We start from the raw sequence: 57,191 nt of genomic DNA on the forward strand, positions 1-57,191 counted from the left end.
CTCTCGTGGACGGGTGCACTCGAGGCCGGTAAGTCGGTTGTTCTGACCTATCAGGTGAAGATCAACGACGGTGTTGCCGGCGGCGTTCTGGTCAACAACAAGGTCACCGGTACTGCGAAGCCGCCGATCGGTCCGGAGATCACTCCTCCGCCGGTGACGACCGAACACCCGGTTGATGGCACTCCCGCAATCGAGGTACTGAAGTCCTCTGACCCGTCCACCACGAACCGTGTGGTTGGCGGCCAGGAGATCACGTACACGCTCACGTTCAAGAATGTGGGCACCGCGGATGGTGAGATCAGCTTCTACGACGATCTGACCGATGTTCTCGACGATGCAGTAATGACGAAGAATCCGGCTACTACTTCCACGCTGGTTGTTTCGGGTGTCGTCGACAACGTCTTCACGGTCACCGGAAAGCTGGCCAAGGGTGAGAGCGCGACGGTGACGTACACCGTCAAGGTCAATCCTGAGATCGGAACGTTGTCAGGTCCCGGATTCACTCCGGGCGTCCTGAACAACTACCTGGTGGTTGGTGGCGAGAACCCGCCGGTGGACTGTGTCCCGGGCGACGCTCTCTGCACCGAACACCCGGTGGACCCGCCGGAGACCACCACCACGGTGCCTCCGACGACCACCACCACGACGCCGCCGGTTACGACGGAGCCCTGTGTTCCTCCGACGACGACCACGCGGATGGTTCCGACCACAACGGTTGCGACGACGACGGCTAGCGCGACCACTGCCGGTGACGCTGATGTGACCGGTACGGAGGAATCCACCACCACGGAGGAGACCACCACAGAGGAGACCACGACAGAAGAAGTTGTCGCGGAGGAGATTGTGGATCCGTGTGGCGTGACGACAACGACGCCGCCGACGACAACGCCGCCGGTCACGACAGTTCCGCCGACCACGACGGTTCCGAACACGACGGTGCCGGTTACACCGACGATCATCATTCCCCCGATCGTCGTTGTGCCTCCGATCGTCGTACCGCCGACGGTTCCGGGTCAGCCGGTTCCGAGCACGGTTCCAGGACAGCCGAAGCCGCCGACAGCAAACCCGGGTCAGCCGGGTCAGCCGAAGCCGCCGACGTCTGCTCCTCAGGGTGGCACGATCAACTCGGGTGGTGGCGCTGGTGAGAGTGGCGTGAACACCGGGTTGCTCGCGGCAGGCGGTTTGGTTCTGCTGCTGGCGCTGGGAACGGGTGTTGTTCTCCTGACGCGTAAGCGTCGCGAGGATGGTGACAACTGATTCTCTTGAGAATCTGAGGTAAACGACGTGGGGCAGATCGCAGAGTATGCGATCTGCCCCACAGTCGTTTTCGTGTGTGTTACGAGCCGAGCCGAGATCCGTCCTTCTTCCAGGCTGCAACTACCGACGGGCGAGGCTGGGCGGAACCACCGTCGGGCCAATGGGATGCGGGGCTTTCGATGCTGGCGTCGTCGGTCTCGCCGGGGTGCTGGACGCAGACGATGACGCGCTTCTCGTCCACGATGGGGCCGCAGGTTTCGGCGCCGACGGGAACGGTGAGGAACTGCTTTGTTTCACCGCGGTTTTCGCCTTCGAGGACAACGCTGAACAGTCCGTCGTTGGACTTGAGTGCGTTGCCGTCGGTGGAGATCCACAGATTGCCGTGCGGGTCGAAGGCAAGGTTGTCCGGGCATGAGATGGGGCTGACCTTGCTCTTGTCGAACCCGCCGAAGTAAGTATCGGCTGTGGCCGGATCTCCGCAGACGAGAAGAAGATTCCAGCCGAAGGTGGTGCCGGCGTGGTCGTCGGTGATTTCGAGGACCTGGCCGTTCTTGTTGTTGTTCCTCGGGTTCGCCTCGTCGGCCGCGGCACCACCGTCGACTCCGCGCTTGGTGTTGTTGGTCAGTGCGACGTAAACCTTGCCGCTCTTCGGGTTTGCCTCGAAGTCCTCGGGGCGATCCATCTTCGTTGCCCCGACCTTGTCACCGGCCTGGCGGGTGAAGACGGCGACCTCTTCGGCGCTCATACCGTCTACCAGCGATTCGCCCTTGCCGTCTTCGCCGGTGCGCAGGATGGCTACCCACTCGCCGGTTCCGTCGAACGTGCCGTCCGACGGGAGCTTGCCGGTTCCGTCGATCTCGCCGGCGGAGTTTCCGCTGAGCTTTGCAACGTACAGTGTTCCGGCGTCGAGCAGAGTCATGTTGTGGCGCATGGCTGCCTGACTCTTGCCGTCCTGCATCTTTCGGCTCGAAACGAACTTGTACATGTAGTCGAAGCGCTCGTCGTCGCCGCTGTATGCAACGACGGTGCCGTCCGACGTGATGTAAATGGTGGCGGCTTCGTGCTTGAAACGTCCGAGCGCTGTGTGCTTGATCGGAGTCGACGACGGATCCCAGGGATCGATCTCGACGACGTATCCGAATCGGTTGACCTCGTTGGGTTCTGCGACCAGATCGAACCGCTTGTCGAAGCGTTCCCACTTGCGCTCGGAAGCGGCTCCGGCCAGACCGTAGCGCTTCAGCCGGGCTGCCACCGTGGGATCGGTGACACCCTCGGCGTTAGCGAAGTACTGGTTGAAGTTCTCTTCGCCGGAAAGCACTGTGCCCCAGGGTGTGACGCCGCCAGCGCAATTGTTGAGGGTGCCGAGCACTTTGGTTCCCGTGGGATCGGCACTCGTCTTGAGGAAGTCGCTACCTGCAGCGGGGCCGGTCACGACAAACTCCGTGGTTCCGGTGATGCGGCGGTTGTTCGATCCGATCTCCGGTACCAGCTTGCCGTTGTCGGATTCGCCCTTGACCTGGACGACTGACAGTCCGTGGCTGGCCAGGCCGATCTTGAACTGCTCCTCGGTCGGGTTCTCCGCATCGTAGCCGCGGAACATCGCCGGCTCGGTGGAGTATTCGTGATTGACCACGAGGAGGAAGGTGTTGGGCTGCCCGTCGACCGGGAGCAATCCGGCGAAGTCATTGTTGAATCCGAACTGCAGTTCCTGTGCTGCCGCAGTCTGCTTGTCGAAGTCGAATGCCGGGGCTCCGGCGAGAACGGCGTCACCCCAACGGATGACGACGGCCTGATCGTATCCGTCAGGGACCGTGACCTTGTCTTCCTTGTTGGGCGCGACGGCGTCGAAGTTCGTCCCCGCTGGTGTGGTTCCGCCGCTGCTGCCGCTCGCTGATCCGGTTCCCGGTTCGGCACTTGCGGATTCGTCCGAACACGCGACGAGGGCGCTGCCCGCTCCCACCGCGAGCACTGCCATGCCGCTGCCCCGGAGCATGCCGCGACGAGTCAGTGCCGTGCGTGCGATATCGCGGAAGTATTCGCCGCCCGAGGTGTTGGGGACCTCATGAGAGCACGCGTTTCCGCACTTGTACTGGCAGGTGATCGACGCGCGTGCAGACACGCCGTCGTGTTTGACGAACAAGGCCAAAGGCTTGATAGCCACCGTGAACTCCCGAGATTCGATGTACGGACTTCGGGAACCGTAGAAGCTCTAAGCGAGGGTAAAGGAACGTAAAAATGAACGGCAAAACAACGAGGCGACCCTTACCTGCAATTTACGACGCGTCCCCGCGGGGACGTCGCATGACATTTGTCATCGCCGATCCATGACGGTGTCACCGCAGGTGATGACGCGGTGCACTGTTTTCGTCGCGGACTTCCCGCGAGGCTTGGAGGCATGAGAGAACCACATGAGGGAAGCCTCCTGACGGACCTGATGGACATCGGACCCGCACCCACGATGGGCCGCGAACTTGTTGTGATCGTGGTGAACATCGCGATCATCGGAGGGGTATTCGCGATCATCGGCTCCAATCCGGTGTCCTGGATTCTTGTTGCCGCTCTCGCGGTCTACGCGGGCATTCGATTCACGATCGGACTGCGCAGCTGGAACCGAGAGGAGGCGCAGCGATGAAGGGCGATCCCGTGATCGACGTAGTCGGAATGTCGCGGCGCTACGGCTCCGGCAAGGAGGCGTTCGATGCTGTTCGCAATCTGGATCTGAGTGTTCAGGAAGGCGAGCTGTTCGGCCTCCTCGGAACAAACGGTGCCGGCAAGACATCCACTCTCGAAGTGATTCAGGGCCTTTCACGAGCCAGCGCCGGTACGGTGCGCGTTCTGGGAATGGATCCGGTGCGCAACCGCAAGCAGATTCGACCGTCGCTTGGCATCATGCTCCAGAAGGGTGGGCTTCCCCAAGACCTGACTGCTCGTGAGAGTTTGGCGATGTGGGCCGGAACGTGCTCGAATCCGCTTCCCGTCGACGAGGTGCTCGAGCGCGTGGACATGCGTGACCGTGGCGATACCCGCGTGAAGTTCCTCTCGGGCGGTGAAGCGCGCCGACTGGATCTGGCGTGCGCGATCATCGGCCGGCCACTCGTACTGTTCCTCGACGAACCGACTACTGGTTTGGATCCCGAAAGTCGTCGTAACACTTGGCAATTGATCGCTGACTTGAAAGCGTCGGGCGTCACCATCATGTTGACGACGCACTATCTCGACGAAGCTGAATCCTTGTGCGACCAATTGGCGATCATGCACCGTGGATCGGTCGTGCGCAGCGGAACCGTGGCGGACGTCGTCGCAGATCATCCCGCCCAGATCAAACTGCACCGCCCAGGCCTTCCGCTCCCAGCGCTGGCCGGCGCCGAGGTGCGCGTCGAAAACGATCTGGTGCTGATCACCACTCGCACCGTCCAGGAGACGCTGACGGAACTGCTGCTGTGGGCGCAGCACAATGATGTCTTGCTGACCGGCTTGGATGCCCGAGCGGCGTCCCTGGAGACAGTATTCCTCTCCATTGCAGACCAATTCGATCATCACGCAACTCTCGAAGGAGCATCGGCATGAACCGCATCGCAACCCTGTCTCGTTCGGAGTTCACGCTCCTGGGACGAAATCGACTGTTGCTCTTCAATGCAATCGTCCTCCCGCTGATCTTTCCCGTGGGAATGCTGTACCTGTCGCGAGACGGCGGGCTGTCGGACAAGTCGGTGTCGGCAGGCCTCGAGGTATTTGCGCTGTTCCTTCTCGTCTTCGTGGTCTTCTACAACTTGCTGTCGGTGTACGCGACGCGCCGTGACGAGTTGGTTCTCAAGCGACTACGGACCGGGGAATGCAGCGACGCCGAGATCCTGGCGGGCCCGGCAGTGCCGTCGTGGGTTCTCACCGCACTGTTGACGGTGGTCATCGGGATCGCCGTGATGGTTCTCGGCGGCAGTGCTCCGGTCAATCCGGTGCTGGTGCTGGTCGCGGTGATCGGCGGCGCCGCGCTCTTCACAGCGCTGGCGTTGATCACTTCGGCTGTCACTCGGAACGCAGAGGCGGCGCAGATCACCTGCATGCCGATTCTGATTCTGGCGACGGCAGGTATGTCTTCGATCAGGAATGTCGTGCCGGACAACGTTGCTCGCATTCTCGATTTCACTCCGCTGGCCGCAGTAGTCGACCTTCTCAATCTCGGATGGCTGGGGCGGACCACTGGCGAACTGGCTGATCTGGGCGATGCGCCCGGTGCGGCGGCCGGATTTGTCGACACCTTCGGTTCGGCTGGGCAACCGCTGTTGGTCATGCTGGCGTGGATCGTCGGTTCGGTTCTGATCGCGAACGTCCACTTCCGCTGGGAACCGCGTTCGTAGAACTCTGAGAAGGTAGTGGGCATGATCGCGCAGAACTTCGGACGCTGGAATCCGAGACGGACGTGGCGAACCGCGTCGAACGTCGACAAGGTTCGCCTCTACACGCGGCAATCGTTCATCATGGTCGCAGTGGTTTTCGGTGGCTTCGGTGCGGTCACCGAGATCGTTGCGGATCGGTACCTGTCGGGTGTCTTCCTCGGAATCAGTGCCGTTGCGTGCGGCATCGCCGTCTCTCGGATGTCAGATCTGGGCGGAGTCGTGGCCAAGCCCGTCCAGATTCCTCTTGCCGTGATGACGTTGTCCGCGTTCTGCTCGGCGGGAATCGCCTTGGGAAGCAATGGCGAGAACGGCCCGTACTTCTGGCTCGCGGCAATCCTTGTCGTGCCCCTTGCTGGGTTGACGTCGTTGCGCTGGCTGATCGTGGGCTCGGTGGCCGCCGGGGTTGTACTGGGACTGCTTGCGGGTCCGGAAAGCGGCGTGTCCGTCGGAATCGTCGCCGCCTTCATGGGGCTGACCGTTTACATGTCGGTGTGGCTGCTTCGCATGGTCACCGAATTGGACGAGGCTCGCGGAGCTGCCGCTGCCCTGTCCGTCGCCGAGGAGCGATTGCGATTTTCGCGCGATCTCCATGACGTCGTCGGGCGGGCACTGTCTGCAATTGCAGTGAAAAGTGAACTTGCAGCGACTCTTTCACGGCGCGGTGACGATCGTGCGGCCGCGCAGATGGACGAAGTACGCGAACTTGCGCAAGATTCTCTCGACGAAGCGCGCGAGTTGGTTCGGGGATACCGGTCCATCGCCTTGGCGTCGGAGCTGGCCGGTGCGCAGTCTCTGCTCGAGGCCGCCGGAATCTCCACCGCGATACGTGGATCGGCAGATCAACTGCCGGTGGAACTGGCCGAGGCCGCCGCGTGGGTCGTCCGTGAAGGCGTGACCAACATTCTCCGGCACTCCAGTGCCGAGAATTGCAGCATCGAGGTGTCCGCGGACGGCGTCGTGATTGCCAACGACGGCGCACGGATCGCAGAGCCGAACAACGGAACCGGCCTGAACGGATTGCGCGAGCGCGTCGGCGCCGTCGGAGGAACTGTCGAAACCGTGCAGGACGAAGATCGCTTCACCCTCACCGCCCACTTTCCGTCCCGAACGAAGGAGTCTCGGTGACCGAGCCGATCAAGGTACTGCTGGCCGACGACGAGAACCTGATCCGCTCGGCTCTGGCCATGATGTTGTCGCTCGAGGACGACATCGTCGTCGTGGCAGAAGCCGAATCCGGCGAGGATGCCGTGATCGCTGCTGCAAAGCATCAACCTCACGTAGCCGTGCTCGACCTTCAGATGGCGGGTATCGACGGCATCGAGACGGCGCAACAGATTGCGCAGACGGTCTCGGGGTGCGTCTCGATCATCGTGACGAGCCACGGGCGTCCTGGGTACTTGAAGAAGGCACTGTCAGCAGGTGTCCGCGGATTTCTACCGAAGACGACGCCTGCGGCGACGCTCGCCGAGGTGGTCCGCAGCGTCCATGCCGGTGGGAGGTACGTCGACCCGTCGTTGGCTGCCGAGGCGATCGGCGCCGGCGACTCACCGCTTACTCCGCGCGAGGCGGACGTACTCGAATACGCGGCCGACGGGGCATCCATCGAGCAGATCGCTTCCCGGGCACACCTGTCTGCGGGTACCACCCGAAACTATTTGTCGTCAGCTGTCACCAAACTCGGTGCGGCCAATCGGCACGAAGCTGCAGTGATCGCCCGCCGGCAGGGGTGGATTTAGGGCCTCCGGCCCCCGTGCGCCTTTCTGGTTGCGGGCACTACCAAAAAGGCGCACAGGGCCGAAGGCCCCGCAATGTCGAGAATCCCCGACTTGCTTCGTCCCTGTAGTGAAGTGCGACCAGAATGGGTGGCACCGACACAGAGGAGATTCACGATGGCCAAGTACTTGCTGCTCAAGCACTACCGCGGCGCTCCGGCTGCAGTCAACGACGTGCCGATGGACCAGTGGACACCGGAAGAGATCACGGCCCACGTGAAGTACATGCAGGACTTCGCGGATCGGCTCGAGAAGGCGGGCGAGTTCGTCGACGGTCAGGCTCTCGCTCCTGAGGGCACCTTTGTCCGGTACGACGGTGAGGGTCGCCCGCCGGTCACCGACGGCCCGTTCGCGGAAACCAAGGACCTCATTGCCGGCTGGATGGTGATCGACGTCGACAACTACGACCGAGCCGTCGAATTGGCCGGGGAGCTCTCGGCCGCGCCCGGCGCAGGCGGGAAGCCGATTCACGAATGGCTCGAACTGCGCCCGTTCCTGACCGAGCCGCCGACCATCACGGACTGACGACTCTCATGGACGACGCGCTGCTTCGAAGTCTGACTCCGAGCGTGCTCGGCATCCTCGTCCGCCGCGGAGCAGATTTCGCGTCGGCCGAGGATGCCGTGCAGGATGCTCTGCTCGAGGCGGTCAGGACCTGGTCGGACAACCCGCCGCGGGACCCCAAGGGCTGGCTGGTCACAGTGGCCTGGCGGCGGTTCCTCGACGGGATCCGGTCGGATGCGGCTCGTCGCAAGCGGGAGTTTCTGGTTGACGAGCAGCCAGGCGAGCGGCCGGTCAGCGGGTCGGTGCCGGGCGTGGACGACACACTCCAGCTCTACTTTCTGTGCGCTTGGTGGAAAAAAACTTTTGGGGCAACACGCCTTTCGCGGACGACATCAAACGGTCGATTGCCGAGTGCGCGGCCGGCACCCACCGCAGCGTGCAGAAGGCTCTGCCTGTCGGAATTTCCGATCGCCCGATCATCGAGGACGCGATCACCGGTCCAATTCCCCGCGTCGTCATCGACAAGGAACCTCTGGCCGAGATTCCCGTCCACCCGGTCCCCGCACCGGTCACGCCGCAATTCACGGCAACACCGAGCCTGGACGACATCTTCGAGTCCGAGTTCTTCGGGGAAGGAACAAACTGATGGTGGACTTCGCATCGACGGATGACCAATGGTCAACCGAGGACGAAACGAACTACGCGGACATGGACAATTACGATCCGACCGCGACCGGCGACGAGTATGAACCGACCGCCGAATGGGGCCATCCTGATCCGGTCGACGACGAGAATCCGACTGTCGAAGTCAACGACGAACAGGGACACGACGAGGACGATTCGACGGTCACCGGCGAAGAATCAGCAGGTGAGGAAGGCGGTGGCCAAGACGATCCCACTACCTTCTCGGATCCAGCTCCCTATAGCGGGGACACCACCGTAGGAGAAGAGAAAGAGCCTGTCGAACCGCTGTATGCGAATGTTGTCGAGTTCGTCGAAGAGTTCTTTACGCAAGTCATTCGCCGAAAGATGGGCATGGGCGCCGGAGACGGTGGCAACGTTTGGGACCCACGCTGGATGCTGTATCCCGAAGTCGCCGGCCGCCTCAAAGCGCTCTGGCACGCGTACGAAGAAGCCCGCGCGTCCGACAATGCGTCGGCAATGTCGAACTGGTGGATTCACCACCTCGAACCCCATGTCCGCGTGATCTTCGACGGTGACACCGGACCTATGTCGCACGCCAAAGAAGACGGTTCGTGGATGGGGCACCCGGCGCTTCCGTACGAACCCGTACCTCGGGAGCTACTGGCCGCCCTCCTCGGCGAACACCCCGAAGATTGACCACCCACCTTTCGTGAAAGGCACCGCCATGCTCGCCCTGACCGACGCACGTTCAGCACAGCCCCGACATCGCCAGTCCTGCAAGTGCGGAACGACTGTGCGATCGGATGGACGAACTCACTGCGCGCACCCGTCAAGACCTGAACGCCGAAAGCAAGGAGTAACCGCATGAACACTGGAATTGACCTGGTGTGCGCATGCCCGCCCCCCATCACGATGTCCGGTGGCACGCTCGTCTTGTTGGTGACCTTCTCGGTCATGGGGGGGTGTGTTGATCGCGGGGGCAGTGACAGTGCGGCGCTGGTCGATCAGCCGCAAGCCGGCCTCGACGGCGCTCGCTATACGAGATGCAGCGGCTGACACGTCTACTTCTGATAGCGGTGCGCCGTGACCACGGCCGAGGGTTCGTGGCTGGTGGATCCCGCGCAGTACGCCCCCGACGAGAGCGGGGAGCCGACGTTCCCGTACCCGAACAAACTCGTCAGCATCAACGAAAGCAGCGAAGAGGGCGCTGCCGAGCGGGACCGGATACACGCCACCTGCGACCCGATCGTCTACACCCAGTACCGAGAAGAGGCCGTCGAGAACGTCCTCGACTGGTTTCTGCGCACCGGCCCCGCACACGCGCTGGAACTGCATCACCAGCCCGCAGCCGCGCAGGCACTGCGGGATCTACCCGAAATCTGGCATTGGGTGGTTCTCGACAAGCCGACGTTGCTGCGCAAATACGTCGGACCGCTGAAAGCAGCGCTCGAGGTCATGAACGCGACCATGCACGCCCGCCAGGACGCGCACGACCTCGACGCGCACACTGCCGCTCGCGCTGCGGCGAAGCTGTTACCACTACAACCGCGAACAGGTCCGGGGCGGCCGACGCCGTTCGTCCAAGACATCGGCTGGGGCGTGCGCAACATGCTGACGCCGCTCGGATCAAAAGCTGGGGTGTGGGCAATGCAGGTGATCTGGCGCGGAATCGAAGCCGCTCGCCTCGCGGACGATCTGACGCCGGAAGCGTACTCCGATGCGATCGAGGCGGATCTGCGGCGCGCGTTCTTCGACCACGTCGAAGCCGCGATCTGGGTCCCGAAAATCACGAGCGAAGACAACGAACATTCAACAAGTGGAGGCGATCCGGAATGAGTCGCCGCTACGCAGATGAACCTCAGCCGAGGATATGTCCGAGGAGGAGTTCAACGAGGCGGTGACAACGTTCGGCGCCGAATACCGATCGCTGCTGATTCCTCGTCCCGGCAATCTCCTTGACGTGCTGACGATGGCCTACGGCGGCGATGTCGAGAAGATCACCGCATGGCTCGATGATCCGAACACAGAGGTCGACGAGTACCTCATCCACTGGACGCTGACCCCGGTGATCGCTCGGTTGGATGTGTATCGACGATCAGCATCGTTGGTTGGGAAGACGTTTGCGGAGCTGTGCGCTGAAACCCGCGCCCTGGCCGAGTCTGGGGTTATACCGCCGCGTGTCCGGAGTTTCCTCGTTCCGGCAGGAGCTTCTCTGGCTACTCGTCCAACGGGAGATCCCGGGCAATAACCCGGGCAGCGTCGACGATTAAGTCGATGAGACTTCGTGCGCTGGCACTCAGGGATCGGTCTGCGGGCATGGTGATTCCAATTGATCGAGGAACGGTCTCCAACGATGTCGTAAGCATGGTCAGTTGCTCGTCACCCGCGCCGATCAGCATAGGCAGTGGGGCAATCGCATCCGTTCCAATCAGAATCGAACGCAAGGTAAGGATGGTCGAGCACTCGATTATGTTGTGTGGCAGACCAAGCCCCTCACGGGAGAACAATTCGTCGAGCTCATCTCGCAATTGAGTGGGGCGCCCCGGCAGGATCCACGGATAATCCATCAAATCTTCAATGCTTTGCTCATGACGTTGGACAGCTGGATGATCTTGTCGCACCACGATTCGCACAGGCTCGTCGTATAGACGAATGTGGTGAGCGCCATTGCGGAAGCCGCTTGGGTCAAGACGCCCGACTACCAAGTCAATTTCGTCGCGCGCAAGACTCGTCGCGAGTTCCTCGGGAAGCCCTTCGATCACCGACACTGACAGGTTCGGCTGCGTTTTCTTGAGTGCCACCAACGCTTGCGGCAGCAAGGAATACGCTCCGGCAAGATTCGTTCCCACTCGTACTGGCCGAGCCCCGACTCTCTGGAGTTCGTCAATGTGATCAGCCGCGTTGCGCAAGTTGTTCAGGACCGTGCGAGCACTCTCGAGAAATATTTCGCCGAACTGCGTCGGCAGTACACCCCGCGGCTTCCTGTCGAACAGAGAGACTTCCAGTACTGCTTCTGCCTCACGCACCGCACGAGTGATAGCGGGTTGTGTGACGCGCAGAACTTCGGCGGCGCCGACCATGCTGCCTTCGTCTGCAAGTGTTGTCAGCAGCACGAGATGCCGAATTTTCAGTCTGCCGTCGAAAAGTCGCTGCGAATCCATCGCCCGTCACCCGTCCGTAACATCGAAGAAATAAAGTGTGACTGGTATTACAGTTTGAGCATATCGAAGCGAACAATAGCATTGGTTTTGTTCATCGAACTCTCGCATGATCTATCCATGAGCACTCTCCACCCGCACCCAGGCACACTTGCAGCTCTGGCAGATGCGTTGGCGCACAACGATGTCGAGACAGTCGATCTCACCGCCCTTCTTTCGGAATCGACTCCCGTCCTCCCTTTGCCTTCCGGTATGGCACCGATTCCGCATTTCGCGCTCGAAGAGTTGGCTAAGTACGACGATCGAGGCCCTACGTCGTATCAAAACGGGATCCACACAGGCGAACATGTGGGCACACACTTCGATGCTCCGTGCCACTGGATAACAGGAATCGAGCACGGGGATGTCGCGTCAGTGCCGACCAGTCGGCTTGTCGCTCCAGCCGTTGTTATCGACAAAGCCGCCGAAGTGGCTGACGATCCCGATTTCCTTCTAGACGTGGACGACATCCTGCGCTGGCAGAAGAAGTTCGGCCCGTTGCCTCGCGGATGGTTGCTCTACCGAACTGGGTGGGCATCGCGATCTCATGATCAAGCGCTCTTCTTGAATGCAGACGAACACGGCCCTCACACCCCGGGGTTGACATCGGAGTGCGCCAGATGGCTCGCGGAGGAATCCCCGATCATCGGCTTGGGTGTCGAGACTGTAGGAACTGACGCGGGCCAAGCCTTTCGATTCGATCCGCAGTTTCCCGTGCACTCACATCTACTCGGAGCCGGAAAGTACGGAATAACTCAGCTACAAAATCTCGATCAACTCCCGCCAGTGGGAGCAGTGATCATTGTTGCCCCTCTTCGGATCGTCGGTGGATCAGGGAGCCCAGCTCGGATCATCGCTCTCATTGAACGCGAATCATCAAAGGAGACAAAGAACTAATGCTGGTACACAACGCAATCGGGTGCACGCTCGTCGATCTGGGCGTCACGACAGTTTTCGGTGTCGTCGGTAGCGGAAACTTTCACTTCACGAACGCGATGGTCGAACGTGGTGCCCGCTTCATCGCCGCTCGCCACGAAGGCGGAGCGGCCACGATGGCTGACGCGTTCGCACGACTGTCCGGAGAAGTAGCAGTCCTGTCATTGCATCAAGGCTGCGGATTCACGAACGCGTTGACCGGAATTGCGGAAGCCGCCAAAAGCAACACCCCGATGCTCGTCCTCACCGCCGAGGCAACAGAACCGAGTTCGAACTTCTTCATCGATCAGCAAGGAATCGGTGACGGGCTTGGAGCCGTGACGATGCGCGTGCGATCCCCCAAGACAGCCGTAGACGACGTCGCACGCGCATTCGCGATGTGCCGCAATCACCAGAGAACGGTCGTCCTCAACGTCCCGCTCGATGTACAGGACATGGAACTCGACTCGAGCCTGACCCCGCGGACATTCGAACGAATTTCTGCACCCCAACCCTCTCCTGCCGACGTCGCGCGATTCGTGGAACTCCTCCTCGCAGCTGAACGTCCGGTTTTTGTTGCCGGCCGAGGAAGCCGCGCTGAAGGATCGAAGGATGCGATCCTTCAACTCGCCGAGCAGAGCGGCGCACTCGTAGCCACCTCAGCGGTTTCACGCGGAATGTTCAATGACGATCCGTGGAGCATCGATGTCTCGGGAGGATTCAGCTCTCCCTTGACTGCCGAACTCATTGCTCAAGCAGATCTCATCGTCGGCTTCGGATGCGCCCTCAACATGTGGACGATGCGCCATGGAAAGCTGATCGCCGATGACGCAGCAGTAGTCCAAATCGATACCGACCCTGCCGCGATCGGAATGCACCGCGACGTGACTCTGGGCCTGTGGGGCGGGGTTGCCGAGACTGCTCGAGCGACGTCTGCATGGCTGGAAGCACATGGAAGAAGTCACCGCGAAGGGTACCGAACTGCTGATGTGAAGAGCCGAATCGGTATGGGGCTCCGCTGGAATGAGATCGAGTTTACTGACGAGTCCGGTGAAGGGCTGATCGACCCGAGGACCCTCTCGGCCGAACTGAACAAGATTCTGCCGACTGAACGAATCGTCTCGGTCGACTCCGGAAACTTCCTCGGCTACCCCAGTATGTATCTCGATGTTCCGGACGAATACGGATTCTGTTTCACGCAGGCATTCCAGTCCGTGGGACTCGGTCTCGCAACCGGCCTGGGCGCTGCGATCGCACAACCTCATCGCCTCCCCATCGCTGCATGTGGGGACGGTGGGTTCCTCATGGGTATCAGTGAACTGGAAACTGCTGTACGGCTGAAGATTCCCCTGCTCGTGATCGTGTACAACGACTCCATGTACGGCGCCGAAGTCCATCATTTCGGTACCGACGGCCCCCCATTGGACTCGGTAACCTTCCCCGATACCGATATCGCTGCCATTGCCCGCGGATACGGCTGCGAGGCAGCGACCGTCCGCGACGTTTCGGACCTGAGCGAGCTGGAGTCCTGGTTGAGCTCAAACCCGCAGCGTCCCTTCGTTATTGATGCGAAGATCGTCTCCCGCGAAGGCTCGTGGTGGCTACAAGAGGCGTTCGGCCACTGATGAGGGAGGCCGAACGCAGATGTACTCGTCAGACAACTCAGGAGGAAAGAGTGCAACTACTTTCTCAGTCGACGTGCCGCGCAGCCCTGGCGGTGCGATATGACTAGCACCGCAGAAAGACTCCCGACCCAGCGGGAACCAGGACGGGCGAAGGCACGCGTACCCGCCAACCAAACCATGAATCTGCAGCCCCTGTACTGGGGAACATTCGGCGTCATCGGCTTCCTGGCGACGTGGGAGATCATTTCACGGTTTCATCTGTTGCCACGCGATGCGCTTCCCCCCGCCAGCACCACACTGATTCGCGCTACCCGGCTTCTGACTGATCAAACGTTCCTGGCTCAAATCGGAAACACCCTCTGGGCAGCATTCGTCGGCTATGCGATCGCTCTCGTGATTGCCGTTCCTGCCGGCTTGTTGTTAGGGCTGTCGAATCGTCTCTATGCGTTGACGTCGACGATCGTGGAATTGATACGTCCATTGCCGCCGATCGGATTGGTTCCGCTGCTTGTTCTGGTGGCCGGTCAAGGGCTGGAAATGAAGGCCACGGTCGTTGCCTTGGGATGCGTTTTCCCATTGCTGGTAAACACCATTCACGGTGTCCATTCGACCAACGGAGTCGCACGGGCCACGGCGCGATCATTCGGTTGGTCTCCTGTCGTGGTCGCATGGCGAGTGGTCTGGCCCTCGGCGATTCCATCGGTACTGACTGGAGTACGGGTGACAGTGTCAATCGCTCTGATTCTCTGCATCGGCGCTGAATTCATCGGCGGAAGCACCAAGGGCCTTGGCTCGTGGCTTCTTCAACAGAGCATGCTTCCGCAGGGTATCGAGTCGGTCTGTGCGGGTGTCATCGTCGCCGGCCTCCTCGGGTTGTTGGTCAACGCCGTCGTCAGCGTCCTGGAAACAAATTTCGCATCGTGGGCGCGAAGGGATGAGTCATGAGTATGACATTGAGTTCAACCCAAATCTCTCGTTGGTCGAACGCCGCTCTCGGCTGGGTTGCTGCAGCGCTTCTGATTCTCGTGTGGCAGATCTGGACCGCAAGTGCGCAATCAGCGTATTTCCCGACGCCACTGGATATTTTCGGCGACGTCTATGATCGTTGGTTCTCGGCAGGGTTGAGCCACGGATTCCTCACCAATGCCTTTTACACTGACATCCTTCCCAGCATCGGCAGATTGTTGCTCGGACTGCTGATCGCCTGGATTGCAGGAATCACACTGGGAGTCCTCCTCGGCCGAATACCGGTGGTGGCGATGATCATCGAACCGATCTTGCATTTCATGCGAGGACTTCCGGGGCCAGTTCTTCTTCCATTGGCTCTCGTCTTGGTCGGGACAGGTTCGGCGATGCGCGTCGGCTTGATCGCATTCGGCGCAGTATGGCCAGTTCTCTTCAACACGTACAGTGCCGTTCGGCAAGTTCCGCAAGGATTCGAAGATGCCGGACGGGTTTCACGAATTTCCCGTTCCAGTATGCTTTTTCGAGTAATTCTGCCGACTGCAAGCAGCGGAATCTTTGCCGGAATCAAAGTATCCACTTCCCTGGGCATCATCTTGCTGATCGCATCGGAACTTTACGCGGCGTCGAACGGCATCGGATTCGGATTATCCCAGGCGCAGCGTTCCTTCGAATTTCTGACTATGTGGTCATTCATCGTCGCGCTCTCTCTTCTCGGTTATCTGTCCAACCTGTTGCTGGTTCGAATCGAGCACACCCTCCTGGGTTGGCACCGACTCCGCATGGCAATAGACAACTGATCGGAATACCATGACCCACGCACTGCTCGAGGTCGACAACCTCAGCCACACCTACTACACAGACCGCGGTGAACAACGCGTACTCGATGGGCTGTCATTTTCAGTCAACGACGGCGAGTTCGTCTCGATCGTCGGGCCTTCTGGTTGCGGCAAGACAACGCTCCTTCGCACACTTTCAGGATTGCTCAAGCCCACCGGCGGCTCCATCTCTCTCGGTGGCACTGAAATTGACGGTGTGCCTGCAGGATTGGCGATGGTCTTTCAGGACTACCGGGCATCGCTGTTCCCGTGGCGCCGGGTCGGGGCCAACGTCGAATTTCCGTTGTTGGGTGTCGTCGGTAAAGCCGAGCGACGACTGCGCACAGAAGAATCCCTTGCAGCCGTCGGTCTCGAGGGGATGTCCGAGCGCTATCCGTGGCAGCTCTCCGGCGGAATGCAGCAGCGCGTGGCGATCGCCAGGGCTCTGGCCATGCGCCCGAAGCTAATGCTGATGGACGAGCCGTTCGCCTCCGTCGATGCCCAGACACGTTCCGACCTCGAAGATCTACTGTTGCGCGTCCGCGATCAATATGACATGACGATCCTGTTTGTCACCCACGATGTCGACGAAAGTGTTTATCTGAGCACCCGAGTCGTCTCGTTGAGCAAGGCTCCCACCGTCAAGACGGCAGACATTCGGATTCCTTTGGACTTCCCTCGTGATCAGATTTCGACCCGCGAGGAAGAGTCGTTCGTAACCACGCGCGGCGAGGTTGCCCGCCTTATTCGCCAGGCCTGTCCCGGCGGACTCACCGTCGAGGCCTAGTTGCGAGTTCTCCTGCGCACCAATCGATTCACATCCCTGCCCCAACCGGTTTCTCATGTTCCATTTTCGTACGAGGAGATCACATGAATACGCGATTCACACGATTCTGCGCCATCGGCGCAGGTCTCGCATTGGCTTTCACCGTGGCCGCGTGCGGAGGCAGTGACAGCGATGCAGCCGCGCCCTCTGCCGACGGTGTCACGCGAATGACTCTGTCCATTCCTCCAGTCGGCGATTCATTGCCTGTGTACGTTGCCCTCGAGAATGGGTTCTTCGCAGACAACGGTCTCGAGATCGAGCTTGCTCCGGCCGCCAACGGTGCAACGACGATCAATGCATTGATCTCCGGCAGTACCGATCTCGCCTTGGTCTCATATCCGTCGCTGATCAAGGCAGTGGATTCGAAACTCCCAGTTGCTATCGCCGCCATGGGTATCGACGGAACTGATGAGTACAAGGCAGGTATTTACGTCCCGGAAGGGTCCGCCGTCAAAACGCCTGCCGACCTGATCGGTAAGAAAGTTGCCACTCCGTCGCTCGGGTCGGTGGGTGACATCTACTTCCGCGGAGTGCTGAAAGACGAGAACTTGGATTACACGAAGGTCAACTTCGTCGAACTTCCACAGGCCAACATGGCAACGGCGCTGAAAGCCGGCGATGTCGATGCCGCATTCATCACCGAGCCCACACTCAGTGCAGCGGTCAAGACACTCGACCTCCGCGCCATCGGCTACCAGAATGGCCCGCAGGGAGTTTTTGCCACATCCACGAAAACGATCGACAGTAATCCTGACGCCATTCGCGGTTTCCGTACGGCGCTGGCCCAGGCAGTAGAGGTTATCGAAGTTGATCCTCACGGTGTCGCCTCACAGATCATGCCGAAATACACCGACATGGACGCGGAAACAGCCCGCAACATGAATTTGCCTCAGTTCGTCACGGAATGGAACGCGGACGGTGTTCAGTCGGTCATCGATCTGATGGTCGAAGTCGGAATCATCAAGCAGTCGTTCAGCGCCGACAACCTCTTCCAGCCGCTGTGAACCTGGTTCCCTCCGAACTGAGAATCTGAGTGAAGGAAGTACATTGAGCAGTTCAGCATCCATAGTTGGGACCGGAGAGTCTCCGTATACTCGGTATCCGGTGCCCGGAACAAGTACCTCATCCATCATCGCCGATGCCGTCGCTCGAGCGCTGGCAAACGCAAACTTGAGTATCCATGACGTCGATGGGTTCGGAGTTTCCAGTTTCACACTCGGACCCGATCATGCGATCGATCTCGCATGGCGTCTCGGGATGCGACTGACCTGGCTCATGCAAGACACCAACGGGGGTGCCAGCGCCGGAGGAATGCTGCAGCATGCCGTTCGCGCCATCGAAGCAGGTGACGCATCGGTGATCGTGCTCGCAGCCGGGGATGTGATGGACAGGGACGCGTTTACCCACCTTGTAGCTCACTACAACAGTGCCACCGAAGATCATCTGGCGCCGCTCCCGATGTCCGGGCCCAATGCGTTGTTCGCGATGCAGACAACACGCCAGATGCAAGCGCTGGGCCTCGAACGATCGGACTACGGCCAGGTTGTAACCTCTCAACGGCGTTGGGCGAGTAAGAATCCGGGAGCTGTCTACCGAAATATCCTCACTCTCGACGACTATCTTGCTGCGCCGATGGTGGCGTCCCCACTCGGACGTTACGACTGCGTTCCACCGGTGACAGGGGCAGACGCCGTCATCGTCACTGCCGACGAGCGCGGAACAAGCGGCCCACGGGCTCGCATTCTCGCTGTCACAGCTTCGTACAACAGTGACGACCAGCGCGGCGACGGATTGGTGACCGGACTTGCCGACGTATCGCCTCGCGCCTGGGAACTTGCCTCTGTAGAACCGGAAGACGTGGACGTCGTCAGCGTGTACGACGACTATCCGTCGATGGTCGTTGCGCAACTCGCAGACATGGGTTTCGTGAATCCTGGTCGAGATATGTCCTCATTTATCGCAGAGAAGATAGCTACGCACGCCTTGCCCGTCAACACATCCGGCGGTCAACTGTCAGCCGGCCAGGCGGGGTCTGCCGGCGGAATGCACGGACTCGTCGAGGTTGCGCGTCAACTCCACGGCCAAGCGGTCGGCCGACAGGTCGACGCGAGGATCGGAGTTGTCAGCGGATACGGCATGGTGCTCTATCGCCATGGCTCGTGTGCCAACGTCGCAGTCCTGGAGGCCGTATGAGTATCACAGTTCAACGCTGCTTTCACTGCAGCGAGTACCTATTCCCCTATCGGCTGTTGTGCCCGAACTGTGGATCATCGGAGTTTGCCGACACCGAGCTCAATTCCGGGACAGTCGAAGTGGTTACCCACACCGCCGACGGCATCACCATTGCCACCGTCGCATGCGAGAAGGATCTCCGAATCATCGCCCGCCTTCATCCCACAGATGTCGCAGTCGGGGACGTGGTCGCTCTCACCGACGACAGCACTGACAACACCGGCCCGATCGCTTTCGTTCCCGCTCCCGATCGCGGCTCACCAGGAAAGGATGACCAGTGAACAGCGCTCGACGTTTTCCCGATGATGTCTCTCCGACCGAAATGACCCTGCCTGGGATGCTTCGGTTGCGTGCGCAAATGACACCGGACGCACCGTTACTCTCGTTCGGCGAAACACATCGCACCGCCGAAGAGATGCAGAACGCTGTGTCGAGCGTCGGACATATGCTCTCCGTCAACGGCATACAACGGGGTGATCGGGTTGCCGTGATGTCGAACAATCGGACGGAGCTGCTGGACTTCATCCTTGGTTGCGGATGGATAGGCGCGATAGCGGTGCCGATCAATACTGCGGCCCGTGGCGCGCAACTTCATCAGATTCTCGGTAACTCTCAATCGAGCCTACTGATCATCGAATCCACTCTCCTTGAACATGTTCAGGCAATTCCGCCTTTGGATGACCTCACGGATGTCTGGCTCATCGATGCGGACAGCGAGCGAACAGACCTTCCGTGGCGGACGATACCTATGCCCGATCCCGTACTGACAGAACGCGCGACGCCGGTAGAAATAGCTCCCGGCGAGCCTGCGGTCATTCTGTATACGTCGGGCACCACCGGGGTATCCAAGGGCGTGGTGTGTCCCCACGGACAGTTCTACTGGTGGGGCCGAAATGTGACCGAACAGCTGGAAATCACCGCTGACGACGTCCTTTATACGTGCCTCCCACTTTTTCACACCAACGCACTCAACGCGTTCAGTCAGGCACTAGTTGCCGGAGCGTCTTACGTCGTGGGGCCGCGATTCTCGGCATCACGGTTCTGGGACGACGTCGCGCGCAGCGGAGCTACCTTCACCTATCTGTTGGGTGCGATGGTCAGCATCCTCGACAGCAAACCCGCAGGTCCGTCCGATCGCGCCCACAGCGTACGTGCAGCACTCTCGCCCGCGACTCCCGCACGATTGGTCGATCCGTTCCGTGAACGTTTCGGTGTCACGCTCATCGACGGTTACGGGTCCACGGAAACCAACTCGATCATGGCTGCAACCCGACAGGAACAACGTCCCGGGTATATGGGCCGGATCCAGCCCGGGTTTATTGCCAGAGTCGTCGACGAACACGGAATTGACGTCGAGCCAGGCGAACCCGGCGAGTTGTTGCTGCGCAGTGAACAACCCTTCGCATTCGCCTCGGGTTATTTCAGAATGCCGGAAGCCACTGTGCAAGCGTGGAACGACCTGTGGTTCCACACAGGAGATCGAGTGGCAATCGACTACGACGGCTGGGTGCGTTTCGTAGACCGGATCAAGGATGTGATTCGTCGCCGCGGAGAGAACATTTCCTCCGTCGAGGTGGAGCAGACCCTACGATTGCATCCAGATATCGGCGATGCAGCAGTATTCGCCGTCGAATCGGAGCTGGGCGAAGACGAAGTAATGGCAGCTGTAGTCGTCAAACCCGGTACCGCGCTGGATTTCGATGAAGTCGCTGCGTTCTGCAAACCGCGGTTAGCCTACTTTGCAATTCCCAGATTCATTTCTGTCCACCACTCCCTCCCGATGACTGCCAACGGCAAGGTCAGCAAGACCTCTCTGCGTGAGCTCGGTGCCACGGCGGCCGACTGGGACCGCGAAGCCGCCTCTCGTACCGCACACGCAACCTGATCTCTCGTTGAACTCATATCCAGGTTCGGGAACACAGAATTTCAAACTCGACATCTGCAGGGGATAACCACGTGCGCGAGTACAAGAACTACATCAACGGTAAGTTCGTGGATGGCAAGGGCGCATTCGCTGCCATTGATCCAGCCACCGGGCGTCCTGTCGCCTGGGTTCACGAGGCGGATGCGATGGTCGTTGACCTGGCTGTCGACTCTGCGCGCAAGTCCCTCAACGCGAGTTGGCACACGATGCCTATCGACGATCGATGCGCCGTGATGCGAAGCGTCGCCGACGAGATCGAATGCCGTTCGGACGACCTCGTCGACGCCGAAGTCGCAGACACCGGCCAGCCCGAGACGCGAATCAGGGATTTCGACATCGTCACGGCCGCAAACCATTTCCGGGACTGCGCGGATGCACTTTTATCCGAGCGTGCTACATCGTCGATCTCTGGCGGCGTGGATCGAACTGATGCTCCGAACTATTCTGTCCGCAGACCGCTCGGCGTAATCGGCATGGACATCCCCTGGAGCTTGCCTTTGCTGTCGCTGGTTTGGAGGCTTGCACCGGCACTCGCGGCAGGAAATACGGTGGTTGCAAAGCCCTCCGAGGAAACGCCGGGAACAGCCACGGTCATGGCCGAGATAGTCGAATCTGCCGGCGTTCCGCCGGGTGTCTTCAATGTCGTCCATGGCTTCGGGCTGGGTTCGGCGGCCGAACTTCTCAGTGCCCATCCGAAACTTGACGGAACACTGTTCTCCGCTGGTACCAGAAAAAAGACGAATAATCGCTCAGACCGATTTTCTTCTGGGGCGGGAGGCGACAACCCTGCCATCGTGTTTTCCGACGTCGATCTCGAAAGCACAGCCGAGAGAATCGCTCGATCCGTCTTCTTCAACACCGGTCAACTCGATCTCTGCATCGGAACAGTTTTCGTCGAACGGCCAATTTACGATGAGATGTGCGAATTGCTCGTTGCTCGGGCACACCAACTCACGCCGGGGTCACCTACATCGACCAACTCCGACTTCGGTCCAGCTATTTCCCGTGCGCACCAAGACAGGGTTCTGCAAAATTATGTGCGGGCAGAACGCAGCGGCGCCATCCGACTGACAAGCGGGAAAGGCACCGCAGTCCCGCGAGAATTTTCCGACGGGTTTTGGCTCGAACCGACCCTGTGGGCATTACCGAAAGAATCAGTCCAGACTATGCGGGAACCGATCCTTGGGCCCTCTGCGACGATCCTTCCTTTCGACAGCGATGACGAAGTGATCGAACGCGCCAACCGTACAGGCGGCGGCCTTGCAGCAACCGTGTGGACCGCAGATTTGACACGCGGGCATCGCATCGCAGAGCAGATGGATACAGAGATCGCGTGGCTCAATTCTTGGTTCGATCATCCTCGATCCAGTAGTCAACAAATCAGGATGCAGGGTCCCCGCCAAGTGACCTGGCGGCAGGCACTCGATATCTACACTGAGACGACGAACATTGTTGCTGCAAAACATAATTGACACAGCGAGCAATCCAAGGAAACCAAAAAGACGTTCGATATAGCCGCCCTCGCCGTCGACATGAAAGTGAACAATCGATGCAATCAAACGAAAATCCACCTGCTGCGCGGATCCTTTATCAAAGCTTCACCGATCCCGCACTGCACCAGCCATACCTGCGCCGTCTCGCGAGTTATCTGGATGATATTTCCTCACCTGGAATAACTTTCGAGGTACGCGGAATCAGTCCGGCCGATACCCAACTCGGCCGGCTGAGCGAGTTACGTTGCGGTGTGCAGTCTGTCGCAGGAATCATCGAGGCTGAGCGTGAAGGATTCGATGCCGTCCTGGTCGGCCATTTCCAAGATGCATGCCTATTCGAAGCCCGAACAGCCGTTGATATCCCGGTCGTCGGGCACGGCGAGGCAAGCATGCACCAGGCTTGCATGCTTGGCGGGCGAGTCGGAATAGTCTCCATCGACCCGGTCTATCTGCCGTGGCACGATGAACAGATCCGTCGATATGGTCTCGAAAGTCGTGTCGTCGATGTTCGTTACATGCGGATAACGCCGGACCAGGCCGTAGCCGCTTATGACGACCCGGCCGCCTATCGTGAAATTCGAGCAATGTTCGTAGACGCCGCTGAATCCATGATCCGCGACAGTCGCGTTGACGTTGTCATGTCGGCTGGTGGACTGTTCGCACTACTCAGCGTTGACGATGTCGATCTGCACGTAGAGGGCGCACTGATCGCCAATCCAACCTTTCTCGCTGTAAAACAAGTTGAAGCTGCACTCAGCATCGCCAAAGTCACCGGCACGCCTGTTTCGCGAGGCGGAACCTACGCGCGCGCATCGCAACAAGCTGTAAACGAACTCCTCGCACTAGTCGGAAAAGAGAGCTGATATGACCGAACTCAAGTACACCGCAGAGGCCACCGCCGATGGAAACGGCCGCAACGGCCATGTCAGTTCGGATGACGGACTGATCGACCTGAATCTAGGAATCCCGGTAGGCATCGGTGGGGCTGGCGGCGGTAGCAACCCTGAACAACTGTTCGCAGCCGGATATGCCGGCTGCTTCCTTTCGGCACTGTCATCAGTAGCACGCGTGCACAAGGTTCGACTGGTCGATCCCACCGTCACCAGTCGCGTGACCATCGCAGATTCGGGTGAGGGCTTCGGGTTGTCGGTGGAGTTGCTCGTCAACCTCCCCGGCGTTGACGAGGACCAAGCACGAGAAATCGCCGAAGGGGCTCACCAGAAGTGCCCCTATTCCAAAGCTGTTCGCGGAAATATCAACGTGGCGATCACAGTGCAGTAATTTGCGTTCAGATTCACACTGATTCAGCGTGTACGGAATCCAGATCGATCTCATCCGAAATCTCCGGAAATCGATCTGGATCCGGCGCACTGGATTTTGCGAAAGAACTGTCGGCGAGCGATTGCCGTTCAATCCACGTGGAAGGCATCATGCGCGCAGCGCGGCTACACCGGTTCGGAGAAAGTCCTGTAATCGAAGAGATTGCACTACCGTCTCGCGGCACAGGAGAATCACTCGTGCGGATCGAGGCGGCTGCCGTCAGCCACCTCGACGTGACAATCGCCAGTGGGACATTCGCTGTAATACCCACACTGCCGCACATCGGGGGCACAGATGGCGTGGGCGAGGTGCTCGAGTCGGACGAATTCGCAATGGGAACAAAAGTTCTCATACGGGGAGGCGGAATCGGATTGAAACGAGACGGTTGCTGGGCGGAGTATGCCGTCGTGGGCGACTCAGCTCTGACAGCGGTCGACGACCGGCTAGAACCCTCTGTAGCTGCAACTTTCTTGGTACCATGCACGACGGGATATGTTGCTGTCAAAGACATCACAGCGATCGCGCCCGGAGAACGGGTTCTCGTTTCGGGTGCAGCAGGGGCGGTCGGATCGATCGCATCCCAATTCGCGATGAGAGCCGGTGCAGCCAACGTCACTGGGATTGTCTCGACGGGCTCGAAGGCCCAGCGATTGCCAGCTGGAGTCCAGCCGATCGTGGGATCGGCCGAGGCAGTTACATCGCAATTGAACTCACTACGTAAATTCGATGTGCTGATCGACACTGTCGGGGGACCCAATCTCCCCAGTCTCCTCGAACGAGTTACGCCGGGCGGACGAGCTGCACTGGTGGGGTACACCCACGGCTCAAACGTCACCCTGCATCTACCGAATTTCTTGATGTCAGACGTAAAGATCCTTCCGGTCAACATGATCCGGCGTGCCAAGGAACAAGCAGCACTCGCTCCATTGATGAGCGAAATGATCATAGCGGGAGAACTTGTCAGTCCCGTTCAAGAGTTTCCGCTGACCGAAATCTCGGAAGCACTCGAAGCGTTGGGTAGCGGACAGCTCACCGGTCGTGCCGTACTAGTTCCAAATGCGCTCCCCACTCATCGATGAAACGGTCACATACTGATCACCCTTCATCGTCAAAGCGCTATCGAAACGCAGGTCTGACTGTTGCGGAGAAGGAAACGGATTGAAATGGACATGCCCAAGCTTCTCGATGGCCGGCTGAAGATCCGTCATCTATTGTTAGTCGATGCCCTCACCCGGCGGGGAACCGTTATCGGAGCAGCCGCCGAACTACACATCAGTCAGCCTGTCGCCACACGCAGCTTGCACGATATCGAGAGAATTCTCGGGGTCACGCTATTCGAACGAGGCCCACGCGGAGTCACCCCCACTGTCTTCGGGACGGCCTTCGCAACGCACTCACGGGGGATAATCGCCCAATTGGCCGAGACTGGTCGGCACCTAGTCGAATTGGCAGATGCCGATCGTGGAACTGTTGTAGTGGGCAGTCATCTGGCCGGTTCGAGCATGCTACTACCCGGTGCGATCGCGCACCTGAAAGCACACCACCCACTTCTGATGGTCGTCGTGCGTGAGGGAACCCCCGAACAACTCCTCACGGATCTCGAAGCAGGAGCGATTGACATTATCGTCGGCCGATTGACCGCGCCGACCGACCATACGTTCATGCGCGAAACGCTCTATACCGAATCCGTCCAACTTATTGCCCGCGCCAATCATCCGCTTGCCGCGGGCGAAAATGTACATCTCAGCGATACTGTCGACTACCCGTGGATACTGCCGAGTATCGAGACCGCCCTACGTACAGAACTCGAGGAATTCTTCGCAGACAACAAGCTGGCCCTACCCGAGAATCGGGTAGAGACCACCTCGTACCTCACCATTCGCCAATTGGTAATCGAGACCGACATGATCGCTGTGCTGCCGGACCTTCTCGCACGCGATGATGCACGATTGACGTCCCTCCCGATTTCACTCGGAAGGATCGGCCACAACGTTGGAACGACTCGAACCTCATCGCGAATCGCGACTCCGACGGCCCAAGCCTTCATCGCTTCTCTGACCGCGGTCGCGCATGAGATGACACTGCGACGCTGCAATGATCGTGGGAGCGCAAATCCGGTCGATCATCACAGCGTGCCAGCAACGTACCGCTAGTTCACCAATCCGAGGAAGCGTTCGGCGTTTCCCCGTGAGATCAGTTGGCGCGCAGTTTCGTCCAAGAACTCGCTCTTGCGAACCACCTCACCCACCGGCCGCTCGCCGAGGGGATACGGGTAGTCACTTCCCACCATCACCCGGTCAACGCCCACTGTGTCGACCAGTAGTCGCAATGCGCGTTCGTCGAAGACGACGGAATCCACGTAGAACCTACCGAGATAGTGTGACGGCGGGAATTCCGATGTACCGATAATGTCGTTGCGACCGTGCCAGGCGTTTTCCATCCGGCCGAGCCAGAACGCGAAGGATCCGCCGCCGTGGGCAAATCCGATCTTGAGTCGGTCGTCGATCTTGTCGAACACGCCGCCGAGGATCAGCGCGAGTATCGACAGATGTGTTTCTGCGGGCATTGCGGTGAGCCACTGCGCCATCCACCGATCCAGGCGCGGTGAGGACGCCATGTCCCACGGGTGCACGAAGACCGGAACATCCAGTGACGCGCAGTGCTGCAGGAATGTCACGACTCCTTCGCTGTCGAGATCGAGGTCGCCGACGTGATTGCCGATCTCGACGCCTTGGTGCCCGTTGGCGATGCATCGTTCGAGTTCGCGGCACGCTGCATCGGTGTCCTGCAACGGAACCTGACAGAACGGGATAAGTCGATCTTTTGCCGGTTCGACGATCTCGAGCGCCAGGTCGTTGAAGATCCGAGAGATACGACTGGCCTGCTCGCCTGTTCGGCCGTAGTTGAAGAATGCCGGTGTCGGCGAGACGACCTGGGTATGGATACCGTCGGCATCCATGTCACGCAGGCGCACCTCGGCGTCCCAGGCGTCGGACTGGATCCGTCGGAACTCCTTGGTGCCCATCATGATCATGGCTTCGGTTTCCGACTCCACTTTCAGCCACGGCGCGTCCGGGCCGGCATCAGCCGTGAGATCGGGCCACCCGTTGGGCACGTAGTGGGTGTGGATGTCGATCATGTTGCTCATCGCTCAGCCCTTGCCGGGATGGAGCGTGCCGCACTTGTCACACGTGCGGGCGTCTTCACTCTCGTAGAACGTGACAAAGACGGGCGGAAGGTCGGCCACGATGTCGCGCACCTGAAGTTCGACTTCGTAGATCTTGTGATTGCACTCCAGGCAGTACCACTGGAAGTGCTCCAATGTTCCTTCCTGTCTCACTCTTTCGATCACCAGGCCGATCGATCCCGAGGTGGGGCGCTGCGGTGAATGCGGCAGGTTTCCCGGCAGCAACCAGCTCTCGCCCTCGCGGATGTCGACCCGCACCGGTCCGTCTTCGGTCATGACGTTGACGTGGATGTCGCCCTCGACCTGGTAGAACCACTCCTCGTACGGGTCGAGGTGGTAGTCGGTCCGCTGGTTGGGCCCACCGACAACCTGCACGATGAAGTCGTCTCCGAGTGCCATCGTCTGGTTGTTGACCGGTGGCTGCAGCAGGTGGCGGTTGTCGTCGATCCATTTCTTGAAGTCGATGACGGGAGGAATAGTGGTCATGATGGGTTCTCCGTGTTCTCGATTGACAGCCGCCGGGCGGCGGGGTTCTCGATTGACAGCCGTCGGGAGGCAGGCACGTATGCCACACCGGATATCTCGATGAGCAAGTGCGGGTGGGGCAATTGGTGAACTGCCACTGTGGTTCTCGTCGGACCGTTTTCATCGAATAGTTCGGCGTAGACCTCGTTGTATCCGCCGAAGTCGTTCATCGACACCAGGTATGACGTGACCTGAACCAGATCACGCAGTTCACCACCCACCTCGGCGAGGATCGCCGCGATGTTCTCGATGACTGCGCGTGTCTGCGCGCGAATGTCGAGCGCCGTGGTGCCCATCTCGTCGACCTCGACGCCGACAAACGTATTGTCGGGCCGGCGGGAACTGGTGCCGGAGACGTAGACGAAGTCACCTACCACCTTGACGTGCGGGAACTTTCCGCGAGGCTTTGCCAGCTTCTCGATGACCTGCGCCCCACTCATCGCCGTACACCATTCACCGAGACGGTACCCAGTCCGTCGATGCTGCACTGTGCGACTCCCTCGTCGAGTCGCACGGCAGCAGTCGCTGCGCCGGCCAGAATCACGTAGCCGGCCCGGAGCGGAATGTGCCGACGGCGGGCGATATCCACCAGGGCATGCAACGCGTGCACGGGATCTCCGAGGATTGCTGCCGTGGAACCGGTTACCGTTTCGCTTCCTACCTCCATGCGCACCACCAAGTTCGCGGCACTGCGCATCGACTGCCACGGGCCGATGACATATCCGGCGGCACTGGTGTTGTCGGCGACAACGTCGGTGTAGGTGAAGCGGAAGTCGCGGTAGCGCGAATCGATGATCTCCATCGCCGGAGCAACAGCGTCGACGCAGGATTCGATGTCCACGCTCGGGTCGTCGAGATCGACGTCCTTCGACAGTCGGTACGCGACTTCGGGTTCGATCTTGGGGTGGATGAACGTCGATAGTTCCAGGTCACCGCCGTCCTCCGCCGCCATCGCGTCGGTCAACTGCCCGACGATCACTTCGGAGACACCCATCTGCGCCATCTTGGCAGCGCTGGTGAAGCCGAGCTTGATGCCCACCACCGATTCGCCACGGGCAGTGCGTCGTTCGAGGAGTTCGTTCTGAATCCGGTAGGCGTCGTCGATGTCGATAGTGTGATCGTCGGCGAGGCTCGGAGTGTCGGTGCGGCTCTGCGCAGCGTCGTCGAGGCGACGCGCGAGCGCGGATGCGGTGTCTTCTGGGGCTGTCATGACGCCTCGCTCATTTCTCTGGAACTTCCTGCGGTTTCGATGTTCACAGTTGCACACACACATTTGTCGGTTCGGTGTAGAAGTGCAGCGAGGACTCGCCACCCTCACGTCCGATGCCGGACAGGCCCATGCCGCCGAAGGGGGATCGCAGTTCACGGGTGAACCACGTGTTGACCCAGGAGATTCCGACGTTCATCTTCTGGGCGACGCGGTGTCCGCGGCGCAGGTCGTTGGTCCACACGGAGGCCGCCAAGCCGTACTCGGTGTCGTTTGCCAAGGCGATCGCTTCTGCCTCGGTATCGAACGGGATGAGTGCTGCGACGGGTCCGAAGATCTCCTCGCGCACGACGCGATTCTTGTTGGTCAAGCCAGTCCACAGCGTCGGTTCGATCCACGATCCACCGGACAGTTCCTGTCCGAGATCCGGAATTCCGCCACCGGTAAGCACTTTCGCGCCCTCCTGCTCGGCGATCTCGAAGTAGTCGAGAACCTTCTTCCGGTGTGCCTGCGAGATGAGCGGGCCTGTCGTCGTCGCAGTGAGCGTCGGGTCACCCAGACGCAATCCTGCTGCCCGCTCGACAAGTCCACCGGCGATGTCGTCGAAAATGCTGCGGTGCACGTACACCCGTTCGGTGCACAGGCAGACCTGGCCTGTGTTGGTGAACACCGATTTGGTCAGACCTGTCAGCGCTTCGTCGATGTCGACGTCGTCGAACACGATCGCGGCGTTCTTTCCGCCGAGCTCGAACGAGACCGGACGCACCCGTGGTGCAACGGTTTTCATGACGTGCGAGCCGGTTGCCGAAGATCCGGTGAAGGTGACACCGTCAATACCGGGGTGGGTGGTGAGGAACTCGCCCGCAGAATTCGCACCGAATCCGTGTACGACGTTGTAGACGCCGGCAGGCAGGCCGACTTCTTCGAGTACCTCGGCCAGCAACGACGCCGTCGCCGGGGTCTCTTCGGAAGGCTTGACCACCACGGAGTTTCCGCACGCCAGCGCGGGCGCCACCTTCCAGGTCAGGAGAAGCAGTGGCAGGTTCCACGGCACGATGACGGCGACCACACCGAGCGGCTTGCGGATCGCGTAGTTCAGCGCCTGCTTTCCGCCGGCCAGATCCGTGACAAACGATTCCTGCCCCGCTGCGGCGACGATGTCGGCAAACGTACGGAAGTTCGTGAGGGCGCGCGCGACGTCGAGTTCGCGTGCCTGCGTGATCGGCTTGCCGGTGTCCGCCATTTCCGCGGCGACAAATTCCTCGAATCGCTCCTCGATCCGGTCGGCGGCGCGTCGCAGCAGAGCCGTCCGCTCTCGGACCGGCGTATCGGCCCAACCGTTGTCCAGAGCGCGTCTGGCCGAGGTCACGGCCCGATCGACCAGGGCCTTGTCGGCCTCATGGACCTTGGCAAGAACACGGCCGGTTGCGGGGTCCACCTGGTCGAAGCTCGACGACGCGTCGGGTTCGACGTAGGAGCCATCCACGTAGTTGCGGATCCATCCGTCGCATTGTGAGGTCATGGACTAACTATTGGCCCGCAACATGTTTCAAACAAATGCAAAAACTGCGATCTCGTATGCACCAATGACATAGCCTGTGTATGGGACTGGGCGTCCACGATAATTCGTTGCCTTCATCACAGATTTCAGCCTGGAAGAGAAATATCTACGACGAACCCAAACTCCTGAAGCGGATGTACGTCTCTTCACCGAATAGCATTCACTCCTCGAGGTATCTGACGGAATTACGTTGTCTACCGCCGATACTCGATAGGATCAGGACAACAGTTCCCGGCAATCGCGGATCGATACTGGCGTAGCAGGATCTTCCCTTCTTAGCCGCATACGAAATGACTGACGCCGTCCCGGATCCGGGACGACGTCGATGTTGTCTATACGGCTTTTTGCTCGCTACAGCGCGTATTCGGATTCGCGTTCCGATTCACGGCGTCGTGCTGGGTCTTGCTCGAACGCGACTTCGTTTTCCTCGTCCGGAGTCTGCTCGATGTTCAGTAGCTCTTTGATCGATCGAGGGTGGCTGCCCATTGCCGCTTTCATGGCCGGGGCGATGGATGCCGCCAGTTGCGCGAGTTCCTCGGCGGCCTGCGTGAGGTTAATCGGTGAGAGGTTGGCGGCGACTTCGTCGTCGCCGGCGACCGGACCAACGGCTTGGGCAAGCCCGCCACCGACGGAGTCGAGCACGCCCTTGACGTTTTCGGTTTTGGACGGTCCACGTTGTGTCGGTGTCTGCGGATCTGTTTCCGGGGTCGGCGCTTCGGGGAGAGGTCCGAGTTGGGAGTCGGACAGCTGTGCGAGCTGATCGTAGGCCGGTAGTCCTCGGGCTGCGACGTACCCCGCGGCGACGGCTGCGGCGGCGTTGAAGACCTGGCGATCGGTGGATGCATCGCGTTGGATCCGTTCTTGATCCCAAGCGTCGATCTCTTCGCGGGAGGATCCGTTCGCTTTGTGTTCGAGAGCTGCGCTGCGGCGCTCGTGGTCGCGTATTGCGTTCAGTCGGGCGTCGTTGTCCTGGACGAGTTGGTTGAGTCGCTGTGCGTTGGTTGATTGCTCGCCTTCGAGATGGCGGGCAGCGGCGGCGGCGGCGAGAACCTGGATTCGGGTCTGGTCGATCGGTGCGCTCTTGAAGTGTCCGAGCACTTCTTTGATGGGTTTGGCGGCTGTGACCTTCTGTCCGCTGTTGCGGCGTTCCGCGGTTTGGGTCAGCCACGCGGCTAGATCGTGGACGCGTGATCCGGCTTCGGCGCGGTGGGCTCGGACCTGCGCTTGGACTGATTCTTCGCTGGTGCCGCAGCAGCCGCGAGTGGATCGATGCGGACTCCGTCATCGACCGCGACAGTGTTCAAGCGATCTTTGGCGACCGTGGGAGCCTGTTCTCCGACAGGTTCAGCACCACTCTCGGCAGGCTCACGTGGTGCGTCGGTATAGGAACCAGAGGCGCGTGCATGTGACCTGTCTGCCCCGCTTTCTGAAGAATCGTCGGCTACATCGAAGTCACGATTGACACGATTGTCGACCGCGGGTGGCAGATCCCTCACGACTGCCTGTGAGCGTGCCGAGCCCAAGTCGAGGTCGCTTGAGTTTTTGCCTACCTCGGCGAGATACCTGGAGGAATGGACATAGACCACGGCATCGTGGGCGTCCTCGAAGCTGACCTCCATGCCTCGTTCTTTTGCGACGTGCTGAACTCGGTTGGCTAGCGAAGCGGACTCGTCGCGCACCGTTCCCTGGACGAGCCGAGAACGCATCGAATCGACGCTCGGTTGCAAGATCCATGGGGCGTCAACGAGTTCAATTACCCGTCGTTGACGCGGTCGTCCGCCGTTGCACTCACGCTGCGCGCTGTCGGTGGGCTGACCACTCGCCAGATTGCGCAGGCCTACCTGGTGCCCGAAGCGACGATGGCTCAGCGCATCAGCCGAGCCAAGCGCACGGTCTCCGGCGTCCGGTTCGAGCAACCCGGCGATGTCGCCACCGTTCTACGTGTCCTTTATCTGGTCTTCAACGAGGGGTACTCCGGCGACGTCGACCTGGCTGCCGAGGCCATCAGGCTCACCCGGCAGCTCGCCGCTGCGATCGATCATCCCGAGGTGGCGGGGTTGCTCGCTCTGATGCTGCTTCATCACGCTCGCCGCGCCGCGCGCACTGCCGCAGACGACAACCTGATTCCGCTTGCCGAGCAGGACCGCGGACGGTGGGACACCGAGACGATCGCGGAAGGGGTCGTGATCCTTCAGGGAGCCCTCGCTCGCGACCGACTGGGCGAGTTCCAGGCCCAGGCCGCGATTGCCGCACTTCATGCCGACGCTCTCACAGCAGACGAGACCGATTGGGTGCAGATCGTGGAGTGGTACGACGAACTCGCAGCCCTGACCGACAGCCCGATCGTCCGGCTCAACCGAGCGGTGGCGGTCGGCGAGGCAGACGGACCACGCGCCGGCTTGGCAGCTCTTGCAGCGCTGGACGATTCACTTCCACGCCATGCCGCAGTCGAGGCCTATCTCCGTGAACGCGACGGAGACGTGGAGACGGCGGCGAGGTTGTATGCCGATGCAGCGCACAAGGCATCCAACCTCGCCGAACGTGACCATCTGATGCTTCAGGCGTCGAGGATCAACGCCCGTCGATCTCTGAAGCGTCCTGGGTCAGAGAACCTGTGACAGGAACGCCTGCAGTCGATCGGTCTCGGGATCGTCGAAAAGCTGTTCAGGAGTACCGGTTTCGACAACGGCGCCGCGGTCCATGAAGAGCACCTTGTCGGAAACGGAACGCGCGAAGCCCATTTCGTGCGTCACGACGACCATGGTCATACCGGACTTCGCGAGATCGGCCATCAACGCCAGAACACCCTTGACCAGTTCGGGGTCGAGAGCTGACGTCGCCTCGTCGAAGAACATGACCTCGGGCTTCATCGCCAAGGCGCGGGCAATGGCGACGCGCTGCTGCTGACCACCGGAAAGGTTGCCGGGCCGCGAGTCCGCCTTCTCCTTGAGCCCCACCAGATCCAGCTGCTCGAGCGCGAGCGCCCGAGCTTGTTCCTTGGACAACCCCTTGAGCTTGTTCGGCCCGAGCGCGATGTTCTCGGCGACGGTCTTGTGCGGGAACAGGTTGAAGTGCTGGAACACCATGCCGATTCGCTGGCGAAGCTCGTCGGGATTGTCCTTCAGGACGGACTTCCCGTCGAGCAGCACGTCACCCTGCTCAGGCTCGTGCAGACGGTTCAGCACGCGCAGGAGCGTCGACTTGCCCGAACCGGAGGGCCCAATGACGGTGACGGTGTTTCCGGCGTCGACGTGCAGGTTGACGCCGCGAAGAACCTTGTTGGCACCGAAGGACAGATGCAGGTCCTTGCCGGTGAGTGATACGGACTTCAGTTCAGAGCTGGTGGTCATGTCCTCAGCCCCTTTCCACGACGATGGCTTGCTCGAGCGGATCCAACGTGCCTGAAGTGTCGGCGCGTCCGGTCCGGAGCCGGTTGTCGATGTAGTTGACGAGGTGCGTCAGCGGGATGGTCAGAGCAAGGTAGAACAAGCCTGCCGCAACGAGCGGGGACAGGCTGCCGGTCTGGGCGTTGAGATCACGTCCGACGGCAAAGAGCTCCCGCTGGGTGACGAGGAGACCGAGGAAGTAGATCAGCGACGAGTCCTTGATCAGCGAGATGAACTGGTTCATCAACGCCGGCAGAACGCGTCGTACACCCTGCGGGATGACGACCAGCGACATGGACTTGCGGTAGCTGAAGCCGAGGGCGCGGGAAGCCTCGAGCTGCCCGGACTCGACGCTCTGGATACCGGATCTGAAGATCTCACCGATGTATGCCGACGCGAGCAGTGACAGCGCCGCGACGCCCAGCCAGTACGGATTGCTGCCGGTGATTCCCTTGACGATCGGTCCGACGCCGAGCCCGATGATCAAGATGATGACGACGGCGGGCAGGCCACGGAAGATATCGGTGTAGACGCGGGCCGGCCAGCGCAGCCAACGGGTGCGCGAGATACCGGCGACAGCGAGCAGCATGCCGAGGACCGTGCCGATGATGCCAGACGCGAGCGCAAGGATCAGGGTGTTGGGAAGACCGGTCTTGAGGAGATCGGGGAATGCCTTCTTGTACAGATCCCAGTCGAAGAACGTGTCCTTGAGCTGTTCGAGCGTCGACTTCGGTTGGTACGACGCGGTATCGCCACCGTCACCGTTTGCTGCGTTTTCCGCGGCAATGGCTGCGAAGTCGGGCAGTTCCGGAGTGGCCGCAGCCTTGGATCCGGGCTTCCAGCCTTCAGGGAGTTGGCGCGGTACCCAGTCGGCGTACAGCTGAGACCAGGTTCCGTCGTCGATGACTGCGTCGAGGCCCGAGTTGAGGGCGTCGATCAGCGGCTGGTTTTCCTTGTTCACCGCCCAGCCGACGAAGTTGTTGACCGAGAAGGTGTTCTGGATGATCGAGGTCGGGTCACCGGGAGCGATTGCGCCTTCGGCCTGCTGAGACGGAGCTACCCAGGCGTCGATCTGTCCGGATTTGAGGTTCGCGTACGCCGTGGCGTAGTCGGGAAACTTCACGGGATCGAGCTTGAGCGTGTTCACGACGTAGTCGTCCTGCACGGTTCCCTGCACGACGCCGATGCGCTTTGATGCGTCCAGGTCTCCGAAGCCGGTGATCGGGCTGCCGTTAGGCACGACGAGGGAGAAGTATCCGAAGTCGTAACCGTTGGTGAAGCCGACGGTGTTGCGACGGTCGTCTGTGGTGGTGATGGACGACGAGCCGACGTCGAAGCGTCGACCGGCAACCTGGGCGAGGAGCCCGGCGAACTCGGTGCCGACGAACTCGACCTTCAGGCCCAGCTTGTCCGCGACGGCCTTCAGCAGCTCGTTGTCGTATCCGGTGTACTGATTCTCGGAGTTGACGCAGATGCTCGGGGGCGCGTCACCGAGCGTGCCGACCGTGATGACCCCGGGTTTGATCAAGTTCAGCTTCGAGGTGTCGATCCGATCGACCGGGGTGACGGTGGCCGTGGTGTAGCGGTCTTCGGCGCCCGCACCCGCTGCCGCATCCAGATTGGTGGGCGCCGCGGTTGCGGCTCCCACTCCTGGAGGTGCACACAGGTCTGTGGGGGCTGCCGACGAATCCGAGCCACTCGAGCACGATGACAGAGTCAACGCCAGGAGGGCAGTGAGGAGCAGTGCCACCACCAGGCGGATCTTCGCTGCGACGGAAGAAAACATGCGAGCAGCGTAAACCTAAGGGTAGCCATTTCTCCGTGTAGAACTGTTGACAGTTTCCGGACAAGCGGCCGTTGCGCTGCGGGCATGCCTTCAAATCAGCGTGATTTTAAGTATCGCCAGGTCGGAGAATCCCGTCTCGAAGAGAACGGAGTTACCGAACGGGTGCGAGTTCGACGCCCGCCGGAGGTACCAGGCGGCGCAGTGTCCCGTCGAAGCCGGTGACGTAGAGCGCCCAGCCGTCGCCGTCCCGGCCGATACGCACTGAACTCGGCCCGGTCCACCCACCCGACAGACCCGAAGCGACGACGCAGGACTTCCCGGTCTCCGGATCTACACGATAGATCGCGCCCTCGAGGTGAGCAGCGACGTAGAGCATCCCATCCCGCGACACGGTCAGATCGTCGAGACCGGGTACCGGGCTCGGGACGGTTGCGACAACGGCCCACGCATCAGGGGTATCCACAGGGACTCGAATGATCTGACCTGTGAACAGATCATCGGTGTACACGGCTCGATGATCCGGACTGAGCGCGAGCCCCTCCGAACGTGGCACTGCGGCCCAATTGGGTACGACGGTTCGGGAGTCATGTTGATAGCGCGACACGCCCTTCGACGGGCCGCCCTCCGTTCCGACCCACGTGGTCAGCAGATCGCCGTCGGGAAGTCGGAGCAAGCCGTTGCCCGCGAAGTCGGCGGGTGCGGACAGCTGATCCGTCGTGGTGTCCAGTTGCCACAGCTTGCCGTCCTGTCTGGTGAGGAAGGACAGCCTCGAACCGTCGAGCTGCAAACCGCCAGGAGCAGCCATGCCGTCGAGGACGGTTCGTACCTGTCCTTCGGCGTCGACGTGATAGATCTTCGACTCGCCGGAGAGGTAGAACCCGCCGTTGTCATCGGTCTCGAGGTTTTCGAGCTGTTCCAACCCTTGGGCTACGGTCTCGACCTGCCAATCGCCGCACATCGGCGCGGTTGTCCAGGTGGCCTCCGCCGGCGTCGCCGCGGCAGCGGTCCCGGCTGCGATTGCCGCGACGATCAACAACGCCCGAGTTCGGTTGCGTGATAGCCCCATTGCGCACAACTTACGGCAAATCGGCCCAATATCAAACGGTCTGGTCGGTATATCCGATGCCCAGGGGGTCGCTCCAGGTGGTCCACACGTCTGGCCCGAGTTCGATCTCGGCTGTGGTGAGTAGACACGCGTCGAGTTCTCGGTGCAGTCGAGACGGGTCGATGGCTTGGCCGATGAAGACGAGTTCTTGTCGGCAGTCACCGACAGGTTCTTCCCACTTGTCGAGGATTCCGTCGCGACGGTAGTCGTCGGCCGGCCACTCGTCACGGGGTAGAAACTTCCACCAACGGCCGACGTATCCGTGGCGAATGAGATGACCGGCCTGAGAAATACTCCCGATCTCGGTGAACCGACCGGCATTCCAGTAGTAGCCCTTGGCCCGAAGCAACTTTCCGTTGGTCCACTTGCTGCTCAGGAAATCATGCAGGCGTTGTGGGTGGAAGGGCGCGCGCTCGCGGTACACCACCGAACCGATTCCGTACTCCTCGGTTTCGGGGGTGCGTTCACCTTGGAGTTCTTGTAGCCATCCAGGGGCCTGAGCAGCTTTCTCGAGCGAGAACAAGCCGGTATCGAGAATCGTGTCGAGTGGGATACGGCCGAGAGTCATCGGAACTATCGCAGCAGTTGCGTTCAAAGATCGTAGGACCGCGGTCAATTCGACCAGGTGCTGTTGCGAGACGAGATCGGCCTTGCTCACCAGGATGACATCGGCAAATTCGATCTGATCGACAAGCAGATCCGCGATGTCTCGTTCATCTTCCGGGGCATCGGCTTCGACGCGACCCCCAGCCGTGTAGTCGCGCAGAAAACTGTTGCCGTCGACGACTGTGACCATGGTGTCGAGTCGGGCGACGTCGGCCAGGGCATGGCCGTCGGTATCGATGAAGGTGAACGTCTCCGCGACGGGCAGCGGTTCGGAGATGCCCGAAGACTCGATGAGAAGGTAGTCGAATCGGCCATCGGCGGCCAAGGCGCTTATCTCGGAAAGAAGATCCTCTCGCAGAGTGCAGCAGATGCAGCCGTTGGTCATCTCGACCAGTTTCTCCTCGGAGCGACTGAGCGAGATCTCACGCTCGACTTCTGCACTGTCGATGTTGATTTCGCTCATGTCGTTGACGATCACCGCAACCCGGCGGCCCTCCCGATTGCGCAGGATCTCGTTGAGTAGCGTCGTCTTCCCGGCGCCCAGGAAACCTGACAGCACCGTGACCGGAAGTCGTGTGTCGACCATGATTTCCAGTGTCCTTCCGAATGAGTGAATCGTTGTGATCAGGCCGCAGGCTCGAGGTAACCCTCGAAGAGGTCGACAACGACGCTTCCGCCGTCGGTGTCGCTGCCGAACAATTCCTCCGCAGCGAACGTCACGTGGTAGGTGGGTTCTTCGCCGGCGTCGTTGCGGCCGTGACCGATTGCGTCGGGGAACGGCCACCTCTCGGTGGTCCGGTGAGCGATGGTCCCCACCCGTCCTCGGCAGTAAGCAGGCATTCGAATATGCCCGGGAACGTATTCGTCTCGCACACGTACTCGCTGACCGACCTCGAAGGTGGTTGTGTCGATGCGAGCCGGTCGGCCTTCGGATTCGCTTGGCCGTGAGAGTGGGAACGGTCCTCCTGCAAGGCTTTCGAGCTCTTCCTGCGTCAGGATTCCCTTTTCGACCATCAGCGCCGCCACGCCGATGACGTACCGCTCGTAGTACGGGGTCATCATGTAGTGGCGGGGCTCCATCCGCTCGACGACGTATCGAACTTCGTCGACGCTGAAGGCCCCGAGTTCGGCGACACCGGCGAACATCAGGCTGTACGGCAGGTGTTCCCACTCGGCGTGGAAGGTGGGGCCGATGTCGGCGTTGACGGTATGCGGGACTTTGCCGAAGCCTTGAACTCCGGCAAGATCGTGTACTCCATCCATGGTGTGCTTCTTTCTTGTCGGGGTGGTCAGACGGTGGGGACCTGCGGGACTGCGACGCCGATCAGGCAGTCCTTGGTGACGATTTCCTGCAGTTGTTCCTGGCTCCAGCCTTCGGTGCCTGCGGGACGTTGCGGTAGGACCATGTACCGAGTTTCGGCGGTGGTGTCGTAGACGCGGATCTCGACGTCCGACGCGATCTCGGTTCCCATCTCGGAGAGAACCTTCCGTGGCTCGCGGACCACGCGTGCACGGTATTCGAAACTCTTGTACCAGGTCGGCGGCAGACCGAGGATGGGCCACGCGGTGCATGAACACAGCGAGCACACGATCACGTTCTTGAGGGTCGGGGTGTCTTCGACTGCCACGATGTATTCGCCCTGGGGGCCCAGATATCCGTACTGGGCAACCGCGGCGGTACCGTCGGTGAGAAGCAGTTGCCGGAAATCGGGGTCGGTCCAAGCCCGCGCGACCAATTCCGCTCCGCGCCTTGGACTGAAGTCCTCCTCGAAGGTCTTCTTCCATCCCTCGACGTAACCGTCGGGTACCAATCCCTTACCGTCGAGTGCGCGGAACAGGGCCCACGCGCGATCGGAGACCGGCGCCTGGGCCGGTGCGGCGTTCTCCGTTGTGTGGTCGATCGTTACTGACATCTGGTTCACCTTTTCTATGCGGGCTGATCATGTGTGAATCGGTGGAATTTTTTGTGCAAGTGCGGATACAGGACTAGGTGAGGCTGAGTTGTGGTGCAGAGTCGGAGATGTGGTCGGCAGGCGTCGGAAACGCGCCGCGAAGCTTTTCGAATGCGCGCCCGACTCGGAGGACCGTCGCATCGTCGAAGGTCCTGCCGGTGATCATCATTCCGACCGGAAGCCCGTTTACCAGGCCGGCCGGAACGGACAGGGACGGATGTCCGGTCACGTCGAATGGTGCCGTGTTGGCGATCATCCCGAGAGCCTTCGTGATGAAGGTTGCACGATCCACGTCCTTCGCCGGCAATTCGGATGCGACGTAGGGCAGTGTGGGCATCACCAGGACGTCGAATTGTCTCAAGGCAGTGTCGTAGGCGGCGCGGGCGAGCGGTACGAGGTTCCGGGCTTTGCCGTAGCTCGCGCCGCCGAGGGTGGTGATGCCGTGGTGGCCGGTCAGGGCCACTAGTTTGACGGTTTCGGACAGAGCGTCGGCGTGCTGAATGCGTCGAGAAGCAAAGTGTGCCATCAGTTCCGGATCGTACAAACCTTCGGCGTTCATGCCGTATCCGTTGCCGTCCAACATCTGGTAGGCACCACCGTCCGTGGCGATCACGTTCCAGATGTGGAAAGCATGCAGGTGCCACGGGATGTTTACTTCCTCTACCGTGCAACCGATTTCGGTCAGACTGTGTGCCGCTGCGCGAACTGCGTCGTCGACCTCGGGCTGTGAGACCGCGTGCCCGAAACCTTCTCGAACGATCCCGATTCGCAGACCATCCACATCGGAGTCGAGGGTGGACAGATAGTCACCTGCTTCGACGCTGTCGGCTTGGCGTGGGTCGTTACCGTCGCGACCGGCGATGACCGAGAGCATCAGTGCGGCATCGTGGACCGTGCGTGTGATCGGGCCGAGATGGTCGATTGTCCGCTCGATGGGAAATGCACCGGTATACGGGACGAGCCCGAACGTCGGCTTGTGTCCGACGACGCCGCAGAATGCCGCCGGGATCCGGATCGATCCGCCTTGATCCCCGCCGATGGCAAAATCGACGTCCCCGTTTGCAACGAGAGCTGCACTGCCACCGGATGATCCACCTGCTTCACGCTGTGGGTCCCATGGATTGCGGACCGGTCCGCTTGCCGGTGTGAAGCTCGAACCGGAGAAACACAGGTCCTCACACACAGCTTTGCCTGCGACGGTTGCACCGGCCGCCAGTAGTCGAGTGACCACAGTCGCGTCGCGAGACGGAGTGAATCCCTCTACCGTCCGAGACCCGTTCATCATCGGAACTCCGGCCACGGTCACGTTGTCCTTTATCGCCACGCGTCGGCCGGTCAGGACGCCGTCCGACGTCGGCGGGATGCTTGTGGTCACATACCAAGCGCTCAAGGGGTTTTCGTTCGCAGTTGGCACCACATGCTCGCGTGACGTGGTCGGCGGGGTTGCCTCGTCGGCGTACAACTGGTCGACGACGTCGTAGGAGCCCAGTGCTCCGTCGATCAGTGCCGGCCACTCGAGCCGGGCTGATTGGTCGAGAGTGATGCCGTAATGCCTTGCAGCGGTGTCTATTGCATTGTCGTCAGGTCGGATTGTCGCCATGAGAAGTGTGCTCCTGATGTGATCGGCTTCACTTGTCTTTCAGACTAGGGCCGGATCAGTAATTGCGTCAATAGGTATCGACATATTGACTCGTTAAGTTCGGGTTACGCGCGCTCAGAGAGAGCGGGGGTACAGACGCCCATGGCGTGATTCAGCGATCAGGATCGGGCGATGCAGTGGAACGCCGGTGTCCGTCGAGCTTTTCGACGTTGTGACAAGCTGCCGAAGTACTGTTTCCGGATCGCCCGCCGACGTTCGTTCGACTGCGCGTGCGTAAGCGACGATCGCTTCGTACGTCGTCTCCGACAGGGAACTGAGCGGAGGCAGGAGTTCGTTCGAGCTTGCGCTGTATCGCTTTTCGAGGTCGTGCTCGCCGGCTGCGGATTGAAAGTAGCCGAATGCCGCCCAGACTCCGTCGGCATCGGAATTGCCGATGAGCTGCTGAGTGGCCTCGTCGAGGACCAGCGCGAACGTCCGCGTGGTGGCCCGCAGTCCGTGCTGGGCGCATTGCCGTTCGAAGAAGACCTCGTCATGGCCCACCAGGGTGGAAAGAATCAGTTCCGCCCCGGAGTCGACTATCGACTCGATGATCCGTGAGAAGTCGGTTGTTCCCAACGGTACGTAGACTTCGCCGGCCACCGAACCTGTGGATTCGGCGATCACACGCCGAGCCGCCCAATGTGCTCCGAACGACCACGAATACTGCTGACCGACCAGGAACCAAGTGCGAGAACCGGTATCGGACATCATTGCGGGTATGCCCGCTCGCGTCTGGTCGAGTGGCCGCTCACCCAATCGAAGGATCCCCGGACGCGATCGACCTCCTTCGTTGAGAACTGTGTGTACCAACAACACACCGGTGTTTTGCAACGCAGATGCGGCGGCGTTGAAGGTCGACGACGTCACGCACGCAAAAATGGCGCGACATCCGCTTTTCACCAATCGCAGTGCGGTCGCCGCTCCGGCCGCCGAGTCGGAAGCGTCATCGCCGATCACCAAGTCGACGAGAACGCCGCCGACACCGCCGTCGGCATTGATCTCTTCCACCGCCAGGGCAGCGAGTGTTTCTGTGGCCTGGGCGAATACAGCCGCCGAGCCGGATTTGCTGACCAGCAGTCCGATCCGATGTCGGTCGGAGCGCGGAGGTTCGGGTGGAGCGAATCCGCGCTTGTTGGCAAGCCAGGAAATGCCGTCCTGATCGAGGCTGGACTCGAGAACGAGTCGGGTGCCGGTGCCGTCGGGAAAGAACCGGATCGTCAGACGGCCGCGCCACGGTTGGTGGTGCACGATCACGACCGAGCGGCCCCGCTTCACGCCGGCGACGTACCCCAACAGAGTGATCGGCATTCCGGCTACATCTGCGCGTGCGCCGTCGCCGACGGGAAGGGAGATGGCGACGGCGGCCCCGACCGTCAGTTGCTCACATTCGAGTTCGAGCAGTTGCCCCGTTTCGAAGCGCTCGAAGGCTGACCCTGGTGGGTCCGTCGTCACGATCTGTGCCGTTACGGAGAGACCTGGCACGTTCTACTTCCTGCCTGAAATAGATGCTGGGGCTCAAACAGGGCCTCAAGCCCGGCGACGCACCGAAGCCGCGTCGGAATCCTCAGTCGCCGTGGTCGGCAACTCGGAGGCGTTCGAACCTGCTTCCAGCGCTCGCCCGAGGACGTCGCGCAGGAACTGGAGTGCATCGTTGGCGGGCCCAGACGGATCGATCGAAAACAAGCGATGACGTCCTTGACGGCGTTCGACGATAACTCCGGACAGCCGCAGCGCCTTGAGATGTGTGGATACCGTGGTGCGACCGACCGTCGAAATTTGATCGCTGATGAAGCCTGCGTTGCATTCGCCGTGGGTAGCCAGAGTGTCGAGAATCTGTCGGCGCACCTGGTCGGCCAGCACAGCAAACGCCAACTCTTCGTTTCTTTGAGTAGTCACTGTGTGCTGTCCGCGCTTCCTCGATGGCCTCTACTGAGATATGTCGACACTCGTCAACATATCTCGAGTTGCCTCCGAGGGAAAGAACGTGGCCGAAGATTTCCGGCGGCTTCGGTCAGTGCGCGGCGATGGCCACCGCGTCGCGCAGCATCCCGGTCCCGGGATGGCAGTTGATGTACTCGTACAGCTGATCGGCGGCATCGAATACCGAGACCTCATGGTAGAGACGTAATTTCGACAGGCCCTCGGCCACCCGGAAGAACGTCGTGAAGATCCGCAGATGGGTCGGGTGGGATTCCGACCACCGCTCGAGTTGGTCGAGTGAGGCCCAGTGACCGATGTTGTAGCTCAGGTCGAGGAAGTTTCCGTCGATGTCGATATTGCGTACGAAACGGTTGCTGTAGCACCCGACGGCCGGGCCGTTGTCGCGGAGGAAGTCCATGCCCGATTGAAGAGTGGGCAGGATTTCGTCGAGGTAGAGGCTGCGCTCGTCTGCTTCCGCGTCGGCCCAGTCCTGCCCGGATCTGATCAGTGCGATATTGTCGTGTCCCCGCACTACTACGCGTCCACCTGCGGCGGGGTCACCGGCGACGACCCGTAGTTCGCCCGAGGCCTGCATCCAGTCGGTCTGAGAGATCGGAAAGCGCTCGCGCATCGAACCCCAGTAGCCATGCTCGTTGATCTCGCCGCTGACACCGTCCATGACGGCTCCCACTCCGGGGAGATCGTCCTGGAACGCGTAGAGCGTCTCGAATTGTTCGGCTCTCGGTGCCACGATCTCCCGGAAGAACCCCAATCCGTCGGACAAGCGGTCCTCGGACTCCCACCAGGAGGCCACCGGAGCTGATGTGCTCCAACGATGTTGGGAAGAAACATCTTTCCAGTACCCGACCACGATCAGATTCTCGTAGCCCTGGTTGTCGACATGGTGAGTGAGATCGTGGTGTGCCGGTCCGTCCGGCAAGTCGAAGCCGGCGACGATATCCCGCATTGACTGCAGTGCTGCCGAGCGCTGATCCTCGCCGCGGAACTGCACGCCGAGATAGCCCATCACGACCTGGTGCAATGTGTCGTCCGCACGCCCGACCCACATGGGAAATGGTGGCGAATAGGTATCCGGAACGCGCCTGGTCAGCGTGCGCGGGCATTGAAGATGTTCACCGATTGCAGATTCCATGAGTGCTCCCTGTGATGTAGGTGGTCGGATCGGGTGCCTGGCACTTGGCAACGCCGTGCCGAAAATCTACGCCCGCGAGGCCGAGCAAACTTGGCCGTCAGCGCCCGATACTTGGCCTACCGCGCCGAGAATTGTGGATAGGCGTCGGCGACAGAACGTTTTGAACATCATGTTGAATGGGTAAGTGTCCGAGGATGTTACAGATCAGCGGGCAGTGCTTGTGGGGGCCACTGCTTGCGACCGGTATTGCCGCGGGCTGATCCCGAACTCCGCCTTGAATGCGCGACTGAAGGCGGCCAGGTCGGTGAATCCCCAGCGGTGAGAAATCTGGGTCAGCGACCGCTCTACGCCGTGGCGTTGCACGATCTCACGACGGCAACCGTCGAGTCGACGGCTGCGAATCGAACGCGACACCGTTGTGCCGTGTTCGGCGAAGGCTCGGTGCAACTGGCGAATGGAGACTTTGACTGATCCCGCGATGTCCACCGGTGACAGGGCCGGGTCAGCGAGGCGGGCGTCTATGGCCGACAGAGCGGATTCGTACAGGCCAGTTCGCCGGGAGACGATCGGACGCGCGGTTGCGTGAAGAACCGACTTGACCAGGCTGCCGATCTCGTTGACGACTTCCTCCTCGTCTCCGCTCGCGTCGGACGTCATGCGGACGGAGGCAAGATCGTGAAGAAAGCGACCCAGCAGGCCACTCAGGCCCGCGTGTCCGTCGAAGGCAATGGCGGTCAAGCTCGTGACCTCCGCGTCGCTGAGTGACAGGTATGACCGTGGCCAAGTGAACACCTCGAGTCCCCAGATGCCGTCGTGTGCGTGTCCCTCGATCTGCCAATCGAAGGGGCGCGTGGTGTCGTACAGGACGTAGTCGCCACGTCGCAGGACGCATTCGCGGTCGTCTTGCCGCACTACCGCGCTACCGCGGCGGATCATCCCGATTTGCAGATAGTCCGCACCGTCGCTCTTGATCAGGCTGCTGCTACGGACTATTCGTTGTTCCATCGATTGAACTGCGGACACCCGAACGTGTGCGAGTTGGGCCGAGTGCACGGCCCCGCTGAATCCATCGCCGTCTTCGATATCGGATACGTCGAGCGCGACAAAATGCTCACGCAACAAATCTGCCCAGTCGCCCGTGAGAGTCGTGCGTGTGGGCAGGGAGAAGCCGGATCGCGCGAGCATTGCAGGGCGCCTCCTCGCAGAAAAGCCGAAGTTCTCGGGTGCTCGATGTTCAGAGAGTAATCCCGCACATCGGACATGTCGATAGGAGTCGACATGTCATCACGTCGGGAGAAATTGTTTGCCATACAAACAACGCCGAGTTATTGTTTGTCATACAAACAAGTAGGAGTTCGTGATGGTCACCGAGTCAGTTCCCGCAGCGCGCGCGACGCGTGAGTCGGGCAAGCAGACGCGCATGGCACTGTTCAACGCTGCAACCGAGCTCTTCCTCGAACATGGCGACAGCGTGTCCATCGCGCAGATCTGCACCGCCGCCGGCGCCCATCCAAACCAGGTGACCTACTACTACGGCTCAAAAGAGAAGCTCTTCGTCGAGGTGGCGTGCGCAGCCGTTCTGCGCGCAGGCAAGCGTGCCGAGGTCGATGCCGCCGACGCCGACACCGTGGGCGACTACACCGAGAAGCTGGTCGGATCACTCCTCGGCTCGGGCGCTCCCAGTGTCGAACTGTTCGTGGAAGCGATGATGATGACGGGTCGCCGTGGTGAACTCCGCGATCTGATCTCCGAGACGCTTCGCACTCTGCATTCCTCGGGTGAAACAGCCCTCCTCCGTACCTTGATCCGCACCGGCTGGCAGCTGCGCGCGGGCATCGACGTCGAATCCAAGGCCTTCTGGTCTGCGATCTTCGGCCTCGTCATTCAGAAAACTGCCGCCGGCGAGAGCTTCGGTTACTCCCTCGAGGAGGCGGTCGCCGTCATCTTCGCCACTCTCCAGATACCCGACGCCGTACTCAACAGCTCGATGGAATGAACTCTCTTCGAGCGTGATTCTCCGACAAGGACTTCGATGAACATCGTTCGCGTATTCGACAGCAACGTCACCAAGACCCCGGACAAACCCTTCCTGATATTCGACGGTCACGATCACACGTACTCCCAGGTTCAGGACGGAAGTCGACGCGCCGCAGGCTATTTGCAGTCGCTGGGCGTGCAGCCGGGCGACCGCGTCGCGCTGATGTGTTACAACAGTCCGGGATTCGTGTACGCGATGCTCGGTGCCTGGCGCTTGGGCGCCGTCGTGGTCCCCATCAACCACAAGATGCAGACTCCGGAAGTTGCCTACGTGCTGGGACACGCGAAGGTGTCGGTGTGCGTCTTCGACGGTGAGTTGGCGCCGGTTGTCGGTCGACTGGAGACAACGGCCAAGCTGATCAGCACGGACTCTGTCGCAGACGGTTTCGACTTCTTCGACGACGCCATCACCCGCCAGGAGGGCGTTGACGGTATCGACATCGACGAGAACGATCCGGCTGAAATCCTCTACACCTCGGGGACTACCGGCTCACCCAAGGGCTGCGTCCACAGCCACCGTAACGTCGTCGGTGTTGCCGTCACCGCGGCCCTCGCCGTGTCGACGACTCGGGACGAGCGCCTGCTCATGGCCGTCCCGATCTGGCACGCTTCCCCGCTCAACAACTGGTTCATGTCCACGCTCTACATGGGCGGAACCGTCGTGCTGCTGCGCGAGTACCATCCCGTCAAATTCCTGGAAACTGTTCAGGAACAACGTATTACCCTCTGCTTCGGCCCGCCGGTCATCTACACCACTGCACTCAACCTCGTGCCGAACTTTGCCGACTACAACCTCGGAAGCGTTCGTGCGTGGTTGTACGGCGGCGGACCGATCGGCGCGGATGTCGCTCGGCGACTGGTGGAGTCGTACGGCACCACCGAATTCCGGCAGGTCTACGGCATGACCGAGACCGGGCCGGTGGGCACTGTGCTGTACCCCGAGGAGCAGTTGAGCAAGGCGGGCTCGATCGGCCGCGTCGCGCTGGCCGGCGTCGACCTGCGCCTGGTTGCCGATGACGGCACCGACGCGGAGCCCGATCAGATCGGTGAGATCTGGCTGCGTGCCGACACCGTCATGCAGGGTTACCTCGACGACCCCACTGCCACGAAGGCTGCTTTTGCCGACGGAGGTTGGTATCGCACCGGCGATCTGGCGCGCAAGGATGCGGACGGTTACCTCTTCATCGTCGACCGCGCGAAGGACATGATCATCACGGGCGGTGAGAACGTCTACTCCAAGGAGGTCGAGGACGTGATCTCCGGCCACCCGGACGTCGTCGACGTCGCCGTTGTCGGAAAACCCAACGAAGAATGGGGCGAGACCGTCGTCGCACACGTCGTCTGGCGTGAACCGGATGTCATCAGCGCCGACGACATCAAGGACTACCTCTCGGACAAGTTGGCGCGCTACAAGATTCCGCGTGAAGTGGTGTTCGCGACCATACTTCCGCGTACACCGACCGGCAAGATCCAGAAGCACCTCATCCGCGCAGCGAGCTGAAAGGCCTGTCATGACTGATATTTCCGAGAAGACCGTCACCCACCCGGCTCCGCATCGCACCCATGCAGTGCTCAACCAGTCGGTACCGCGCACGGACGTCAACGAGTTCCAGCTCGATACGGTCCTGGCCGAAGGCGTCGCGCGCCACGACGCCGATTGGGCCACAAGCGAACTCACCGATATTGGTGAACTGGTTGGCAGTGCTGGATTCCAGCACGACGCCGAGCTGGCCAACACGGTGATCCCCGAATTGAAGACCTTCGATCGCTGGGGAAACCGCATCGACGAGGTCGAATACCATCCGTCGTATCACCGGATCATCTCTGCTGCCGTAGCGCACGGTGCGCACACCTCTGCCTGGGCTGACCCCAAGCCGGGTGCCAACGTGGCTCGGGCCGCGGCATTCATGCTGTTCTCCCAGGTCGAACCGGGCCACGCGTGCCCGATCTCCATGACGCACGCCGTGATCCCCTCGCTCGAGCTGCAACCGGACGTGGCCGCTCTCTGGACGCCGCGAGCCCTTTCTCGGAGTTACACCCCCGAGTTGGATGCTCCCGGAAAGGCATCCGCGATATTCGGAATGTCAATGACGGAAAAGCAGGGCGGCTCCGACGTGCGAGCCAACACGACCATCGCCAAGCCGGCCGGACGTGGCGGCCCGGGTGCGGACTACCTGCTCACCGGACACAAGTGGTTCTGCTCCGCGCCGATGTCCGACGCCTTCCTGGTTCTCGCTCAGGCCGAAGGCGCTGCCGGCGAGGGACTTTCCTGCTTCCTTCTCCCCCGCATCCTGCCTGACGGCACACGCAACGTCTTCCGTATCCAGCGTCTGAAGAACAAGCTGGGCAACAAGTCCAACGCGTCGTCCGAGATCGAACTCGACGGCACCGTCGGCACCATGATCGGCGAACCGGGTCGTGGCGTGCGGACCATCATCGAAATGGTGTCCCAGACGCGACTCGACTGCATCCTCGGCAGCACGGCAGGTATGCGTCAGTCGGTCGCCGAAGCGGTGTGGCATGCACGGCACCGCAGCGCTTTCGGTGCCGTCCTGGCAGATCAGCCGGCGATGACCTCGGTGCTTGCCGATCTGGCTCTCGAATCCGAAGCCGCCACCATCACCGCACTGCGATTGGCTCGCGCGCAGGACGAGGACGCGGACGAGCAGGAAAAGGCGTTCCGCCGACTCGCGACGGCTGTTGCGAAGTACTGGATCTGCAAGCGCGGCCCGCACCACTCCTACGAGGCACTCGAGTGCCTGGGCGGCAACGGCTACACCGAGGACTTCCCGCTTGCCCGTCGCTACCGTGAGCAGCCCGTCATGGCCGTGTGGGAGGGGTCGGGCAACGTCATCGCGCTCGATGTCCTGCGCGCTATGACCCGTGAACCCGATTCCGTTGCCGCCTTCGACCACGAGGTCAACCTCGCTCGCGGCAACAACCCGGTCCTCGATCATCACCTCGATCGGGTACGACGCCAACTCGGTGAGCTCGCCACGATGGCACCCGCCGACGCCCAGTTCCGCGCTCGGACCGTCGTCGAGGCAATGGCGTTGGCGCTGCAGGCTTCGCTCATGGTGCGCCACTCCCCGGCCGCTTCGTCCGATGCGTTCATTGCCGCTCGCCTCGGCGCCGACCGTGGTCATGAGTACGGAACTCTGCCTTTGGGAACAGATTTCGCCGGAATTCTCGCGAGAGCCTAAGGCTGCTCCCTCAGTACCCTGGTGACGGTGTGTACTGCCGGCGTCGGATTGTTGGGCCGCCATGCCATCGCGATTTTCAGCGTGGGCGTGGCCCCGGCGATCGGCAGGTACACGACCCCGTCCATGGACAGATGCGCCGTCGACTCCACGACGACGGCGATCCCGACCCCCGCTCCGACCATGGCCAACAGGCTGTACGGATCGGGGGCTTCGTGCGCGACGGTGGGCGTGAAACCTGCTGTGGCGCAGACGGACAACGTCGCATCGCGCACCACCGAGCCGTGCTCGGCGGGATACATCACGAATCGCTCGGTTGCCAGGTCTTCCGGTGACACCGAGTCCCGGGCACTGAGGTGATGCCTGGCCGGAACCGCGACCATCAAGGTTTCCTCGCGCACAGTGTGAGTCTCGAATCCGCGCGGAATGGGCAGGCCGACTATGCCCATGTCGAGTGTTCCGCGTCGGAGAGCGTCGAGCACCTCACCCGAGTACATCTGCGGCCGTAGGTCCAGTTCGATTCCCGGATGGGAGTCGGCCAGCGATCGTGTGAGGGCCGACAGCACCGTGTAGCCGCCCGTTCCGCCGAAACCCACCGTGACACGGCCTGTTTCCCCGGTTGACGCCGCTGATGCGATATCTCGTACGACGGCGATCTGCGCTTCGATGATTCGTGCGGGCGTGACCAAGGCTTCGCCGGCTGCGGTCAATTGCACTGATCTGGTGGTCCGGATAAACAGGTCGGTGCCGAGTTCGCGCTCGAGCGCCCGAATGGTCTGGCTGAGCGGGGACTGCCCGATGTGGAGTCGCTCGGCGGCCCGGCCGAAATGAAGTTCGTCGGCGACTGCGAGAAACGCGCGCAGCTGACGCAATTCCATGTCGCTCCTCCCGGGTTTCATTATGTGGTTCTCTCACATAAATGAGTCGAACTAAGTCTTGGACTCTACATGGATTTCGGACGATAGTGATTCACGCCTCACATTGCATCCCTTGGTGATGCCCGACGCGAGAATCAGGGAGAACCGTGGATCAACACCCAGGTCAAGACACCAATCCGCCTGAATACAACACCAAACAGGCGCGCAAGGCCGGAATCACGGCGTTTGTCGGAACGACTATCGAGTGGTTCGACTTCTACATCTACGGAACCGCATCCGCCTTGGTGCTCGGCCCGCTGTTCTTCCCGGATGCGTCGCCGGCGGTGGGAACACTCGCCGCCTTCGCGACTTTTGCCGTGGGATTCGTGGCTCGTCCGGTCGGCGGAGTGGTGTTCGGTCATTTCGGAGACAAGTTCGGTCGCAAGAACGCCGTGATCATCACCCTCGCGCTCATGGGGTTGGGAACTGTCGGTGTCGGCCTCCTCCCTACGTACTCCCAGATCGGGATCTGGGCACCGATACTGCTTGTGGCACTGCGTGTTCTCCAGGGCATTGCCATGGGCGGCGAATGGGGTGGCGCCGTATTGATCGCCACCGAGTTCGCTCCCCCGAAGAAAAAGGTGCTCTACGGTGCGTTTGCGCAGCAGGGTTCACCGGTCGGCAACCTGCTCGCGACGCTGGCCTTCCTCGGCCTGACGTTGATGTCGGATTCCGTGTTCGAGTCGTGGGGTTGGCGTCTGCCGTTCCTCGGATCCGCAGCTTTGGTGATCGTCGCTCTCTACATCCGACTGCACATCTCCGAGACACCCGAGATGAAGAAGGCTGTTGCGGCACAGGAACGTACACGGATGCCGCTGGTCGAAGTGTTGCGTTCGCATCCCGTCGAACTTGCTCTCGGCGTCGGCGCTGTGGTTGCCGGTGTTGCCATCACGTACGTCAAGACAACCTTTGCGCTCTCCTGGGCGACAACGGATCTCGGCTTCGAGCGCAGTGACTTCCTCCTCGTGATCACCGTGGCACTGGTAGCCCAGGCGCTCGTACAGCCTTTCGGTGCTGTGCTGGCCACGCGGATCGATCCGTCGAAAGCGGTCCGTTGGATGCTGCTTCCGGAGATCGTGCTCCTACCACTGATGTTCGTGCTGGTTCAGACGGGCTCCGTGCCCTTGGCGATTCTGGGTATGGTCCTCGCGACGGCGCCTCACGCAATGTATTACGCCGCGTTGGCCGGCATCCTGGCGCAGGTTTTCCCCACCAATGTTCGGTATACCGGCATCTCTCTGTCGTACCAATTGTCGACAGCCGTATTTGCCGGAACGGCCCCGATGGTCAGCCAGTATCTGCTGACGCGAACCAACTCGATCTGGCCGGTCGTCGCTCTTGGGCTCGTGTATGTCGTTCTCTCCCTTGTCTGTATGACGGCACTGTTGCGCAGGAGTGCGCTGCACGCGCAAGGGCTGGAGTCGACGAGCTCCTCGAACATGACCGATGTTTCCACCCTGAAAGGCGTTGACCACTGATGAACTTTGCACACACCGACCCCGCTCTGGCAGCGGTAGTGGACAGATGGACCGCCGGGGCGGACCGAGAGACGTTGAACGGATTGCTCGACCGACTGGGCCGAGATGCCGCCGGCCGTTTGTCCGAGCTTGCCGACATCGCAGACAAGAACCCGCCGGTGCTGCAGCAATTCGACAAGGCCGGTGACCGCGTCGACCGGATTTCCTATCACCCGGCCTACCTGGAACTGTGCCGGGCGGCGTACAACGAGTACGGCCTGTCCGCCATGTCGCACCGAAAAGGGTTGCACGGATGGGACTCCGTGCATCCGCCACTCGCGAAGTACCTCGCGTCGTACATCTTCGTGCAGGCCGAGTTCGGGCTGGCCTGCCCGGTGTCGATGACAGATGCTGCTGCGCGGACCCTGCGTATGTTCGGTGATCCGGCCGTGTTCTCGCCCTGGATCGACGCGTTGACGTCGACGGACCCCGAGCAGGCGAAGACGGGTGCGATGTTCATGACCGAGATTCAGGCAGGCACCGACATCGCCTGCACCGAAACACGCGCCGAGCGCGACGGTGACGGATGGGTTCTGACGGGCAAGAAGTGGTTCGCCTCCAACCCGGATGCCGATGTGATCATCACCCTCGCAAGATTCCCGGGCGGACAGGATGGTTCGACGCGTGGAGTCGGAATGTTCATGGTGCCCAAGACCTTGGGATCCGGCGAGCGCAACAACCTCACGATCGATCGTCTCAAGGACAAGCTGGGTACGCGTTCGATGCCGAGCGGCGAGGTGACGCTGAACCGCGCGCACGCACTCCAGGTCGGTGAACTCGATCGAGGGTTCCGCCAGATGGCGGAGATGGTCAACACGTCTCGCCTCTCCAATGCGATGCGTTCGAGCGCTCTCATGCGCCGAGCAGTCCGCGAAGCCGTCGAACATTCGAAGAGCCGAGTCGTGTTCGGTAAGAAGCTCTTCGACCAGCCGCTGATGCGGGCGACGCTTCTTCCCCTTGCTCTCGATGCCGAGGCCTCGCTGGCCTTGGTGGCGTACAGCGCACAGTGTCTTCAGGCAGCAGACGGCGGCGACGAACAGGCGCGCGCACTGATCAGGGTGCTGACGCCGATCGCCAAACACTTTGTCTGCAAACGCGCGCGGGTGGTCACCGGCGAGGCCATGGAGGTGCGCGGAGGAAACGGCTACATCGAGGAATGGGCCAACGCGCGACTAGTGCGGGATGCTCACTTGGGCTCGATCTGGGAGGGCTCGAGCAATGTCATTGCGCTGGACGTACTTCGGTGCCTACGCAAGTTCAACTCGCACCGCACGGTCGCGGGAGCGATGACGGACATCCTGTCCACCGTCGGACCGGATTGCGAAGCCGGGGCCGGAGTTCTGTTGCGGCGCTGGGAGGAACTGGTAGAGGAAGGAGATCGTCTGATCTCCGGATCTGACGATGCCGCCCAGGCCGCCAGCGCAAAGTATGCCGACGAGTTGGCCCGTGCCGTCATGGCGACCCTGCTTTTCGATCTTGCGGATCACGGCATCCGACACGGTAATGGGTACCGGTCACTGCTGGTGGCGAATTCCTACCTGGCCGGTCTTGCCGGGAAGGTGCCGTCGGCTGCGCTCGGCAATCTCGACGTGATCACCGACGGCGGTGACGTCGAGCTGGATGATGCACGTGACGTCGTAGCCGAGTTCCTCTCTGTAGCAGGTGGTCATCGGTGAACTCGCCAACAGGCCCCACACCCCTCGCCGGCGTCCGTGTTCTAGATCTGTCGAAGATCCTTGCCGGGCCGTACGCAACCATGTCGCTTGCCGATCTCGGTGCCGACGTCACCAAGATCGAACACCCTGAAGGCGGCGACCCCACGCGTTCGTGGGGGCCTCCCTTCGTCGGGGTAGATGCCGCCTACTATCTCGCGATCAACCGCGGTAAGAAGTCGGTCACGATCGACCTCAAGTCCACCGAAGGACAGGAGATCATCCACCGCATGCTCGAAGAGACCGATGTAGTCGTCGAGAACTTCAAGCCGGGCAGCGGATTACAGAAGATCTTCGACTACCAGGCGCTGTCCGAGCTATACCCGCATCTGATCACCCTGCACATCTCTGCCTTCGGTGAAGAAGGACCGCTGCGCGACGAACCGGGGTACGACATGATCGCGCAGGCCGCGGGTGGGCTCATGTCGCTCACCGGTGAACCGGGTGGTGCTCCGATGAAATCCGGGTTTGCGTTGGGAGACTTGGGCGCAGCGCTTTTCGGACTGGTCGGTGTCCTGGCTGCATTGGTCGAGCGAGGCCGGACCGGGCGCGGACAGTACGTGACCACGTCGCTGTACGAGTGCCAACTCGCGATGCACGTGAACTGGGCGACCAGTTACTTCGCCACCGGTGAGCGCCCGACTGCGTTGGGCTCCGGTCATCCGAATCTTGCTCCGTATCAAGCATTTCCTGCCAGCGACGGGTACTTCGTCATCGCTGTTGGCAACGACGGGATGTGGGCGTCGCTGTGCGAGGCCATCGGAAGGAGTGAACTGGTCACCGATCCGCGTTTCGTCCACAACCGCGACAGGGTGGAGAACCGCGAGAGTCTGGAACGAGAACTCACCAGCGCCTTCACATCGGAAACCGTCGAACACTGGTGCACTCTTCTCGCCGAACGCGCCGTACCGGTCTCACCGATCCGGCATCTCGACGAGATCTACTCCGATCCCCACACCGCCGCGCTCGGAATGGTCGGAACCGTCGACCATCCGACGCTCGGACCGTTGAAGCAAGTGGCCTTTCCGGTCAACTTCTCCGGCCAGAGGCCACGTCTGACGTCGGCGCCGCCCGTTCTCGGCGCCGACAACGACGAAGTCCTTGGTACCGCTCAGGCCAGCCCGCTCAACGCAGGCGGTGTGTTGTCGTCGCGCCAAGCGATGGCCTCGGCAAGCGTCGTGAGGTCGTAGTCCGGTCCGCTGACGCCGACGGTGAAGAGCGAGACACCGTCGGCGACCAGGTCAGCAGCATTCTCGAGCCCAGGCCACGGAACCGAGTGCTCTACTTCCAGCGGGTTCCGGCCTACGTCGGCGCAATGGTCGGAGAGGATGCCTGACTTGCGCAGGTGTGTCTCGCGGTCACCGAAGCTGTGCCAGACGTCGGCGTACTCGGCGACCAAGCGCAGGGTCTTCTTCTCGCCGCCACCGCCGATGAGGACCGGGATGTTGCGCGTCGGCGGCGGGTTGCCCTTCGCCAGGCGGCCCGTGATGCGGGGGAGGTATTCGCCCAGCAGTTTCAGCCGTGAACCGGGAGTGCCGAAGTCGTATCCGAACTGGTCGTAGTCCTTCTCGAACCAGCCGGCACCGATGCCGAGGATCAGGCGTCCGCCGCTGATGTGGTCGACGGTTCGCGCCATGTCGGCGAGCAGATCCGGATTGCGGTAGCCACCACCGGTGACCAGGGCGCCGATTTCGACGCGTTCGGTCTGCTCGGCCCAGGCGCCGAGCATGGTCCAGCATTCGAAGTGGGCGCCGTCGGGATCGCCGGTCAACGGGTAGAAGTGGTCCCAGTTGAAGACGATGTCCACCCCGGCGTCCTCGGACCGCAAGACGGCGTCGCGTATCAACCCGTAATCGGGTGCGTGCTGGGGTTGGAGTTGAACACCGATGCGTACCGGACGAGTCATGCCACGCTCCTGACGAGAGGAATGGTTGTCTTCTCCCATCATGGCCGGGTGTGCGCGGTACCGCTACCGCCGCCGTCGGTGACGGGTTTGCCCGCACTTGTACCCACCCCTTTTCGAGCGAACGGTACTTTCGGCGCCTTAGATCGACTGAACATGCCGTTCGCTCAAACAGGGGGGCGGGCAGAAACAGGGGGCAGGCAAAAACAGGGGGCAGGCAAAAACAGGGGTGGTCTGCCCACAGCAGACAGGCGGGGCCGCGGCACTGCCGCGCCGGTAGGAATGGATTCATGACTACTGAAGCGCCCACCGATACCGGCTACCGTGACCTGTTGACAGACAGGCTCTTCCGACAGCGAACGATTCTGCTCACCGGCGAGGTCAACGACGCCATGGCCGAACGGGTGTGTTCGGAACTGGTGCTCCTCGCCACCACCGACCCCAAGCGCGACATCGTGCTTTACATCAATTCACCCGGCGGATCGGTGTTTGCCGGCCTGGCCATCTACGACACTATGAAGCTCATCCCCAACGACGTCGTGACGGTCGCGATGGGCTTCGCCGCCAGCATGGGCCAGGTGCTTCTCTGCTCCGGCACCCACGGCAAGCGAATCAGCCTGGCGCACAGCCGCATCATGATGCACCAACCTTCGGCGGGTATCGGTGGCACTGCGGTGGACATTGCGATCCAGGCCGAGAGCCTCGAGCTGATGAAGCGTCAATCGCAGGAAATCCTCGCCGCCGAAACGGGCCGGACCGTCGAAGAGATCGAGACCGACAGCGATCGGGATCGCTGGTTCACCGCCGAGCAGGCGCGCGAGTACGGAATCGTCGACCGCGTCGTGACGTCCTTCGCCGAGATCGCACCGCAAGCCACCTTCCCCAAGATCGGATTGTGACGTCATGTCCCAGTAAACGATTCCCAGTGTCATCGAGCGAACACCAACGGGTGAGCGATCTTTCGACATCTTCAGCAGGCTGCTCAACGAACGCATCGTCTTTCTCGGCACAGAGATCGACGACGGCGTCGCCAATGTCGTGATGGCTCAGATGCTGCATCTGCAGGCCGACAACCCGGATCGCGAAATCGGTTTGTACATCAACTCTCCCGGCGGTTCCACCACGGCGATGCTCGCGATCTACGACACCATGCAGTTCTTGAAACCGACGATTTCGACGTACTGCATGGGTCAAGCGGCTTCGGCTGCTGCAGTGCTTCTGGCCGCAGGTACTCCGGGCCATCGGCATGTTCTTGCCCATTCGCGGGTGCTGCTGCACCAACCGTCGACGCAAGGTAGCGGCACCATCTCGGACCTCGCGCTTCAAGCAGCCGAGATCCTGAGAATCCGGGAGCAGACCGAGGCGATTCTGAGTAAGCACACCGGTCAGAGCGTCGAGCGGCTCCGTAAGGACACCGATCGCGACAGGATCTTCACTGCCGACGACGCTATCTCCTACGGACTGGCTGACACCCTCATCGAAGGGAACTGATCAGGCTGCCATCAGGACGGGACCGGAGATCGGGGCGGGAGAATGTCCGAAGGTGAGGGAGTTGAGCGCAACGATCCTGTTACCCGCTCGGAACAGCAGGTGCTCGAGCGGCATCCCGAGCGCTTCGCAGATGGCGCGCAGAATTTCCGACGACGGTTCCTTCTTGCCCCGTTCGATCTCGGAGAGGTACTGCTTCGACATCCCGACCTTTGCGGCTACGTCGTCGAGAGTTCGGTCCTGATCGCGTCTGACCTCCCGCAGCACTCGTCCGTAGGCTTCACGAATCAGCGGGGGTTTGCGCACGGCGACAGCCGGATCGGGGAGTTCCGACTCACCCTTGACCAGGACCAGTCTGCGCGGCGCATCCATAGGCCGAGTATTCCAGCCGACCGGTTCGCACACCACCCGGTTCACCGAGGGCTGACATCTAGTCCGTTCGAACACCACCGGCAAGAAACATCGCTCGAAGAACGAAGGTCGCCTCGGGTCCGATGATCTCACC

Annotated in this window: 57 protein-coding genes and 3 pseudogenes (1 of these 60 running past the window's edge); 36 read left to right on the top strand and 24 right to left on the bottom strand. The window is 61.1% G+C overall.

Going from position 1 to position 57,191, the window contains the following annotated elements:
• Window positions 1–1,257, top strand: a pseudogene (locus ABX74_RS25365) (DUF11 domain-containing protein); the annotation flags it as partial.
• A 79-nt stretch (window positions 1,258–1,336) separates the two neighbouring features.
• Here ABX74_RS25365 and ABX74_RS25370 read toward each other — a convergent pair.
• Window positions 1,337–3,418, bottom strand: coding sequence for a PhoX family protein (locus ABX74_RS25370; protein ID WP_047889970.1), 2,082 nt, complete (start codon window positions 3,416–3,418; stop codon window positions 1,337–1,339).
• 234 nt (window positions 3,419–3,652) lie between these two features.
• Here ABX74_RS25370 and ABX74_RS25375 point away from each other — a divergent pair, with 234 nt between their 5' ends.
• From ABX74_RS25375 to ABX74_RS25425, 12 genes and pseudogenes are all read left to right on the top strand, one after another.
• Complete coding sequence (locus ABX74_RS25375; RefSeq protein WP_019746144.1) at window positions 3,653–3,889, top strand: hypothetical protein; 237 nt, start codon at window positions 3,653–3,655, stop codon at window positions 3,887–3,889.
• Window positions 3,886–4,824, top strand: coding sequence for an ABC transporter ATP-binding protein (locus ABX74_RS25380; RefSeq protein ID WP_019746143.1), 939 nt, complete (start codon window positions 3,886–3,888; stop codon window positions 4,822–4,824). The genes ABX74_RS25375 and ABX74_RS25380 overlap by 4 nt, the downstream gene beginning before the upstream one ends.
• On the top strand, window positions 4,821–5,612 hold the full coding sequence (locus tag ABX74_RS25385; protein ID WP_021334418.1) for an ABC transporter permease: 792 nt from the start codon (window positions 4,821–4,823) through the stop codon (window positions 5,610–5,612). Before ABX74_RS25380 ends, ABX74_RS25385 begins: the two co-directional genes overlap by 4 nt.
• A 21-nt stretch (window positions 5,613–5,633) precedes the next feature.
• Window positions 5,634–6,776: a sensor histidine kinase gene (locus ABX74_RS25390; RefSeq protein WP_047889971.1), complete on the top strand. Its 1,143-nt coding sequence runs from the start codon at window positions 5,634–5,636 to the stop codon at window positions 6,774–6,776.
• Window positions 6,773–7,387, top strand: coding sequence for a response regulator transcription factor (locus ABX74_RS25395; protein WP_019746140.1), 615 nt, complete (start codon window positions 6,773–6,775; stop codon window positions 7,385–7,387). Before ABX74_RS25390 ends, ABX74_RS25395 begins: the two co-directional genes overlap by 4 nt.
• Before the next feature lie 153 nt (window positions 7,388–7,540).
• Window positions 7,541–7,948, top strand: a complete 408-nt coding sequence (locus tag ABX74_RS25400; protein WP_021346141.1) for a YciI family protein — start codon at window positions 7,541–7,543, stop codon at window positions 7,946–7,948.
• Window positions 7,949–7,956: 8 nt separating this feature from the next.
• A pseudogene (locus tag ABX74_RS30930) lies at window positions 7,957–8,274 on the top strand (sigma factor); the annotation flags it as partial.
• Between the two features lie 2 nt (window positions 8,275–8,276).
• Window positions 8,277–8,573, top strand: coding sequence for a hypothetical protein (locus ABX74_RS30675; protein WP_223258010.1), 297 nt, complete (start codon window positions 8,277–8,279; stop codon window positions 8,571–8,573).
• Window positions 8,573–9,268, top strand: coding sequence for a DUF4913 domain-containing protein (locus ABX74_RS29730; RefSeq protein WP_020909807.1), 696 nt, complete (start codon window positions 8,573–8,575; stop codon window positions 9,266–9,268). Before ABX74_RS30675 ends, ABX74_RS29730 begins: the two co-directional genes overlap by 1 nt.
• 168 nt (window positions 9,269–9,436) lie before the next feature.
• On the top strand, window positions 9,437–9,628 hold the full coding sequence (locus ABX74_RS25415; RefSeq protein WP_047889973.1) for a hypothetical protein: 192 nt from the start codon (window positions 9,437–9,439) through the stop codon (window positions 9,626–9,628).
• Window positions 9,629–9,655: 27 nt separating this feature from the next.
• A complete protein-coding gene (locus ABX74_RS25420; protein WP_020909806.1) occupies window positions 9,656–10,408 on the top strand; it encodes a hypothetical protein in 753 nt (250 codons plus the stop codon).
• A gap of 34 nt (window positions 10,409–10,442) precedes the next feature.
• Complete coding sequence (locus ABX74_RS25425; RefSeq protein WP_020909805.1) at window positions 10,443–10,820, top strand: hypothetical protein; 378 nt, start codon at window positions 10,443–10,445, stop codon at window positions 10,818–10,820.
• Here ABX74_RS25425 and ABX74_RS25430 read toward each other — a convergent pair.
• Window positions 10,789–11,733, bottom strand: coding sequence for a LysR family transcriptional regulator (locus ABX74_RS25430; RefSeq protein WP_020909804.1), 945 nt, complete (start codon window positions 11,731–11,733; stop codon window positions 10,789–10,791). The genes ABX74_RS25425 and ABX74_RS25430 overlap by 32 nt on opposite strands.
• Window positions 11,734–11,850: 117 nt before the next feature.
• On the opposite strand from ABX74_RS25430, the gene ABX74_RS25435 reads away from it, so the two are divergent.
• The 14 genes from ABX74_RS25435 (at window position 11,851) to ABX74_RS25500 (ending at window position 26,038) form a co-directional block, all read left to right on the top strand.
• Window positions 11,851–12,666, top strand: coding sequence for a cyclase family protein (locus ABX74_RS25435; protein WP_020909803.1), 816 nt, complete (start codon window positions 11,851–11,853; stop codon window positions 12,664–12,666).
• Window positions 12,666–14,309 (top strand): thiamine pyrophosphate-binding protein, encoded by a 1,644-nt coding sequence (locus ABX74_RS25440; RefSeq protein ID WP_047889974.1) that lies wholly within the window; start codon window positions 12,666–12,668, stop codon window positions 14,307–14,309. The genes ABX74_RS25435 and ABX74_RS25440 overlap by 1 nt, the downstream gene beginning before the upstream one ends.
• Window positions 14,310–14,408: 99 nt before the next feature.
• Window positions 14,409–15,254, top strand: a complete 846-nt coding sequence (locus ABX74_RS25445; protein ID WP_020909801.1) for an ABC transporter permease — start codon at window positions 14,409–14,411, stop codon at window positions 15,252–15,254.
• Window positions 15,251–16,072, top strand: a complete 822-nt coding sequence (locus tag ABX74_RS25450; protein ID WP_047889976.1) for an ABC transporter permease — start codon at window positions 15,251–15,253, stop codon at window positions 16,070–16,072. The genes ABX74_RS25445 and ABX74_RS25450 overlap by 4 nt, the downstream gene beginning before the upstream one ends.
• 10 nt (window positions 16,073–16,082) lie before the next feature.
• Window positions 16,083–16,877 (top strand): ABC transporter ATP-binding protein, encoded by a 795-nt coding sequence (locus ABX74_RS25455; protein ID WP_047889977.1) that lies wholly within the window; start codon window positions 16,083–16,085, stop codon window positions 16,875–16,877.
• Between the two features lie 83 nt (window positions 16,878–16,960).
• Complete coding sequence (locus tag ABX74_RS25460) at window positions 16,961–17,920, top strand: ABC transporter substrate-binding protein (protein ID WP_020909798.1); 960 nt, start codon at window positions 16,961–16,963, stop codon at window positions 17,918–17,920.
• A 100-nt stretch (window positions 17,921–18,020) separates the two neighbouring features.
• On the top strand, window positions 18,021–19,109 hold the full coding sequence (locus tag ABX74_RS25465; RefSeq protein ID WP_223258005.1) for a thiolase family protein: 1,089 nt from the start codon (window positions 18,021–18,023) through the stop codon (window positions 19,107–19,109).
• On the top strand, window positions 19,106–19,429 hold the full coding sequence (locus tag ABX74_RS30220) for a Zn-ribbon domain-containing OB-fold protein (protein ID WP_041815448.1): 324 nt from the start codon (window positions 19,106–19,108) through the stop codon (window positions 19,427–19,429). The genes ABX74_RS25465 and ABX74_RS30220 overlap by 4 nt, the downstream gene beginning before the upstream one ends.
• Window positions 19,426–21,033: an ATP-dependent acyl-CoA ligase gene (locus tag ABX74_RS25475; RefSeq protein ID WP_223258006.1), complete on the top strand. Its 1,608-nt coding sequence runs from the start codon at window positions 19,426–19,428 to the stop codon at window positions 21,031–21,033. The genes ABX74_RS30220 and ABX74_RS25475 overlap by 4 nt, the downstream gene beginning before the upstream one ends.
• A 71-nt stretch (window positions 21,034–21,104) precedes the next feature.
• Entirely contained in the window at window positions 21,105–22,544 is a 1,440-nt protein-coding gene (locus ABX74_RS25480; protein ID WP_020909794.1) for an aldehyde dehydrogenase family protein, read from the top strand.
• Window positions 22,545–22,621: 77 nt separating this feature from the next.
• On the top strand, window positions 22,622–23,428 hold the full coding sequence (locus tag ABX74_RS25485; protein WP_020909793.1) for an aspartate/glutamate racemase family protein: 807 nt from the start codon (window positions 22,622–22,624) through the stop codon (window positions 23,426–23,428).
• A gap of 1 nt (window position 23,429) precedes the next feature.
• Window positions 23,430–23,846 (top strand): organic hydroperoxide resistance protein, encoded by a 417-nt coding sequence (locus tag ABX74_RS25490; RefSeq protein WP_020909792.1) that lies wholly within the window; start codon window positions 23,430–23,432, stop codon window positions 23,844–23,846.
• A 149-nt stretch (window positions 23,847–23,995) separates the two neighbouring features.
• Window positions 23,996–24,964 carry a zinc-binding alcohol dehydrogenase family protein gene (locus ABX74_RS25495; RefSeq protein ID WP_020909791.1) on the top strand — a complete coding sequence of 323 codons (969 nt, stop codon included), beginning with the start codon at window positions 23,996–23,998 and terminating at the stop codon, window positions 24,962–24,964.
• 84 nt (window positions 24,965–25,048) lie between these two features.
• Entirely contained in the window at window positions 25,049–26,038 is a 990-nt protein-coding gene (locus ABX74_RS25500) for a LysR substrate-binding domain-containing protein (RefSeq protein ID WP_020909790.1), read from the top strand.
• Here ABX74_RS25500 and ABX74_RS25505 read toward each other — a convergent pair.
• From ABX74_RS25505 to ABX74_RS29735, 7 genes are all read right to left on the bottom strand, one after another.
• Window positions 26,035–27,033 (bottom strand): amidohydrolase family protein, encoded by a 999-nt coding sequence (locus tag ABX74_RS25505; RefSeq protein ID WP_020909789.1) that lies wholly within the window; start codon window positions 27,031–27,033, stop codon window positions 26,035–26,037. The two genes, ABX74_RS25500 and ABX74_RS25505, sit on opposite strands and share 4 nt — an antisense overlap.
• Window positions 27,034–27,036: 3 nt before the next feature.
• Window positions 27,037–27,558, bottom strand: a complete 522-nt coding sequence (locus tag ABX74_RS25510; RefSeq protein ID WP_020909788.1) for a 3-hydroxyanthranilate 3,4-dioxygenase — start codon at window positions 27,556–27,558, stop codon at window positions 27,037–27,039.
• Entirely contained in the window at window positions 27,555–28,037 is a 483-nt protein-coding gene (locus ABX74_RS25515; protein WP_020909787.1) for a RidA family protein, read from the bottom strand. The genes ABX74_RS25510 and ABX74_RS25515 overlap by 4 nt, the downstream gene beginning before the upstream one ends.
• Window positions 28,034–28,807, bottom strand: a complete 774-nt coding sequence (locus ABX74_RS25520) for a 2-keto-4-pentenoate hydratase (RefSeq protein WP_020909786.1) — start codon at window positions 28,805–28,807, stop codon at window positions 28,034–28,036. Before ABX74_RS25520 ends, ABX74_RS25515 begins: the two co-directional genes overlap by 4 nt.
• Before the next feature lie 43 nt (window positions 28,808–28,850).
• The gene (locus ABX74_RS25525) at window positions 28,851–30,326 is read right to left on the bottom strand and encodes a 2-hydroxymuconic semialdehyde dehydrogenase (protein WP_047889982.1); all 1,476 of its coding nucleotides are present in this window, start codon (window positions 30,324–30,326) and stop codon (window positions 28,851–28,853) included.
• Between the two features lie 390 nt (window positions 30,327–30,716).
• Window positions 30,717–31,463, bottom strand: a complete 747-nt coding sequence (locus tag ABX74_RS25530) for a hypothetical protein (protein WP_053062081.1) — start codon at window positions 31,461–31,463, stop codon at window positions 30,717–30,719.
• A 74-nt stretch (window positions 31,464–31,537) separates the two neighbouring features.
• A complete protein-coding gene (locus ABX74_RS29735) occupies window positions 31,538–32,071 on the bottom strand; it encodes a hypothetical protein (protein WP_020909783.1) in 534 nt (177 codons plus the stop codon).
• A gap of 48 nt (window positions 32,072–32,119) precedes the next feature.
• Here ABX74_RS29735 and ABX74_RS25535 point away from each other — a divergent pair.
• Window positions 32,120–32,983 (top strand): annotated as a pseudogene (locus ABX74_RS25535) (DUF6596 domain-containing protein); the annotation flags it as partial.
• Here ABX74_RS25535 and ABX74_RS25540 read toward each other — a convergent pair.
• From ABX74_RS25540 to ABX74_RS25590, 11 genes are all read right to left on the bottom strand, one after another.
• Complete coding sequence (locus ABX74_RS25540; protein WP_019746137.1) at window positions 32,969–33,715, bottom strand: amino acid ABC transporter ATP-binding protein; 747 nt, start codon at window positions 33,713–33,715, stop codon at window positions 32,969–32,971. The pseudogene ABX74_RS25535 and the gene ABX74_RS25540 overlap by 15 nt on opposite strands.
• A gap of 4 nt (window positions 33,716–33,719) precedes the next feature.
• On the bottom strand, window positions 33,720–35,537 hold the full coding sequence (locus ABX74_RS25545; protein WP_021346139.1) for an ABC transporter substrate-binding protein/permease: 1,818 nt from the start codon (window positions 35,535–35,537) through the stop codon (window positions 33,720–33,722).
• Between the two features lie 151 nt (window positions 35,538–35,688).
• Complete coding sequence (locus ABX74_RS25550; protein ID WP_020909779.1) at window positions 35,689–36,603, bottom strand: SMP-30/gluconolactonase/LRE family protein; 915 nt, start codon at window positions 36,601–36,603, stop codon at window positions 35,689–35,691.
• 31 nt (window positions 36,604–36,634) lie between these two features.
• Window positions 36,635–37,834, bottom strand: a complete 1,200-nt coding sequence (locus ABX74_RS25555; protein ID WP_020909778.1) for a GTP-binding protein — start codon at window positions 37,832–37,834, stop codon at window positions 36,635–36,637.
• Window positions 37,835–37,872: 38 nt separating this feature from the next.
• On the bottom strand, window positions 37,873–38,511 hold the full coding sequence (gene nthB, locus ABX74_RS25560; RefSeq protein ID WP_020909777.1) for a nitrile hydratase subunit beta: 639 nt from the start codon (window positions 38,509–38,511) through the stop codon (window positions 37,873–37,875).
• 26 nt (window positions 38,512–38,537) lie between these two features.
• The gene (gene nthA, locus ABX74_RS25565; protein WP_003946052.1) at window positions 38,538–39,161 is read right to left on the bottom strand and encodes a nitrile hydratase subunit alpha; all 624 of its coding nucleotides are present in this window, start codon (window positions 39,159–39,161) and stop codon (window positions 38,538–38,540) included.
• Between the two features lie 73 nt (window positions 39,162–39,234).
• Window positions 39,235–40,800 carry an amidase gene (locus ABX74_RS25570; protein WP_020909776.1) on the bottom strand — a complete coding sequence of 522 codons (1,566 nt, stop codon included), beginning with the start codon at window positions 40,798–40,800 and terminating at the stop codon, window positions 39,235–39,237.
• Between the two features lie 114 nt (window positions 40,801–40,914).
• Window positions 40,915–42,321: a substrate-binding protein gene (locus tag ABX74_RS25575; protein WP_047889983.1), complete on the bottom strand. Its 1,407-nt coding sequence runs from the start codon at window positions 42,319–42,321 to the stop codon at window positions 40,915–40,917.
• 45 nt (window positions 42,322–42,366) lie between these two features.
• Window positions 42,367–42,735: an ArsR/SmtB family transcription factor gene (locus tag ABX74_RS25580; protein ID WP_020909773.1), complete on the bottom strand. Its 369-nt coding sequence runs from the start codon at window positions 42,733–42,735 to the stop codon at window positions 42,367–42,369.
• Window positions 42,736–42,850: 115 nt separating this feature from the next.
• Window positions 42,851–43,912 (bottom strand): phenylacetaldoxime dehydratase family protein, encoded by a 1,062-nt coding sequence (locus ABX74_RS25585; RefSeq protein WP_047889984.1) that lies wholly within the window; start codon window positions 43,910–43,912, stop codon window positions 42,851–42,853.
• Between the two features lie 204 nt (window positions 43,913–44,116).
• Window positions 44,117–45,097, bottom strand: a complete 981-nt coding sequence (locus tag ABX74_RS25590; protein ID WP_020909771.1) for a helix-turn-helix domain-containing protein — start codon at window positions 45,095–45,097, stop codon at window positions 44,117–44,119.
• 175 nt (window positions 45,098–45,272) lie between these two features.
• Here ABX74_RS25590 and ABX74_RS25595 point away from each other — a divergent pair, with 175 nt between their 5' ends.
• From ABX74_RS25595 to ABX74_RS25605, 3 genes are read left to right on the top strand one after another with little or no spacing between them, the layout of a single operon-like run.
• Window positions 45,273–45,908 (top strand): TetR/AcrR family transcriptional regulator C-terminal domain-containing protein, encoded by a 636-nt coding sequence (locus ABX74_RS25595; protein WP_047889985.1) that lies wholly within the window; start codon window positions 45,273–45,275, stop codon window positions 45,906–45,908.
• A 36-nt stretch (window positions 45,909–45,944) separates the two neighbouring features.
• A complete protein-coding gene (locus ABX74_RS25600) occupies window positions 45,945–47,450 on the top strand; it encodes a class I adenylate-forming enzyme family protein (RefSeq protein ID WP_047889986.1) in 1,506 nt (501 codons plus the stop codon).
• A gap of 10 nt (window positions 47,451–47,460) precedes the next feature.
• Window positions 47,461–49,152, top strand: coding sequence for an acyl-CoA dehydrogenase family protein (locus tag ABX74_RS25605; protein WP_047889987.1), 1,692 nt, complete (start codon window positions 47,461–47,463; stop codon window positions 49,150–49,152).
• Here the strand turns inward: ABX74_RS25605 and ABX74_RS25610 are convergent.
• Window positions 49,149–50,027, bottom strand: a complete 879-nt coding sequence (locus ABX74_RS25610) for a LysR family transcriptional regulator (RefSeq protein ID WP_047890001.1) — start codon at window positions 50,025–50,027, stop codon at window positions 49,149–49,151. The two genes, ABX74_RS25605 and ABX74_RS25610, sit on opposite strands and share 4 nt — an antisense overlap.
• A gap of 146 nt (window positions 50,028–50,173) precedes the next feature.
• On the opposite strand from ABX74_RS25610, the gene ABX74_RS25615 reads away from it, so the two are divergent.
• From ABX74_RS25615 to ABX74_RS25625, 3 genes are read left to right on the top strand one after another with little or no spacing between them, the layout of a single operon-like run.
• Complete coding sequence (locus tag ABX74_RS25615) at window positions 50,174–51,544, top strand: MFS transporter (RefSeq protein WP_047889988.1); 1,371 nt, start codon at window positions 50,174–50,176, stop codon at window positions 51,542–51,544.
• The gene (locus ABX74_RS25620; protein WP_047889989.1) at window positions 51,544–53,259 is read left to right on the top strand and encodes an acyl-CoA dehydrogenase family protein; all 1,716 of its coding nucleotides are present in this window, start codon (window positions 51,544–51,546) and stop codon (window positions 53,257–53,259) included. Before ABX74_RS25615 ends, ABX74_RS25620 begins: the two co-directional genes overlap by 1 nt.
• Entirely contained in the window at window positions 53,256–54,485 is a 1,230-nt protein-coding gene (locus ABX74_RS25625; RefSeq protein WP_047889990.1) for a CaiB/BaiF CoA transferase family protein, read from the top strand. Before ABX74_RS25620 ends, ABX74_RS25625 begins: the two co-directional genes overlap by 4 nt.
• Here ABX74_RS25625 and ABX74_RS25630 read toward each other — a convergent pair.
• On the bottom strand, window positions 54,407–55,201 hold the full coding sequence (locus tag ABX74_RS25630) for an LLM class F420-dependent oxidoreductase (protein ID WP_020971420.1): 795 nt from the start codon (window positions 55,199–55,201) through the stop codon (window positions 54,407–54,409). The genes ABX74_RS25625 and ABX74_RS25630 overlap by 79 nt on opposite strands.
• A 287-nt stretch (window positions 55,202–55,488) precedes the next feature.
• Here ABX74_RS25630 and ABX74_RS25635 point away from each other — a divergent pair, with 287 nt between their 5' ends.
• Both ABX74_RS25635 and ABX74_RS25640 read left to right on the top strand, forming a co-directional pair.
• Entirely contained in the window at window positions 55,489–56,097 is a 609-nt protein-coding gene (locus ABX74_RS25635) for a ClpP family protease (protein WP_020909763.1), read from the top strand.
• A gap of 19 nt (window positions 56,098–56,116) precedes the next feature.
• Window positions 56,117–56,689, top strand: coding sequence for an ATP-dependent Clp protease proteolytic subunit (locus ABX74_RS25640; protein WP_047889991.1), 573 nt, complete (start codon window positions 56,117–56,119; stop codon window positions 56,687–56,689).
• Here ABX74_RS25640 and ABX74_RS25645 read toward each other — a convergent pair whose 3' ends face one another.
• Together ABX74_RS25645 and ABX74_RS25650 are read right to left on the bottom strand one after the other, a co-directional pair.
• Window positions 56,690–57,058 (bottom strand): helix-turn-helix domain-containing protein, encoded by a 369-nt coding sequence (locus ABX74_RS25645; protein ID WP_003946041.1) that lies wholly within the window; start codon window positions 57,056–57,058, stop codon window positions 56,690–56,692. It lies immediately after the preceding gene.
• A gap of 58 nt (window positions 57,059–57,116) precedes the next feature.
• Window positions 57,117–57,191, bottom strand: partial view of a TIGR04338 family metallohydrolase gene (locus ABX74_RS25650; RefSeq protein ID WP_047889992.1) — the final stretch only. 423 nt of this gene lie beyond the right edge of the window; the window shows 75 of its 498 coding nt (coding positions 424–498); the start codon falls outside the window, past its right edge; it ends in the stop codon at window positions 57,117–57,119.

The organism is Rhodococcus sp. ARP2 (assembly GCF_001029585.1).
Lineage (GTDB): Bacteria > Actinomycetota > Actinomycetes > Mycobacteriales > Mycobacteriaceae > Rhodococcus_F > Rhodococcus_F erythropolis.

Coding starts and splice junctions, on each gene's coding strand:
- ABX74_RS25585 (WP_047889984.1), bottom strand. CDS start 43,912: ATGGAATCTGCAATCGGTGAACATCTTCAATGCCCGCGCACGCTGACC.
- ABX74_RS25510 (WP_020909788.1), bottom strand. CDS start 27,558: ATGACCACTATTCCTCCCGTCATCGACTTCAAGAAATGGATCGACGAC.
- ABX74_RS25430 (WP_020909804.1), bottom strand. CDS start 11,733: ATGGATTCGCAGCGACTTTTCGACGGCAGACTGAAAATTCGGCATCTC.
- ABX74_RS25380 (WP_019746143.1), top strand. CDS start 3,886: ATGAAGGGCGATCCCGTGATCGACGTAGTCGGAATGTCGCGGCGCTAC.
- ABX74_RS25630 (WP_020971420.1), bottom strand. CDS start 55,201: ATGACTCGTCCGGTACGCATCGGTGTTCAACTCCAACCCCAGCACGCA.
- ABX74_RS25460 (WP_020909798.1), top strand. CDS start 16,961: ATGAATACGCGATTCACACGATTCTGCGCCATCGGCGCAGGTCTCGCA.
- ABX74_RS25545 (WP_021346139.1), bottom strand. CDS start 35,537: ATGTTTTCTTCCGTCGCAGCGAAGATCCGCCTGGTGGTGGCACTGCTC.
- ABX74_RS29730 (WP_020909807.1), top strand. CDS start 8,573: ATGGTGGACTTCGCATCGACGGATGACCAATGGTCAACCGAGGACGAA.
- ABX74_RS25435 (WP_020909803.1), top strand. CDS start 11,851: ATGAGCACTCTCCACCCGCACCCAGGCACACTTGCAGCTCTGGCAGAT.
- ABX74_RS25635 (WP_020909763.1), top strand. CDS start 55,489: ATGACTACTGAAGCGCCCACCGATACCGGCTACCGTGACCTGTTGACA.
- ABX74_RS25400 (WP_021346141.1), top strand. CDS start 7,541: ATGGCCAAGTACTTGCTGCTCAAGCACTACCGCGGCGCTCCGGCTGCA.
- ABX74_RS25550 (WP_020909779.1), bottom strand. CDS start 36,603: ATGGGGCTATCACGCAACCGAACTCGGGCGTTGTTGATCGTCGCGGCA.
- nthB (WP_020909777.1), bottom strand. CDS start 38,511: ATGGATGGAGTACACGATCTTGCCGGAGTTCAAGGCTTCGGCAAAGTC.
- ABX74_RS25570 (WP_020909776.1), bottom strand. CDS start 40,800: ATGGCGACAATCCGACCTGACGACAATGCAATAGACACCGCTGCAAGG.
- ABX74_RS25440 (WP_047889974.1), top strand. CDS start 12,666: ATGCTGGTACACAACGCAATCGGGTGCACGCTCGTCGATCTGGGCGTC.
- ABX74_RS25595 (WP_047889985.1), top strand. CDS start 45,273: ATGGTCACCGAGTCAGTTCCCGCAGCGCGCGCGACGCGTGAGTCGGGC.
- ABX74_RS25450 (WP_047889976.1), top strand. CDS start 15,251: ATGAGTATGACATTGAGTTCAACCCAAATCTCTCGTTGGTCGAACGCC.
- ABX74_RS25445 (WP_020909801.1), top strand. CDS start 14,409: ATGACTAGCACCGCAGAAAGACTCCCGACCCAGCGGGAACCAGGACGG.
- ABX74_RS25610 (WP_047890001.1), bottom strand. CDS start 50,027: ATGGAATTGCGTCAGCTGCGCGCGTTTCTCGCAGTCGCCGACGAACTT.
- ABX74_RS25540 (WP_019746137.1), bottom strand. CDS start 33,715: ATGACCACCAGCTCTGAACTGAAGTCCGTATCACTCACCGGCAAGGAC.
- ABX74_RS29735 (WP_020909783.1), bottom strand. CDS start 32,071: ATGCGTTCTCGGCTCGTCCAGGGAACGGTGCGCGACGAGTCCGCTTCG.
- nthA (WP_003946052.1), bottom strand. CDS start 39,161: ATGTCAGTAACGATCGACCACACAACGGAGAACGCCGCACCGGCCCAG.
- ABX74_RS30220 (WP_041815448.1), top strand. CDS start 19,106: ATGAGTATCACAGTTCAACGCTGCTTTCACTGCAGCGAGTACCTATTC.
- ABX74_RS25490 (WP_020909792.1), top strand. CDS start 23,430: ATGACCGAACTCAAGTACACCGCAGAGGCCACCGCCGATGGAAACGGC.
- ABX74_RS25600 (WP_047889986.1), top strand. CDS start 45,945: ATGAACATCGTTCGCGTATTCGACAGCAACGTCACCAAGACCCCGGAC.
- ABX74_RS25425 (WP_020909805.1), top strand. CDS start 10,443: ATGTCCGAGGAGGAGTTCAACGAGGCGGTGACAACGTTCGGCGCCGAA.
- ABX74_RS25620 (WP_047889989.1), top strand. CDS start 51,544: ATGAACTTTGCACACACCGACCCCGCTCTGGCAGCGGTAGTGGACAGA.
- ABX74_RS25505 (WP_020909789.1), bottom strand. CDS start 27,033: ATGAGCAACATGATCGACATCCACACCCACTACGTGCCCAACGGGTGG.
- ABX74_RS25415 (WP_047889973.1), top strand. CDS start 9,437: ATGAACACTGGAATTGACCTGGTGTGCGCATGCCCGCCCCCCATCACG.
- ABX74_RS25605 (WP_047889987.1), top strand. CDS start 47,461: ATGACTGATATTTCCGAGAAGACCGTCACCCACCCGGCTCCGCATCGC.
- ABX74_RS25590 (WP_020909771.1), bottom strand. CDS start 45,097: ATGCTCGCGCGATCCGGCTTCTCCCTGCCCACACGCACGACTCTCACG.
- ABX74_RS25495 (WP_020909791.1), top strand. CDS start 23,996: ATGCGCGCAGCGCGGCTACACCGGTTCGGAGAAAGTCCTGTAATCGAA.
- ABX74_RS25555 (WP_020909778.1), bottom strand. CDS start 37,834: ATGGTCGACACACGACTTCCGGTCACGGTGCTGTCAGGTTTCCTGGGC.
- ABX74_RS25520 (WP_020909786.1), bottom strand. CDS start 28,807: ATGACAGCCCCAGAAGACACCGCATCCGCGCTCGCGCGTCGCCTCGAC.
- ABX74_RS25500 (WP_020909790.1), top strand. CDS start 25,049: ATGGACATGCCCAAGCTTCTCGATGGCCGGCTGAAGATCCGTCATCTA.
- ABX74_RS25455 (WP_047889977.1), top strand. CDS start 16,083: ATGACCCACGCACTGCTCGAGGTCGACAACCTCAGCCACACCTACTAC.
- ABX74_RS25645 (WP_003946041.1), bottom strand. CDS start 57,058: ATGGATGCGCCGCGCAGACTGGTCCTGGTCAAGGGTGAGTCGGAACTC.
- ABX74_RS25390 (WP_047889971.1), top strand. CDS start 5,634: ATGATCGCGCAGAACTTCGGACGCTGGAATCCGAGACGGACGTGGCGA.
- ABX74_RS25485 (WP_020909793.1), top strand. CDS start 22,622: ATGCAATCAAACGAAAATCCACCTGCTGCGCGGATCCTTTATCAAAGC.
- ABX74_RS25385 (WP_021334418.1), top strand. CDS start 4,821: ATGAACCGCATCGCAACCCTGTCTCGTTCGGAGTTCACGCTCCTGGGA.
- ABX74_RS25525 (WP_047889982.1), bottom strand. CDS start 30,326: ATGACCTCACAATGCGACGGATGGATCCGCAACTACGTGGATGGCTCC.
- ABX74_RS25515 (WP_020909787.1), bottom strand. CDS start 28,037: ATGAGTGGGGCGCAGGTCATCGAGAAGCTGGCAAAGCCTCGCGGAAAG.
- ABX74_RS25375 (WP_019746144.1), top strand. CDS start 3,653: ATGAGAGAACCACATGAGGGAAGCCTCCTGACGGACCTGATGGACATC.